The following is a 41,895-nucleotide window of genomic DNA, read 5'->3' as shown; positions in this document are numbered from 1 at the left end:
GATTTCAGGTTAAAAACACATCAAAACACGTATTTTATCGTCAGAAGTGCCACGGATGCTCGCTATCATTGCGTTTCCGATAACGCCATTTATGATCAGAAAATTTATAAAACGCTTTTTCAAATTCCTAACCATGAACACAGATCCACCACTTTATAGTAATAATCCACCTGCCCCTGGTCGATTACCTCAAACGTCAGGAAATGTGGGTCAACTGACGCCCATAAATCAAAATACTTCTCGTGAGTCTATACAGAAAATTAACCCAAGACCTTTTAAATTTATCACCAAAGAAATGCTTTCCAACCGGGAAGTGGATGTTATTGGTAATAAATTCAAGATCGCAGAAACTCCGTATAATAGCGCATTCATTTTTGCGAAGGAGAAACTGAAAAAATTAGGTTATCCCAATGCTGACCCGGACAAGAGTTTTATGGTTAGCACAGATACCACCACCGGTGAGAAGAGACAAATCTTTCTGACAGAGATGGTGCTGCTGAATCCGCAAAAAAATAAATCGTGGTTTGATCTGAAGACCCCGATGACTGATAAAATTATCATGAGAGATAAAAATTCTAATGTTGTCAATATTGGTCTCCCTATGGCTCCAGTAACTTGGCTAAATTCAATTTGGGATGGAGATTTTAAAACATATTACTTAAAACATGTTGACCAAGTCACAGGCAGATCCGGTTACCATAACGATATGGCTTTCCTCATCAAATCTGCATTTATCAAAACCTATAAAATAGAATATCAGGCTGGAAAGCTGAGTGACAATGCGATGAAGCTTTCTGCAAAGGCTATGGGATTAGTAGACGAAAAATTGGGAGATGCCAGCAGCTGGCCTTCACTGAGCGAAGAGAAAATAAAATCATCCCAAGCTGATAACAATATAAAAATTGGTTTACTTAGAATAAATGGTAAACTTTCAACGGATTTAATGACTATCCACGATATTAATACAAACAGAGCGCTACTCTGGATACCTGGCCACAATCCACCACTGGTGGAATTTAACTCTGTAAGAGCATTAAAAGAATACATTGCGCTACATGCCCACTCTCCCACAAAGATGAATGAATTGCTAATACATTTTCCAATTAGTGAACGCCGGACCACTCACCCCTTCAGAAACGAAGTAAAGAAATTCGGCGTGGAAAAAGCACTTAAGGAAATCCGAAGCAGCTCTCTCTCACTGAATGCGACAATAAAATTAAAAACTCTGAGTGAACCTTTTACAGATATGGCCCGGCGACAAACAGAACGTCTTAAGCTGGACGCAAACGAGCTAATTGTTTCAAATAGTGATGTTACAGAAAATGCGATTAAACAACGATTGTCGGATATAAACAAACTGGTGTTTCTATTTGCGCCTCTGGCTCCAGTGTCTCCCATTGCTAAGGGATTGCTGCATGCAGCGTTAATCGGATCTGGTGTGACAGAAGTTGGTATTGGTATAAACGATATTGGTAAAGGAAAAGTGAATGAGGGGTTAGTAGAAGTGGGGGAAGGTACAGCCGATATCGCTTTAGCTGGCATAGGCATTAAAAAACAGGGTGGGGTACCAAATACAGTGACGCCTGAATCATTAGATACGGTGGAACCAACCATTGCCGAAAAAAATAACGCCCCTTCAATTAGAGGGGCTCTAGCGTCGGATAAACCAACTTCTGCGGAACTGACTACAAAGCATATGAGGGAGATGGAAATTGTTGATAAGGATGGAAGTAAAAAAATAATATACGTCCACTTAACAAATGATGACATTAAATCTGTATACCATTTTGATTCCGAATCACGTAGTTTCAGACCTACGGGACAATCAGTTACTGAGAATGGCCAACTGGTAAGTTTGCCGGGAGGGGCTCCTACCACTCCCCAAAAAACGCCTCCGATTGTATCCTGGAACAAGGATATAGAAACATCACCACCATCAGTGCGTAAAGCTGAAGGCCCTCCCCCCTCTGATTTACCTGTATTTGGAGAATATGACCGAACCCTAGATGAAGCACGTAACTTTAAATATAAAATTAATGCAGAAGGGGAAAAAACGCCTAAAACAATAGAAGAAATTAAATCCGGAACAGTTAAGTTAATCAGGACAGAAAAATTTGAATATTTCTATGATCATCCAGAGGGTAACCAAAAACCTCGTCTTAATATAGTGGGGCATGGTGACTTAGGGGGAGATACATTTAAAGGGGATTTTGAAGGTGCATCCAAAATTGATTCTGACACGATGGCCAAAGAACTTAAGTCTATGTTGACTGGCCTTAATAAGGTTGAACCAATACGGCTGGTATCCTGTAAAACAGGTGCATCAGGGTTTGCACAAAGCCTGGCAAATAAACTTGGTCGACCAGTCATAGCCTCAACTGAAAGTGTAACCCTTTTTGAGACGGGTATTAAAGGATATTTTTCTGTATTGAAAAAAACAGTGCCTAAGTGGTTTACCTACCTCCCACAACCTTAATACGTCACTGTTGCAAATAGCCGGTGGTGATAAACTTATCATCCCCTTTTGCTGATGGAGCAGGAAATGAACCTATTCGTGATGGACTGCCGCAAACTTCATACTGATTATATGCCTGTGCCTGTCTGTACTGGCACCGGACAGAAAGAAGACGAAAACCGGGCGCATCTGGACATATGTACGTTATAACAGAAGTGCAGGTTCATCAGAGCCGCCAGCAACATAGTTCGCCTTCTCACCATACCGGCAGGGAAACATCTTCGGCAATATCATGGTGTGCTGCAGGCTACGATCGGTTTGTGGTTGCGGCCTCTCCGGTGTACCTGCGCGCCGTTGAATCAGACCTGCTCGCGGGAAGGGGGCGCTCAGTTGTAAGCATCCCTGCAAAACGAACCATTCACTTTTAGAGATCTTCCGACATACTGTTTATGTACTCTGAGGAGATCGTCATGCGCAAAGCCCGATTCACCGAGCACCAGATCATCACCGTTCTGAAGTCTGTTGAAGCCGGACGCACCGTCAAAGATGTCTGCCGCGAAGCGGGAATATCGGAGGCCTCGTATTACAACTGGAAAGCAAAGTACGGCGGTATGGAAGCCTCTGATATCAAAAAGATGAAAGATCTTGAGGACGAAAACCGCCGACTCAAACAGATGTTTGCCGATCTCAGTCTGGAGTGCCGGGCGCTGAAAGACGTCATTGAAAAAAAGCTTTAAAACCAGCGATAAAGCGGGAGCTCGTCGGTTATCTGACCTCACAATTTACGATGAGCACTCGCTAGGCATGCAGGATGTTATCGCTGAGCAGGACGGTGTACTTTTACCAGCCCGACACCCGGCGTGATGAACCGGTGATCCGCGCATTGATGAATTGCCGCATCAGCCCTTTGATACCCGAAAATTTGAATACCACTTTCCTGGCGTTATTGCGGCAAAACTGGCTATTGCCGACGATCTGGCCACTCCACTGGCCAGAATGTCGGATGAAGACCGGCAGCGCGGAGAGTTTGTGTCTGCAATTTGTATAATTTCAAAATGAATAGGCTTGAGCTTAAAATACAAACCAATGCATAAAGGGTAACATAGTCATGAATATAATGATGAAATCAGTAATTTTGCCAATGATAAATGCAATGAATATGTCAATAAGTGAGTTAGGGTAAGTAAATGATATGTGTTTTTTCAATATCATCAGGGTAAGGAATGTTTAATGACAGTTTTTCCGTTTTTAAAATCAGTCGGCCCTTTTCACTCGGAGGAAGTTTACCAGCATAAAGAATCAAGAATCCTCGTTTTCCTCTATAGCATGGGGAATTATTGATCGCCGCCGCGACGACCTCTTTCACACTGTAGCTTCCCTCTGTCCAGTTAGCTGAAGAACTTAACCCGACCATAAGGTCATGAGGAATTTTTTTAGTACGGAAGAAACCGCCACTCAGCGAGTAGCTGCCCGACAACTCTGAACTTACGAAAATTTTTATTACATAGGGGTAATTATAGGCTTTACTGAAATTACCTATTGCAGTACCTAACTTAATATTTATTTCATTGACATTCTGATTCACCTTGCTCTCAATTTTATTATCAGCCTGTGGTGTAATTGGTAGAACATTTCCTAACAAAATATCAAGTGGTGGCATTCCCTGTACGACATCTGATTGCCATTTCATCTTTTTCATATCCAGAATAAACCCTGAAAGAGCGCCAATGGGATAACTCTCTGAATCAGAATGTGTGTAAATAAAATTGATTTCATCTTTCATTTTATTTATCAACGCATGTTGAAACTCTGCGGTGTTGAAGCGTTTACCTTGCGCAATAATTTCCGCAGCAATTTCAACATACCGTGCACTGCCTTCATCAATATCGGTTTGCCTGATGCGGCTTGCATCATCTGGGTATAGTTTCTTCCACTGGTCAAACCAAAACCGCGCATGACCCAGTCCATTTTTATCCCCCTGCAGAGAAGCATATAAAGATCGAATAATATTGTTACGATAGAATCTGGGGGTAGCCTGAACAGGGTAAGGTGTTGCTCGTGAATCATTATCTGGTGATATTTTTTTCCATACATTCGCCTGTACAAAAAAATGAAAAGCTTCATGAGTAGCCACGTTAAACAGAGCTGGAACTGGTTTCGTCTCAGACTGAAAACGTGCTTTTTCCTCCGGAGGAAGAGTAGCCCCTAAGCTAACATAAATTGTTGGCCGGCTGTCAGGCCATTGAATTTCCTGATAATGCATATAGTCAACGGGTAAATGACGCTGTTGTATCTCGCTGTAGGGGAGCTTCGTTAGACTCTTACTGTCAATTGCCCAGGCATTATGGTCATCAGCAACAATGAGTCTGAGTTGTCGATACACGTGCGTGTCCCATACATTCTCGAGCACTGGCCATGCCTGACGGGTAGCTGAATAAATAGAATTTACATATGACTCAGTCGTAATATTTTTACTGGTTGCCTGACCAGCTCCAGATAAACTGACAAGGCAAAAAATACAGCTTCTTAATAAATTCAATTCCATAACAACTCCATTAATATGTATTATCTCTCTAATATGAATGTAACGGAAAATACTAACTTAATATTCTTATATAAGATTACAAAACGAGCTAAAATAGTAAGTTCATAAAAATGAATAACTGGGTCGGCATCTCAAATGTCAATATTTAAAAACGAATCAATCAGGATCGTATTTTATAATATCCCCAGGCTGGCAATTCAACACGCTGCATATCGCTTCCAGCGTTGAAAATCGTATGGCCTTTGCTTTTCCACTATTAAGTATTGAAAGATTGGCTTCAGTAATACCTATAGCCTGAGCCAGTTCTTTAGCTGTCATTTTTTTTGATTTCAATATTATGTCAAGTTTTATAATGATTGACATATTAGATCACCAATTCCTGCTCTTCTTTTATTTCTGTTGCTAACTGCAGTACATAGCTAAGTATCACCAGCCCAACACCTATTGGGATATATATCAAATTATCAATTTGAAAGTAGTATTGCGGATTTTCTTGGTTTTGTAATAATGATAAAAACATATCGCTAATGATTGAATATATAGATAGCACAATAAAACACCATCCAGAAATGGAAATGCGTTTTATCTGTTGATGACTGAAAACCACTCCCGCTCGAATATCTCTAAACACTTTATAAAAAAGCCAAAGCATTAAACTGAAAATACAATCTCTCAAAAGGTTACAAATAGCTGATGCTGCGGTATTAGGGTGACTTCCCGGAAATATCTCGCATTCTTTATGTATTACACCACCCATAACCGAAACATCATTTCCGGCCTGAAGCCAGGCAAATACCTGACCAAGTATCGGTGTGGAAATCAGGCCGATCAATAATGCGATCTCCATAAATCTACACCAAAATATCATTTTTGATTTACTAACCATTTTCTTCTTACCCATATCATTTTCAGGTATGTTGTGGACAAACTGTGCCTGTAGAAGCTCAATTTATCGGTTGTCATACTTTCTGTAGGTCAATTTACAATATGTAGTATTATCGAAAAACAATAATACTACAACAATAAATTATTGAAAAACGATAATTTAAATTTAATTTCTTAATAATCAATTAATTAAGTCTGAATATAGGGTCAGTGTCTAATTTCAATCAATGTACAAATGTGATGAGACTGCAATCTACTCGGGCCTTATTTCACAGTCATTTATCGTGAGCCCATGCTGATGGATTGCAAGCCGGAAAAGATGATTGCGAGCTCATTGTCACTTAATGTGAGCCCGGGAGGATTTTCATTGTCAGCTAATGTGAGCTCAAAATTGCGCTGATTGCGAGCCCTTACAGATAACCCAGCGATGAAGTGTGGAGTGGTCAACGATAATACCCCGCTCCGCCATCATCTCTTCCAGGTTTCGCAAACTCAGTGAGTAAGCCAGATACCAACGAACACATTGCGCGATAATATCGATGGGATAATGCAGGCGTTTAAACGCTTTTCGGAGCAGCGGCATCGTCAGAGATCATCATAAAAAAAAACAGCATGTTACCTGACGACACCTTAATGCGACAGAACCTCCAGCGCCGCCCTCCGCGTGAGCGTGCTGCTCACCCATTGCCTGTAGCGGTCGCTGAACACCGGCATCTGCCCGGCCATATGCTCCAGGATATCCGCCGTTGCCGTCACGCCATGCGAGGTCAGATACAGCATCTGTTCGTCAATGGCTTACACCCTCTTTCTGCATTCATTCATGTCCATAACCTGTACCTCCCTGTCATTTTGCATGCCGTGTATCACTCTCCGGTTGCAAACTTTGAGACGAGAACTAGAAGGTAATGCGGATTAGTTCTCCAAGTATAAATCCCGTAATATTTCTCGCTGTCTGCACCCCAGATCGTACTCTATTTCCAGCCAGCGGTCGGGCGAGCCGTACTGCTCACGAATACAGGTTAATGCTGACATCAGCCATTCTTCACGGGCACTCATTGCGTAAGTAAATTGCTCCAGTGCGGAGGTATTCAGGCGCAGGGATAACTGTTCGAGCATATGTTCCCGATAATTTGTCAGCGTGATTTCCGTCAGCAGATAATCTTCGATTACCGTTGCTTCATCAGCGCCCAGTGCCAGCAGGATAAGCGCCGAACCAACTCCAGTGCGATCTTTCCCTATTGCGCAGTGCTGCACCAGGGAGCCGCCTGCGGGCTGCATCAGTAACTGTATCATCCGGTGATATGCATCGTTTCTGAACGGCAGGCGGCGATAAAGTTCCGCCATAAAATGTCGCATATCAAATCCGTCCAGCATTTTGCTGGTCAGATTTTCCAGGTTAGCGCTTATCCCGTTACTGAGTGGAGTGGCGGGGACATGATGGTAATTTACTCCGGGCCACAATACATCCGGTCTGGCCTGAACTTCGTCAGTATCACGGTAATCCAGCACTGAACATACAGGGATATTTGCCAGTATCAGACAGTCATTTTTAGTCAACTGATCCAGTGAGCCGGAGCGAAAAAGCAGCCCGCGTTTAATGCGGTGCCCACCTGCGACGGTATTTCCCCCTAAATCGCGAAAGTTAATTCCACCATCGAGTGGCACAAGCGAAGGATGGCTCTGGTTTTTAGTTGTCATTAATATCCCTGAATGAAAAAATTCGGTAAGTTAAGCACAAAGTAATCTACTGATTAGCCAGATACCAGCGAACGCACTGAGCAATAATATCGACGTGATAATGTAGACGTCTGAAGGCTTTTCGGATCAGGGGCGTGGTCAGCAGTACATTACCCGGCCACGCCTTAATGCAACAGAGCCCTCAAAAGTGACCATAAGCTCTCCCTGTTCAGGAGAGCAGATTAACCCTTCGATCTGATTTCAGACATCGGATTTGGATCATTTTCGCGCCGTTGGTGACACTTAATGCGACAGAGCCCTGGCGTCGGGGCGAATTAATCCGGCTTAATGTAGTCAGCAATGCGGAAAGTCACTTTACCTGTCCAGCCATTATCACGGTAGGAACCGATGGCAAGGCTATCCACGTTGTTACCAGCCTGGCAACTGCTCTGACAGGTTGTATAGCCATTGAAGTTACCGGCAGCAATAGCGGCACCAAATTTTTCATACTGATTTTTACCCCAATAGACTTTTGCAACGCCAGCATTAACAAGATCATTAATGTTGATCATGGCTTCATCATCAGAATAATCATCCAGGCTTTTACCTCCATTGATCACATATACGGCCCCCACCTGAGTACCGCTGGAGTTAATCGCATTTGGATCGCCGATCACCAAATCCATATTGCCGTCACCATTCAGATCCACATTTCCCAGGATACTGTGACCAAATCCAGCCAGCTTGCTGCCCGGTCTATCTGCGTAAATGGCATAGCCGTCCTTAACACTAAAACTCTTGTTGTAGTTAGTCCTGGTGTGAGCGGCGTCCAGGAATAGAGATGACGGCAGCTTACTACCATCAGACTTTCCTTTAATGATCCACACCAGGCCAGAACGCTTTTTATCAATAGCTATATCAGCAGGTGCGCTGATAGCAAAGGAGTTATAGCGTTTGTTCAGGAAGTTACCTAATGGTGTAATGGTGCCGTTATTATCCTTGTCCTGCTGGTACGCGCTGTGATCGTTAGCACCTCTCATATTACCAGCCCCCCCGGTCTGACCACCAAGGAACGCCGCGCCCATACCGTGAATACGGGTAGCCTGTCCGGCGTTTAAAGAGGAAATATCGAGATTACCCTGGTTGAAACTACTGCCATAAACAAGGTAAGCGCTTCCACGCCCATCGGTGCCGCTGTTAACGGATTTACGGCCTTCGTTAACGGATTCCGGATCCACAATCAGGTAGTCACTATAGCCATCACCATTAATATCCCCCATGTCGCTGACCTGCTGGCCCAGGTTAACATTGATTGGTTTGTCCGGCCCGCTGGTAGCTGTTACTTGCGGGCGGATATACGCACCGGTTGCTGAAGGAACATCCCAATTACCAAGATTATCACGTTTAATATCAATGTTCTGCCACTGGTCACCAGCCTTTTTGGCTCCGTAGATAACCACTACACCACCGCGTCCGCTGGTACCTTCAATATCCCCGATAGCGAGATCCACTATGCTGTTGTTGGTTGATGCGTTTTTATATTTAATCGGACCAATGCTTGAACCAAACCAACCACCAGTATTCGCGGAGCCAGAGTTGGTAACGGTGCGAATACGGATCCCATGCCGACTATCTCCATTATCGATATCATTAAGATCGATTTGGTTGGACAAACGAGTACCGTTACGATGATGTGGCCCACCCCAGATAACATAGACCTGGTCATTCCAGTGGGAGGCGATCACCAGATCGTCGTACCCATCACCGTTAATATCGCCAATTTTGCGCACCGCGCTGCCCATCCATTTTGTGGTCACAGAACCCGGTTTATTTAACTTATTGCTGTGGAAAATCTTTAACGCATTCTGTGGATCAAATTCACCGACATTTTTCACTTCCTGCATAGCCTTTCCATCAGCGGTGCCGAAAATAACGTAAGCGATACCTTTACTACCGTCCCCCCAGGGGGCGGTAATCAGAATATCTTCACCAGCAATATGCTTCCCATTGTCTTTATCGGAAAACTTACCAATGTTAGTCATTGTCATACCGAAGTAGTCACTACTCTTTTCCCCTTTAATTGAGAACGGAGCTGAGTAAGGTTCAAAGTCGCTCGCAATTACCTGGGATGCCGCCATGCCGGTACCTAATAAAGCAGCAATGCAAAATGCTATGCGCGTTTTATTTTTTACTTTCATACTATATGTCCTTATATAAATACAGGTTGCTGATGAAATTATTCATTACATTCTTTTTATACCTGTAACAAAATGTTATGAAATTAGTAATTTCTATTTTCTGGTGAGATTATTCTCTATTTGAATTCGAAGTCCAGTGTTGATGTGGCTTCAAATTCACCTGGTGTCGGAGGCCTCTCCCCTTGTCTAACAGGTGTTGCGGTAATAGTTATATTTCCCTCCTGTGGTAGTATTGCCGCACTGTTACCATCAATTTTCTTCGCATTATGTTCAAGTTTAATGCCTAAATCCCCGCGCTCACCAGTTTTATCATGAGTACGAATATAGCCTGAGTCATTGAAATCAGATGTGCGAAACTTCACACTGACTTTGCTGATATCCTCAGGGTTTTTGCAGGTAATGCTCAGAGGGATACTCTTTTGCTTACTGGTAGCCTCGGGCGTAAATTCATTCACCACAATATTGCCAAACGGCACCGTGATTTTCTGACCGCCGTTGATGAAACACTGGGGGGGAATATTAACCGTAAGGTTGAAGCTGAGTTTCACAAAAGGTCTGGAAAAATCGAAATTGCCATTCTTTTTTCTTGCATAAATGGTTAGTAATTCAGGCTCGACAATGTTAACTGAACCGGAAAGAGGCTGCGTGAATTCCAGCGATACAATCCCCTCTGAGCCGGTTGCAAACGGGTGACTGGGTTGATTTTCATCACAGTCACGTTTGTTCGGATACTCATTATCAACGCCCGTGGTATTTTGTAGATCGACAGGAATCAAACCGCTTTCACCGGCATTACCGCCAATTTTAACTTTAAAGCCAATACCGATACCCGGATGTTTATCCAGGGGATAATAAGTATAGCCTGCCTGGCGCTTACCGCTTCCGGAATTTAGAATCGTGCTGGTAAACCGAAAAAAAACACTTTCGTCTTTGTAGGGATCTCCACAGAAGCAGGTGCCCTCAAAATTCCCTGAGTTACTCCACGTTTGTTCCGCTACTCCCGGAATATCGCTGGCGGTAAGTGTTTTGCTAATAGTAAAAGGATGAGCAGAGCCTGCAGGTGTCTCTGTTGGCCAGCAGCTGCCAGAGATATCAGCAATAGCCGGGAAAGCTATTCCTCCACAGATGGCCAGGTAAACAGACAATATTTTTTTTTTCATTGTTAGTTCCTTAAATTGATTAACGGGTTATTTGCAGAACCGCGTTAACTGTACTATTCCACCAACATTCGGTTCCTGGCCTGAAAGCTGATAGTCAGCCTGACAGCGCTGGCTGGGCTTATTACCCCAGCTCACTTCCAGAGTGCCCTTACTCTCCATCCCTGTAAGGAAAACGTTGCCGTCATCGCCGACGATACTGCTGGTCGTGTTCTGAGAAACAACAGCGCCGAAGGGAATTGGTTTGCCCTGTGCATTCGTCAGCTTCATCAAAAGACGTTTACCTAAAGAGGTCTTGAAGTGAGCCCGAACGATAGCTCCACGGGTTGGGACAACTTTCTGGCTATTGATTTCCAGTTCAACATCATCTGGCAGCGTATCAGGGCGAAGCTGAATAGTGCTCTCCCGGTAAGGGGTAAGATAAGGCACGACGGTATAGCCCCGAAAGTCAGTAGCAACACCGGATTGATTACTCAGGCTGACACCTGCTGCACCCGGTGCTTCGACCAGTGCAACTGTTTCACCAAGTGATTGCGCCAGCGTGACACCATGCTGGTGAACCAGCACTCCTCCTTGCAGGTTATAATTCAAACGCTGTGAATCCCGGCTATACCCATAACCGGCACCGACTTGTGCATAACGACCGCTGTAACTGAACGACGTATCACTGCTGTTTGCCTGGCTGCCTGGGCTAATATTCTGCTGTACATTCCAGTTGAGATTATTATCATCAAGGGCGCTACCACTAAGTGACACACTGTGGCCAAGTGCGCGTTTTTCACCCGCAGAAAGAGAGTAACTGGCACGCGTGTTACTGAGCCATTTATCCAACGGTACGCTCAGACTCAGGCTAAACAGGTTGTCCTGATTGTAGCGACGGCGGCTCTCCTTTTTTGTTACGTTCAGATGATGACTGTAATTCAGGCTATAGCTAATACCTTTCCAGCTATTGCCATAGCCCAACATGGCAGAAGTCGTTCTTTGTTTGCTGTTACTGTACTCTTCACTGACAAACGTAGAGGAGAGATAGCCGAGACTCGTGCCCAGATTTTGATTAAGCGTCAGTTCGGTGCGACTACGGCGGCGATCAGGGGAATAACGTGTATCGTGGTAGCCACTCAGTGTTTCCCCCAGGGTATAGTAATCTGCAGTGGAGTAACGATATCCGGCAATGGCGATATTTGTTCCGGTGGATAACAGGTTTTTGTTATAGCGAAGGCGTAGTGACTGTCCTCTGTGTTTTTCTGCGTGTGCGGTCGTTGACCAGGCCTGCATCATATCAAATGAGAAAGCACCAAAACTGCCCATGTTTTTCCCTATGCCAAAGAGCAGGGACTGGTATTTACTGGCTGCCTGTATCCCTCCATATATCGAGGATTCCCACGGCAGGCCATAAATCAGGCTCCCCTGTGAAAATGAGGCATTCTCGGCATAGCTGTTGCCAGAACGGTAGCTTCCGCTAACCACTTCGTATCTGAATTGCCCTTCCCGCTGCATCACTGCTAAAGAGGCATAAGGAACTAAAGATACCTGCTCCCTACCGTCCGCTTCTTTAATGACGACTTTCAGCTCACCGCTGCTACCAAGGTAAAGGTCATTGATAATAAATTCACCGGGCGGCACATAGCTTTGATAAAGGGTATAACCATTCTGGAGAATAGTTATCTGGGCATTGGTACGGGCTATGCCGCGAATAACTGGCGCATAGCCTCGCAGGCTGCCCGGAGTCATCTGCTCATCAGAGTAGAGTTGCACTCCCCGAAATGGAACACTATCAAATACCTCAGACGAAGAACTGTTGTCTCCTAATATCAGTTGACTGTTCAGGGAGGCAATGTCGCGTTGCAGATAAGTGTAAATTGACGCCCAGTGACCGGCGTTTCCATGACTATTATTCCAGGTCGAAAAATTTCGTAATCTCCATGGGCCGATGTTAATACCCGGACGCAGGTTGATATAGTGGCTGTCAGTACTCACGCCGTTGCCCGATTTCCAGGTGGCACCGCTATAACTGTAGCTAAGCATAAGACCGGGGATCCCTTGCTCCCGGCGGGAAGGATCGATATACCCATGGACCAGATTATCCAGCGCAGCCTGGGGAATACTAAGTCTTAGCGCCTGTTCGCTGAAGTCAAATTCACTGCTCGCGTGCGGAATTACTGTGAGATTAGCGCAGCCCTGATTATCGTTCTGTAATGAAGGGAATGCTGCCGCTTTTACTCCCATCGCCAGCAAGGTTTCCAGACTCAGGCAAGGAACAAGAGTATTTTTATGTTGATTGTCTTGTTCCAACTGAAAATAGATATCGCGTGAGTCAATCATTCGGTTGTTGAGAAAAAGGTCCACGTGGTAGACACCTGGCGTTTGATTACCTTTATTTTCAAATAAAGAGAGATCAACCGTGGTGCGCGGTGCATTCCCTGTTTCCAGAAACGCCGGGTCAAAATAATCGCTGGCGTGCAATGTACCGGATACAACCCAGGAAAGAAAAATTACCTTGCGTATAAAAAAATGCATGGTCATAAAAAATACCTCTCCATAAATTATTTTTATTCTATTCTTTGTTCTATTAGCTGACTGGTTCCACCATAGTCATTAATATATGTCCAGTGTACTGGTTTATTTTTTGTTGGCGGTGTATTAAATGTGAATTCTTTATTGCTTTTCGGTGCCAGCATGTCTATATCTGTTATGCTTTTTCCATTAATCTTCACATCAAAAAAGGAAATATAATAAGAGGAGTCATTACGTACAATGAGTTTGTTACCGACTGTTGACCAATGAACATGATGTCTAATCTCATCAATATCATCAGATAATGTCGTAGGGCGGTAAAATAATTTTATTCTCGTGTTTATGGCGATTTGCAGCTTGTTGACATCTTCTTTTGAAGATGAAGGAATAGACTTAACATTGAGCCAGAAAAGTGATTCACGATCCTGTGGTAGAGCAGCGCCGTTGTAAATAATACGCAATGTATTCGTTTTGCCTGCATCAAGGCGAAAAAGCGGTGGTGTTACAATAAAAGGGGGTTTTGTGCCCAGTGAATCATTACTTTGCACCCAGCTTTGCACGAGGAAAGGATTGTCGCTGTTATTTTTAACACTAATATTGCTCTCTTTTCTGTCCGTATTATATATCACACGCGTACCTGACAAGGTTACGCTTGCTTGCGATAAACCAGAAATAAAGAGCAATGCCAGCAACGTCAGGTAGCGTTTCCTTAACATAGAATATCCTTTTGAACCGGACTATGAACGTTATAGTCCGGAATTGGGTTGAATAACTTATTTATAGATAATCGTGTAATCCGCAACAGCGTTTGCAACACCGGTCTTAACTGTATCAGCCGTCGATTGATAACGGGCTGAGTAAAGCAGGGTTGCTTTACCTGTCGTACCGTCACCAGTGATATCAACAAATTTATTTGGATTGTCGCCCAAAGGCAGCGTTGAGCCATCTTCATTCAGAAATTCAATACCCAGACCGGTCGCACCACCGGCTGTAAGGGCTAGCAACTTGTTATTGGAGGTGTCATAAGCACCTCCAAACCTTGATGCAGCTGATTTAAGTACAGCGGTATCACAGTTAGTCAGTTCCATTTGGATCCGGTGAATACCTGCAACGTCGCCTGCCTTCTGAAATGCAGAAGAAGAGATCTTACCCATTTGAATAGTGGGATTCCCTCCCTGACCGTTAATATTGACATCACAGGTGCTCGCGACGATTTCACCCTCAAATTGGATTTGGCCTGCACCTTTACCATCTTCAGCATGGCTGGAAGGGCTAATTGCGGCTGCCAGTAAAACGCCCACGGCAACTATTTTCTTATTCATTACTGAAATTTCCTTATTTATAAATGTTAATGCACTGTTGGTATATGGCCTTACTTAAAATAATCCCCCAGAGGGTTGTTGAGATACCGAGATATTGCCTGGCTCAGGTGGCTATACGCCAGAGTTTAAACCCCCTTCATCTATGGTCGAATTTTTAGGCTTATTCCTATTATATTCAGGCTGGCTAACGCATTAAGATGACTGCGATTTTCATGAACAATTATTTCATTAAGAGAAAGCCTGACAAGGTGTTCATAAGGAGCTGCCCGCGAACATTCTTTATCTTTGAAAAACAAGACATTGCGTGTTGGTATTATGTTAACAACAGCTGAAATGAAAAGAAAAATGAAATCACTCTGATTTGTTTTTTTTGTTTAAATTCAATTAACTAAAGACCCACCTCACAACTTTATCAGTGTTTCCTTTGAATATATTTAGTCTGAGTTTGTTTTTTTTGTAGTTCGTGAATTTCTGATGAGATAATTCTCTATCAACAATAGAATTTTCTAATGATTGCCACCTTGAATTATTAGCTGCAATAAATATTGAATGATTAACCAATTAACAATCAGAAGATTTCTAGCAATCAGCTGCCATAACATGGCGACGCCAAGCTTCGCTCTTCTCCACAAACTCAGCCTTCAGCTTCATTAAACCGAAATCATAAATTTCGCAATCAATGTTGTAATTGATTTTTATCGAATCAAAGAGCCTGAATAGAATATTATGATGTAAACTTAGAATGGGTTCGTTATGTCGCTGGTGAAGAAAGCCTTTAAATGCGGTCCTGTTGCAAAGTTCGCGGTGAGTAAGCCTGATGTGTTGTTGAAAGCTGACCCTGACCCCGAATATGCTCCATTCAGAAACAGAATTCCGGCATGATCTACACTCCCTGAACGGAGGTGGTGCCGATGAAAAAATCACGATTCACCGAAGAGCAGATTGTTTTTGCCCTGAAGCAGGCTGAACTGGGGACGTCCGTGCCGGACGTCTGTCGCAAACTGGGCATTTCCGATGCCACGTTCTATACGTGGCGCAAGAAATACGGCGGGATTTCTCCTTCGGAGCTGAAGCACATGCGGCAGCTTGAGGAAGAGAATCTCAGGCTGAAGAAGCTGGTTGCCGATCTGAGCCTCGACAAGGCCATGCTGCAGGATGTACTGGCAAAAAAGACCTGACGCTGGCGCGTCTGCGCGAATGGGTCCGGGACTTGCAGGCACGCTACGGGGCCAGCGAGCGGCAGGTCTGTTTTGCGCTACGGATCAGCCGCAGCTCTTTCCGCTATCGTTCTGTGGCAGCAGACGACAGTGCGCTACGCCTGCGTATCAGGGAGATCACCGAAACACGGGTCCACTATGGCTACCGCCGGGTTCACGTCATGCTCAGGCGGGAGGGCTGGCGGGATAATCATAAACGCATTTACCGGCTCTACAGTGAGCAGGGGCTGTCCCTGCGTCTCAAACGCCCGCGCCGGAATAAATCGGCACAGCGTCGGCAGCCCCAGCCTCAGGGGTTGTATCCGAATCATATCTGGGGCATGGACTTTGTCTCTGACGCCTTATTTGACGGGCGTCGGTTACGTCTGCTGACGGTCATTGATCTCTACACCCGCGAATGTCTGGGGATCTGCGTGGGCCAGAATCTGCGCTCAACGGAGGTCGCAGAGATGCTGAACACCATTGCCCTCAGACGGTCCTTACCACAATTACTGAAAACCGATAATGGCTCTGAATTTGCAGGGAAAATGCTGGACAAATGGGTATATGAACGAGGGATCCGTATAGACTTCTCACGCCCGGGAACACCGACGGACAATGCCACTGTGGAGTCGTTTAATGGCAGGCTGCGGCAGGAATGTCTGAACGAGAACTGGTTCATGTCCCTGGAGGATGCACGGTGCAAAATCGAGGCCTGGCGCATACACTATAACCAGAGACGTCCCCATTCTGCGCTGGGCTGGATGACGCCATCTGAATTTGCCGAGAAGTCTGTCGGTTGCAAGAATATGCAGCCAACATGAGGCCGGTTATTCCTGATTATGACTGGAGCATATTCGGGGTCAGGGTCAACCAACCGACATTACTAACTGAAGGTTGTATCTAATCCTGGGGGCAGGTCATATTGGCAGCGTGAAGACCAGCAGAGGTTGGTACAGTGACCGGAAGAGTAAGTTGTCGCTAAAGGGAGATACTCAGATGGGACTCAAGAGGTAAAGCAGCGACATTAGTGGCCAGTACGTCCAGATATCTACCAGAACCCCGGAAAGCAAAAACCCGCCTTTAGGCGGGTTCTTTAAATTTTGGTGCCCGGACTCGGAATCGAACCAAGGACACGGGGATTTTCAATCCCCTGCTCTACCGACTGAGCTATCCGGGCAACGGGCCGCATTAAACCGTAAAGGCCGTCAGGCGTCAACGGCTTTGTCATAAAAAATCCCTAAAACCATGCTAACTGGCTGCTTTTCAGTCAAAGACAGTAAAAAGGCGAGCTTCAGGTCAATGCTCCACCGGTACGGCACAATGCAAAGCGCAGAATGTCTTCTGCCAGCCTGCGGGCCGTGTCGATATCGGCCTGGCTACGCTTCACCAGGAGCTTGCTCAGGCAGCCTTCCAGTACCAGCTCCATTTGGTGCGCGACCATCGTCGGGTCGTCCACTTCCATCTGCGTCAGCAGCTCGTGAGTGTACGCCCAGGCCGCTTTTTTCTGCTGGTCTGCCAGCTGATGAATCGGGTGCGCGGCGTCGGGGTAGAACGTGCAGGCGGCAATAAACAGGCAGCCGGGATAGCGCTGGTTGCCGACGCATTCGGTCAGGGCATGGTAGCGCTTAAGCAGCTTTTGCTCCGGCGTCATCTCTTCATCCAGCATCAACTGGCGCCGCCAGACGTCCACCTGAGAGCTCAAGTAGCGCAGGGCGTCGTACAGCAGGGCCTCACTGTCGGGCCAGAACTGGCGAACCTCAGCGATCGGGTAATCGGCTTCTTTCGCCACCATCTCCAGCGTCGTGCTGGCAATGCCTTCACGTTCAAGGACATGCAGGGCGTGCTCTAGAACTTCTTCGCGTTGCACGGTTTTCTCCTTACGTTTCCCATCGGATTAAGTGTTGTTTACGGCCTGCGATTGCGCAAATGCTCGCTAAACGCGGTGGCATCCATAAAGCCCGTTACCCGGGCGGCAGGCTGCTCCAGGCCGTGAGTATCAAAGAATAGAATGGTCGGCAGGCCAAGGACCTGCAGATGCTTAAGTAGGGCCTTGTCGTCCGCGTTATTTGCCGTGACGTCGGCCTGGAGTAAAATGCTGCCAGACAGCGCTTTTTGCACCTGCGGATCGCTAAAGGTGTATTTCTCAAACTCTTTACACGCCACGCACCAGTCGGCGTACAAGTCGAGCATTACCGGTTTGCCTTTTGCGTTGGCAAGTGCGGCGTCTAGCTGTTCGACGTTGGCGATTTTGCTAAAGCTGAGGTGAGGGACGGCCTGAGCGGACGCCGGAGAGCCGAAAGCCCAGTCCTGTAGCGGGCGGGCGGCAACCAGCGCGGCACCCAGCAGGATGATTTGCAGCACGCGCAGCCAGGATTTCTTCGCCCCGAGGCTGGTGATAAACGCCCAGCCAAAGAAGGCAACGCCCAGCAGGCTCCACAGCCTTAGCCCCCAGGTGTCGCCGAGTACGCGTTCCAGCAGAAATACCGGCAGCGCCAGAATCACAAAGCCAAAGGCGGTTTTAACGCTTTCCATCCACGGCCCGCTTTTCGGCAGCAGGCGGTTGCCGAAGACGGTGATCAGGATAAGCGGCAGGCCCATGCCCAGCGCGTAAAGATAAAGCGTACCGCCGCCGAGCCACATATTTCCGCTTTGCGCGATATAGAGCAGGATGGCGCTAAGCGGCGCAGTGGTGCACGGCGAGCAGATAAGCCCGGCCAGCGCGCCCATGGCAAAAACGCCGCCTGCCGAGCCGCCCTGCTGGCGGTTGCTCATCAGCGTCAGGCGCGTTTGTAGCGACGACGGCAGCTGCAGTGTGAACAGGCCAAACATTGAGGCGGCGAGCAGGATAAAGAGCACCGACAGGCCAATCAGCACGTACGGATGCTGTAGCGCGGCCTGAAACTGGAGCCCGGCGGCGGCAACCACCAGGCCAAGTGCGGTATAGGTCAGGGCCATGCCCTGGACGTAAACAAAGGCCAGCAGCAGCGCTCTGGCGGTGGAAAGGCGTTGTTTACCGCCCAGCACGATGCCGGAGATCAGCGGGTACATCGGTAGCACGCAGGGGGTGAAGGCGATGCCAATGCCGATCAGGAAGGCCCACAGCGCGGAGAAGGGGAGCGATGCGGGGGCGGAGTCGTCTGCGCCCCTTACCCCGGTTTTCTCTCCAGGAGGGGAGAGGGGGGCAGAAATATTGGCCTCGTCTCCGGAGGGGGAAGAAACTACAGCGTCAGATCGAGCCTGGGAAGCTACCGCACTCAACGGCACGACGCGCGTTTCCGGCGGGTAGCAGAACCCCGCTTCGGCGCAGCCCTGGTAGGTCACGCTGATGGATGAGCCTTTGTTGGCGGAGGTAACCGTAATCGGTAGACTTAGCTGCCGGGTGAAGATCTCGGTTTTGCCGTAAAACTCATCTTCGTGCCAGGTGCCTTTGGGAATAGCCAGGGGCGCAATGTCCGCGCTGGCGGGCACCACTTTTATCTGCTGGCGGTATAGGTAATAACCGGGTTTTATCTGCCAGTTGAGCGTTAGCTGGTGCTCAGACTGCTGAAAGTCAAAGGCAAAGGCCTGGTCGACCGGGACAAACTGGGTTTTATTCTGGGCGTCAAACAGCCCGGCGAAGGCCTGCGAACTGCAAAGCAGCAGGACTAGCGTAATGATGCGTAGAGCCATGAGAGATATTCACTGTTTCCATGTGCAACTGGCAGAACCAGCAGTTCAGGCGTTTGGTAAGGGTGATGGGTTTTCAGGCAGGCAAGCAGCGCCTCCTGGTGCTCCACGTCGCTTTTTAGCAGCATTTGTACTTCGTACTCCTGCTCCAGCTTTCCTTCCCAGTAATAAAGCGAAGTCGCGCCCGGCAGCAGCGTCACACAGGCGGCAAGTTTTTCCGCCAGGACTTTCGCGGCCAGATCCTGAGCGCTGGCTTCATCCGGTGCGGTACAGAGTACAACGACAGCCTGAGTCATCGACATCACAAACCTCATTATGGGAGGAAACGGCATCGACTATAGCATGAGGAGGGCAAGACGGGCCGAATAACGACCCGTCTTTGAAGAGATTTACAGCAGCACGCTGCCGATCAGGAAGCCGAAGCAGACCGCCAGCACCACGCCCATTGTGCCAGGGATAAAGAACGGATGGTTAAAGACAAATTTACCGATGCGCGTTGTGCCGGTATCGTCCATTTGTACCGCGGCGACCAGGGTCGGGTAGGTCGGCAGAATAAACAGGCCGGAGACGGCGGCAAAAGAGGCGACGGCGGTTAACGGCGAGACGCTGAGCGCCAGCGCCATCGGCATCAGCGCCTTGGCCGTAGCGGCCTGAGAGTAAAGCAGCGCCGAGGCAAAGAAGAAAATGACCGCCAGCAGCCACGGATGGCCCTGAATCACGCTGCCTGCGGTCTCTTTGATCCAGTCTATATTGGCGGCGACAAAGGTATCGCCCAGCCAGGCCACGCCCAGAATACAAATACAGGCGCTCATACCGGCCTTGAAGGTGCTGGAGCTGAGGATGCTTTCAGTCTCCACGCCGCAGATAACCGTCGTCAACGTTGCGACCGACAGCATAATAATCAGGATCGCGTTAGTGGTATTCATCAGCGGCGTAGCGACGAGGCCGAGGCTTGGGCTGTTGACGATGGCATAGATAACGACGCAAACCACGCCGAGCAGGAAGAGAAAGACGGAGGTTTTGGCGCGAGGCTTAATCTCGATTTGCTTGTCGCCGCGCAGCTCAATCAGGCCTTCTTCCAGGCGCTTGAGGTAAACCGGGTCATTGGACAGCTTTGAGTCGAACAGGATAGACACCAGGAAAGACATCACCAGCACCGCCAGCAGCGTAGAGGGGATAACCACCGACAGCAGCTGAATGTAGCTGATACCGTGGCCTTCCATCACCGATGACATGTAAACCACCGCGGCAGAAATCGGCGAGGCGGTAATGGCTATCTGAGCAGAAACCACCGCCGTAGAGAGCGGACGGCAGGGTTTAATGCCCTGTTCCTTGGCGACTTCGGCAATCACCGGCAGCGTCGCCAGCGAGATATTGCCGGTCCCGGCGAAGATAGTCAGAAACCAGGTGACGATCGGCGCAAGAATCGTGATGTATTTAGGGTTCTTACGTAGCAGTTTCTCGGTTTGGTTGACGAGGTAATCCAGGCCCCCGGCGATTTGCATCGCTGAGATAGCCGCGATCACCGCCATAATGATGGAAATAACGTCGAAGGGGATGCTGCCGGGTTTTACGCCTATCGCCGCGAGAACCAAAACCCCCAGTCCTCCCGCGTAGCCAATCCCTATACCGCCAAGCCTTGCCCCCAGAAAAATCGCTGCTAACACGATGATGAGCTCGATGACTATCATGGTCGCTTCCTTGATGTTTTAATGAGATGAAAATGAAATGTTGTGTTTTCGTATGCCGTTAAAATGAAAAAGGCACGTCCGACTGGACGTGCCTTTTGGCGTTTATGTGAATGAATTATTGTTCGCTTTCATCGGTATAGCGCTTAGCTTTGTAGACCGGGTGCATCAGGTTGTGGACGGAGAAAATATCGTCCAGCTCGGCTTCGGTCAGCAGGCCGCGCTCCAGCACGACCTCGCGCACGCTCTTGCCGGTTTCCGCACAAATCTTGCCGACGATGTCGCCGTTGTGGTGGCCAATGAACGGGTTCAGGTAGGTCACGATGCCGATGGAGTTGTACACGTAGCTCTCACACACTTCTTTATTCGCGGTGATGCCGTTGATGCATTTCTCCAGCAGGTTGTAACAGGCGTTGGTCAGGATGTGGATGGACTCGAACATCGCCTGGCCAATCACCGGCTCCATCACGTTCAGCTGCAGCTGACCGGCTTCGGAAGCCATGGTCACCGTGGTGTCGTTGCCGATCACTTTGAAGCAGACCTGGTTCACCACTTCCGGTACAACCGGGTTCACTTTGGCCGGCATAATAGATGAACCTGCCTGCAGTTCTGGCAGGTTGATTTCGTTCAGGCCAGCACGCGGGCCGGAAGAGAGCAGGCGCAGGTCGTTACAGATTTTGGACATTTTCACGGCCAGGCGCTTCAGGGAGCTGTGTACCATGACGTACGCGCCGCAGTCGGAGGTCGCTTCAATCAGGTCTTCTGCCGGGACACACGCCAGGCCGCTGACTTCGGCCAGTTTCTGTACTGCCAGCTGCTGGTAACCATCCGGGGTGTTGAGGCGGGTACCGATAGCGGTCGCGCCGAGGTTCACTTCCAGCAACAGTTCCGCAGTGCGCAGCAGGTTTTTGGTTTCTTCGGTGAGCAGCACGTTGAACGCATGGAACTCCTGACCCAAGCTCATCGGCACTGCATCCTGCAGCTGGGTACGGCCCATTTTCAGGATCTCGGCGAACTCAACCGCTTTACGCTGGAAGCCTTCACCCAGTTGATTGATCGCGTCGATCAGTTTGATTATCGAGGTGTAAACCGCGATACGGAAGCCGGTTGGGTAGGCGTCGTTGGTGGACTGGCATTTGTTGACGTGGTCGTTCGGGTTCAGGAACTGGTATTCACCTTTTTGGTGGCCCATCAGTTCCAGACCGATGTTGGCGAGCACTTCGTTGGTGTTCATGTTCACCGAAGTACCGGCGCCGCCCTGATAGACGTCTACCGGGAACTGATCCATGCATTTGCCGTTGTTCAGAACTTCATCACAGGCCTGAATGATGGTGTTCGCGATGTTTTTAGGAATGGTTTGCAGTTCCTTGTTCGCCATTGCCGCCGCTTTTTTCACCATCACCATACCGCGTACAAATTCCGGTATGTCGCTAATTTTACTGTTGCTAATGTAGAAGTTTTCAATCGCACGCAGAGTATGAACACCATAGTAGGCATCCGCCGGCACTTCCCTGGTACCCAACAAATCTTCTTCGATACGAATGTTATTTAACATGTGAACCTTCTTAGTAAAGCTGCAGATAAATGCACTGTTTTATTCACACACACGAAATGTGGTTGTGAGCTTAATAGGCCGACGATTATGTCCATATTCGGCCGCGTTTTCGTGATGATATGCTGATGATAGCGAAAAGCAGTAACCTGGATCACTTATTAAAAGCCGTATTGCATAACAATTATTAATATGTGATATAAGTCAATAGTTGAAAATTTCCAGAAAAAATTCCCTGAATAAGCATTGATCTTTGTCTATGTCGTCGCCATTTCACCTCTACGCATAATTGCCAACCCATTTTTCGCGAGGCCACTTCCGGGCTCGCCCGATTACAGGAGCGTATGGTGCGCTGGATCCCGTTTATCGCCATTTTCCTCTATGTTTACATCGAGATTTCGCTGTTCATACAGGTGGCACACGTTATGGGGGTCTTTATGACCCTGATTCTGGTTATTTTCACTTCGGTGATTGGCCTGTCGCTGGTGCGTAACCAGGGCTTTAAAAACCTGATGCTGATGCAGCAGAAAATGGCCACGGGTGAGAGCCCGGCTGCAGAGATGATTAAAAGCGTCTCGCTGATTATTGCCGGTATCCTCTTGCTGTTACCGGGCTTCTTTACGGACTTCCTCGGCCTGCTGCTGCTGCTGCCGCCGGTACAAAAACATTTAACGCTGAAGCTGATGCCGCATCTGCGTTTTTCCCGTATGCCGGGCGGCGGTTTCAGCGCCGGCAGTCAGAGCGGGAATACCTTTGACGGCGAGTATCAGCGCCAGGATGAAACGCCAAAGCGTCTCGATGATAAGGAGCGCGACGAGCGTTAAATTTTAGTTTTTTTTTGCTTTCCCCCCTTGAAGGGGGGATGGCCCATCCCCATTAATCAGGTCACCAGCCGATAACCCGTATGGGACGGCGTTACCTAACTATCTGATACTGACTTTCTCAAAGGAGAGCTATCAATGAGCATTCGTCCATTACATGATCGTGTCATCGTCAAGCGTAAAGAAGTTGAGTCCAAATCTGCGGGCGGCATCGTTCTGACGGGCTCCGCAGCGGGCAAATCAACGCGTGGCGAGATCATCGCTGTCGGTAAAGGCCGCATCCTGGAAAACGGTAGCGTTCAGCCGCTGGACGTGAAAGTGGGTGACATCGTTATTTTCAACGATGGCTACGGCGTGAAGTCCGAGAAAATCGACAACGAAGAAGTGCTGATCATGTCCGAAAGCGACATCCTGGCAATTGTTGAAGCGTAATTTGACGCACGAACCTGAACGAATTTGAGGAATAGAAGAAATGGCAGCTAAAGACGTAAAATTCGGTAACGACGCTCGTGTAAAAATGCTGCGCGGCGTTAACGTACTGGCAGATGCAGTGAAAGTTACCCTCGGTCCTAAAGGCCGTAATGTGGTTCTGGATAAATCTTTCGGTGCACCGACCATCACCAAAGATGGCGTTTCCGTAGCGCGTGAAATCGAGCTGGAAGACAAGTTCGAAAACATGGGCGCGCAGATGGTGAAAGAAGTTGCCTCTAAAGCGAACGACGCTGCAGGCGACGGCACCACCACCGCAACCGTACTGGCTCAGGCTATCATCACCGAAGGCCTGAAAGCTGTTGCTGCCGGTATGAACCCAATGGATCTGAAACGCGGCATCGATAAAGCCGTTGTTGCGGCTGTTGAAGAGCTGAAAGCGCTGTCCGTACCGTGCTCCGACTCTAAAGCGATTGCTCAGGTGGGGACTATCTCCGCGAACTCCGACGAAACCGTAGGTAAACTGATCGCAGAAGCGATGGACAAAGTCGGTAAAGAAGGCGTGATCACCGTTGAAGACGGTACCGGCCTGGAAGACGAACTGGACGTGGTTGAAGGTATGCAGTTCGACCGTGGCTACCTGTCCCCATACTTCATCAACAAGCCGGAAACCGGTGCCGTTGAGCTGGAAAGCCCGTTCATCCTGCTGGCTGACAAAAAAATCTCTAACATCCGTGAAATGCTGCCGGTGCTGGAAGCCGTTGCGAAAGCAGGCAAACCGCTGGTTATCATCGCAGAAGACGTTGAAGGCGAAGCGCTCGCTACCCTGGTGGTTAACACCATGCGCGGCATCGTGAAAGTGGCTGCGGTTAAAGCACCTGGCTTCGGCGACCGTCGTAAAGCTATGCTGCAGGACATCGCGACCCTGACCGGCGGTACCGTTATCTCTGAAGAGATCGGTATGGAGCTGGAAAAAGCGACCCTGGAAGACCTCGGCCAGGCTAAACGCGTTGTGATCAACAAAGACACCACCACCATCATCGATGGCGTGGGTGAAGAAGCGGCTATTCAGGGGCGCGTTGGTCAGATCCGTAAGCAGATCGAAGAAGCGACTTCTGACTACGATCGTGAAAAACTGCAGGAGCGCGTAGCGAAACTGGCAGGCGGCGTAGCGGTAATCAAAGTCGGTGCTGCTACCGAAGTTGAAATGAAAGAGAAAAAAGCACGCGTCGACGATGCCCTGCACGCGACCCGTGCTGCGGTTGAAGAAGGTGTGGTTGCCGGTGGCGGCGTAGCGCTGGTTCGCGTTGCAGCAAAACTGGCAAACCTGACCGCTCAGAACGAAGACCAGAACGTGGGTATCAAAGTTGCGCTGCGCGCGATGGAAGCGCCTCTGCGTCAGATCGTTTCTAACGCCGGTGAAGAGCCATCCGTTGTGACCAATGCGGTGAAAGCGGGCGAAGGTAACTACGGTTACAACGCGGCTACCGAAGAATACGGCAACATGATCGACTTCGGTATCCTGGACCCAACCAAAGTCACTCGCTCTGCTCTGCAGTACGCGGCTTCCGTTGCGGGCCTGATGATCACGACCGAGTGCATGGTAACCGACCTGCCTAAAGGCGATGCTCCTGACTTAGGCGCTGCTGGTGGTATGGGCGGCATGGGTGGCATGGGCGGCATGATGTAATTCGTCTAAGCACCTTGTGTTAAAGAAACCCTCAGTCAGAAATGTCTGAGGGTTTTTTCTTTTGTTCACAGTCTGGTATAAGGTCTTACCGGGCGATAACGGCTCAATACCTTGATTACGGGGAATAACATGCGCATGAAAGTCTCATCAGGAGTGGTTGTGGCAGCGCTGCTGCTGGCAGGATGTAGCACGGGCAATCAGCTGAGTTCCAGCGGCCAGAGCGTTCGTTTTGTGGAAGACAAACCGGGTAGCGAATGCCGCCTGTTAGGCACCGCCACCGGTGAGCAGAGCAACTGGCTGTCCGGCCAGCACGGTGATGAAGGTGGTTCAATGCGCGGCGCGGCAAATGCATTGCGTAACAATGCGGCCGAGATGGGCGGTAACGTCCTGTACGGCGTGAGCAGCCCAAGCCAGACCCTGCTTTCAAGCTTTGCGCCGACCGCCAGCGTTATGACCGGCCAGGTTTATAAGTGCCCGAACTGATAAATGAGTATTACCCTCACCCTGCAGAAGAAGGCAACATTAAACGGTTCCCTCTCCTGGGGGAGGGGGTTAGGGTGAGGGCGGCTACGCTCTCACTTCTGCCGCAGCTGCAAATCCAGCGGCGTCTTACTGGGTTCACCGCCTATCTCTCTTGCCAGTTTAGGCACCATATAGCCTGAAACCAGCGTCAGCAGCTCACGCATAATGGCCCGGGCTTCTTCGTCTTCCACCATAAAGTGCGCCGCGCCCTGCACTCTGTCGAGCACGTGCAAATAGTACGGCATGACGCCTGCATCAAATAATGCATTACTCAGGTCAGCCAGCGTCTGTGCGCTATCGTTCACACCACGCAGCAGCACGCTTTGGTTCAGCAGCGTGACGCCCGCCTGGCGCAGCTTCGCCATCGCTGAACGGAAATCGTCACCAATCTCCTGGGCGTGGTTAATGTGGTTTACCAGCAGCACCTGAAGCGATGAGCGGGCGATTCTTGCCGCCAGCACGTCGGTAATGCGGGCAGGAATGACGATCGGCAGGCGGCTATGGATACGCAGCCGCTTGATGTGAGGAATGCCTTCCAGCTCGCTGATAAGCCAGTCCAGCTCGTTGTCTTTCGCCATGAGCGGGTCGCCGCCGGAGAAGATGATTTCGTCCAGCTCCGGGTGCTCGCTGATGTAGTTGAGCGCGGTCTGCCAGTTGCGTTTGTTCCCCTGGTTGTCTGCATACGGAAAGTGGCGGCGGAAGCAGTAGCGACAGTTCACGGCACAGCCGCCTTTCACCAGTAGCAGAGCACGGTTACGGTACTTGTGTAACAGACCCGGTACCACGCTATGCTGCTCTTCCAGAGGGTCGGTAGTGAAGCCTGGAGCGGCAACAAACTCCTGCTTCGCGGTCAAAATCTGGCGCAGCAGCGGGTCGTTAGGGTTGCCTTTTTCCATACGCGCAACAAAAGCGCGGGGGACCCGCAGCGCAAAAAGTCGCCTTGCTTCACGTCCTGCAAGCAATTCTTCATCAGCGGCTACATTTAAAATGTGCAGCAGTTCATCAGGATCGGTTATAACATCGGCAAGTTGCGTTAACCAATCTTCTCTGTGAGGGGGATTTAGGGTTACAATGTGTGCCATTTTTTTGGCTAAGCTACCAGTTAACAAATTCAGAGGGCCTTATGGCGACTTATTCTAGCAACGATTTCCGTGCCGGTCTTAAAATCATGATGGATGGCGAACCGTACGCGGTTGAAGCCAGCGAGTTCGTAAAACCGGGCAAAGGCCAGGCATTCGCGCGCGTTAAGCTGCGTCGTCTGCTGACCGGTACCCGCGTAGAGAAAACCTTCAAGTCTACCGACTCTGCAGAAGGCGCTGACGTTGTCGATATGAACCTGACTTACCTGTACAACGACGGTGAGTTCTACCACTTCATGAACAACCAGACCTTCGAGCAGCTGGCTGCGGACGAAAAAGCCGTTGGCGAAAACGCTAAATGGCTGCTGGACCAGGCTGAGTGCATCGTGACCCTGTGGAACGGCCAGCCCATTTCCGTGACGCCACCAAACTTCGTTGAGCTGGAAATCATTGAAACCGATCCTGGCCTGAAAGGCGATACCGCCGGTACCGGCGGCAAACCTGCCACCCTGAGCACCGGCGCTGTGGTTAAAGTTCCGTTGTTCGTACAGATCGGCGAAGTCATCAAAGTTGACACCCGTTCTGGTGAATACGTTTCTCGCGTGAAGTAATTCGCGAAGGTTCGCGGCGCGGCGCCAGACGCCTGCGCCGCCGCTTTAATAAGGCAGGGAAGATGAACCGTTTACTGAAACAAATTCTCTTTATCTCGCTGCTGGCCGCTGCGCTGTCTGGCTGCCATACGACGCGTGGCTTTGGTGAAGACCTGCAGCATCTCGGCGGCGCTATCGAGCGCGCGGCCAATAAATAATTTCCTCTGTTCCGAAAACGCTCCACTTTTCCTTCATCGCGCCGTTTTTTGTCTATGCTTAACGAGCTATACACAAACAACATTGCTAAAAGGAAAAGCTCATGATTAAGAAAACCCTTGCTGCGTTTTTCTCTCTCGTCGTTCTTTCATCCTTGTTGACCGCCTGCAACACCACGCGCGGTGTAGGTGAGGATATCCAGAGCGGCGGCCATGCTATTTCTGGTGCGGCAACAAAAGCTCAGCAATAACGATTTGCGGTACGGTAATATAACCGTGCCGCTATTCTAAAACAGCCTCAGGGATATTCAAAAATAGCGCCAGTCTATTATCCGCGCCCAGCTTTAAACGAATGTTTCGCTTATACGTATAAACCGTTTTTACGCTTATATCCATTACCCGAGCGATATATTCATTATTCGCCTCTTCCTTCCACAGTTTTAATATTCGCTCTTCGCGTAAAGTCAGTAGCGGAGTAATATGGCGCTTCACTTCGCGAAATGGCGGTCGGGCTGCAATAGTCTGCTGAATTATCGTGGTTAATGCAGGTAGTGATAGCGACTTATCGCAAATGTCGTTGCTGCCCTGAGTGGCACAATATTCGGCAATCATCGGGTGCTGCCCGCTTTGTAGCAGCAGTAAACGCGTCGTGTCGCCACAGGCTGAATAGATAGTCGAAAGTTGTTGGATATTATGCAATGCGGTTGAGAAACTATTGAAGTCGGCAATCACCATATTAGGTTGCCATTTTATAATTTTTTCCCGGGCGAGAAGTAAATTGTCTGTCTCTGAAATACTCACTGCCGTAGCCAGATTATTTTTCTGATTGAGCAAGTGCGTCAGTCCCTGACGGCTGAAGTAACACCTATCAACCAATAATATTTTATACATTTTCACGTTTCACGTTAATCATTACTGCGGCGTTTGCAGGCTGGCAAACCACGTTTTATCATATGAATAAATGTGGCAAAATGAATCACGGAAATGCGCTCGAATTCGCTGTCAATTCCAGGCTTAGCAAGGCCTGTGGGATGAAACGATTATTTCACTCAGCGGCATTTGCGAACAGATTTCCATGGTGTCTGCCGGGTGCTAAAATGCTTTTCTCACCTAAGCCTTACGGGACGACCCGCAAGCGCATCTCTCAACGGGGACGGCCCCATTTTTCACTGGAGCTGTTATGGCCTGGATTGTTCTGTTTATTGCCGGATTACTGGAAGTGGTTTGGGCGGTAGGACTTAAGTATACCCACGGTTTTAGTCGCCTGTGGCCAAGCGTTATCACGATTATTGCCATGGTTGTCAGTATGGCATTGCTCTCCTGGGCAATGAAAACCCTGCCGACCGGTACGGCCTACGCTGTGTGGACGGGAATTGGCGCCGTTGGCGCCGCAATTATCGGTATTTTACTGCTAGGAGAGTCGGCTAACCCGATGCGTCTGGCTAGCCTGGCTCTGATTGTGGTTGGGATTATCGGCCTGAAACTTTCCACGCACTAACTGCCTGGTTGTTTCACCCAAATCAATTTATCCACGGCAAAGCCCTGGCGTGTGGCGGTTGCCAGCAGCTGTTGCCTGAGGTCGTTGCTGATGGTTGGTGTGCGGGAAAGGATCCACAGGTAGTTGAGATCCGGCCCGCACACCAGCGCATGGCGATAGTCTGTATCCAGCGCAATGACGTTATAGCCGCCGTAGAATGGGCCAAAGAACGAAACTTTCAGCGCGGCTACGCTCGGATCTCCGGTAAAGTAAGCCTTCCCTTCAACCTGCTGCCACATCTGTCTGTCCGGGTTAAAACCTCGATTTATCACGCGTAGCCCGCCGTCATCCATAAAGCTGTAGGTGGCCGTCACCTGATTCAGACCGCTTTCAAAACTATGATCCAGTCGGGCGATTTCATACCAGGTGCCGATAAAGCGTTTAGCATCGAAGTTTTTGACCACCGTGACGCTGGGAGGCGGGGTTGGGGCGCTACAGGAGACAACGAATAATGCAACCGCAAGCGCGGTGACAGCGGGCCAAATGCGCATAGCAGATTCCTTGCAGGGGTTTTAGCTAAGTGTAGATGGCGGCTGGCAAAAAAGTGTGAGCGGAGCCGGAAATAATAGGGCCTGTGATTAAACAGGCCACAGCGGGTTATTGCAGCGCTTCGAGAATGGTATAAGCGGCTTTTACTCGTTCGGGGTTCGGGTAGCTTTTATTCGCCAGCATGACGATGCCCAATTGTTTTTCCGGAATAAAGGCTACATAGCTGCCGAAGCCGCCGGTTGAACCGGTTTTATGTACCCATGAGGCTGTCACCGCGGGAACCGGTGGCTCAATCGCTGTTGCCGGGTGCGGCGCAAGAGCGACCTTGTTGTCGCTGCCGTCAATCACGGTTTTGCCTTTCACCGGCCAGTTTAGCATCTCCCAGCCAAGCCCCTGATACATACTGCCCACACGCCAGTAGCGGGATTGCGCGAGCTGAATGCCCTGCTGCAGGATTTTATCCTCGAGGCGGTCGGGTGCCATATTGGCCTGTACCCAGTGCGCCATATCCTCGATGCTGGATTTCACCCCGTAGGCTTCCGCATCCAGCATACCCGGTGAGACGCGTACGGCCTTGCCGTCGCGATAGCCCCAGGCATAGTGGCTATCTTCAGTAGCTGGAACGTTAATCCAGGTGTGCGTAAGGTTTAGCGGCTCAAAGACGCGTTTTGACATTGCCTGCTCGAAGCTCATGCCGGAGGGTTTCACCATCAGCGCGCCAAACAGCCCGATACTGGCGTTGGCGTACAGACGCTGCGTGCCCGGTGCCCATTGTGGCTGCCAGGTTTGGTAGAACTTAAGCAGAGCGTCGTTATTGGTCACTTCATCCGGCACCTGCAGCGGCAGGCCACCGGCGGTATAGGTGGCAAGCTGCAGCAGGGTGATCCCTTTCCACTGGTTCCCGTTCAATTCAGGCCAGTATTTTTGCGCCGGATCGCTAAGGCTAATTTCACCGCGAGCCAGAGCATCGCCGCCCAGCACGCCGGTAAACGTTTTGCTAACCGAACCGAGTTCAAACAGCGTTTTCTTATCTACCGGCACGTTACGCTGAACGTCGGCTTCGCCCCAGGTGAAATACAGCGGGTAGCCTTTATAGATAACCGCCACCGCCATACCGGGGATCGCTTGCTCTTTTATCAGCGGCGCAACGGTGCGGTTCACAATCTTTTCAATCTGCTGCGCGGTAAGATCTTTCTGCGCAGCAAAACTGGTGCATGAGGCGGCGAGCAGCAACGTCAGGCATAGGGATTTTTTCATAGGGGATAACCTTCCTTAGAGAGAGATGATAGCAGTCCGGGCCCGTCAGACGAGGCAAGTTTGTTGGATTTGACTGTGGATGACAAACGATTAAATTTGGCATTAGATTTAAGATTTTCTAACAGGTGATGCCATGACCCGCAGCTATATCCCGCTCAACTCCCTGCGTGCTTTTGAGGCCGCCGCCAGGCACCTTAGCTTTACGCATGCCGCTATTGAACTGAATGTCACGCATTCCGCCATCAGCCAGCAGGTAAAAGCGCTGGAAGAACATCTGCACTGTCAGCTATTTGTTCGCGTTTCCCGCGGCCTGATGCTCACCACGGAAGGTGAAAACCTGTTACCTGTACTAAATGATTCGTTTGACCGTATTGCGGGCATGCTTGACCGTTTTTCGGGGATGCAGGCGAGAGAAAAACTTAAGCTTGGCGTTGTAGGAACGTTTGCCACCGGTTTTCTGCTGCCAAGACTGGCGCATTTTCAGCGGTGTTATCCGCACATCGACCTGCAGCTTTCAACCCACAATAATCGGGTTGATCCGGCGGCAGAAGGGCTGGATTACACCGTGCGATTTGGCAGCGGGGCCTGGCACGGTACCGAGGCTACCTTTTTGTGTGATGCGCCGCTTACTCCACTTTGTTCACCTGCGCTGGCGGCTGAACTGCAAAATCCTGCTGACATATTGAAGTTTACTTTGCTGCGCTCTTACCGGCGTGACGAGTGGTCTGCATGGTTACAGGCCGCGGAGGGGCCAACGCCTTCGCCGACGCATCTGGTGATGGTGTTTGATTCCTCCATAACGATGCTGGAAGCTGCGCAGGCAGGCGTGGGGGTTGCAATTGCTCCGGTGAATATGTTTACCCACTTGTTGAACAGCGAGCGGATTGTGCGCCCCTTTGACGCTGAAATCACCCTGGGGAGCTATTGGTTAACGCGGCTGCAATCTCGTCCGGAAACACCTGCGATGCTGGATTTCTCCGCATGGATCACCGGGCAATGTAGAAACTAAAAAGGCCTGCACAGAGGCAGGCCTTATTGCACGCTAAGAAGCGGTTAAAGCGTCAGTAAACCAATAATTGTCACCACGGTCAGAATGGCGGCAAGCCCGTAAAATACCCATTTCCCGGCCGGGACATGGATTTTCAGGTCATGCATCGCATGGTGAATACGGTGCAGGCCACACCATAATGGCAGCACAATCATCAGCAGCAGGAACAGGCGGCCAACCCAGCTGTGGGCGAAGGCATAGACACGGTCAAAGCTCAGGGCGTCGCCCGGGAACAGGCCAAGCGGCAGCATGATGCCGACCAGCAGCACGATGACCGGTGCGAAAATCGCACCCCACATGCCGCCTGCGCCAAACAGGCCCCAGAATACCGGCTCGTCGGAGCGTTTTGGATTTTGATTGATCACGGCAGCCTCCTTACCAGAACAGTGCTATAAGCAGCACGACGACAGTCACCAAAGCAGTGACGACCCACAGTCCTTTGATGACCGGCTCAGGTCCCATTTTTTCGCCCTTCACGATGATGTTAGCGGCCTTCGGCGCCAGCTCAAACCACGTTTTGGTATGCAGCACGGCGGCCGCCAGGGTGATGAGGTTGAGGATAATCACAATCGGGTTTTGCAGAAAACCGACGAAGCCTGCCCAGCCTTCCACGCCGTGTTTCAGCGAAAAAAGTCCGTAAATCAGCACAATGCTGAACCAGACGGTGGGTACCGAAGTGCCTTCACGCAGCATATAAAAACGGTAGAAGCCCAATTGCCGCCACCAGGTTGGCGCCATGGGGCGGACATAAGGCTTACGTTTCGTAGTCATGGTGCACTCCTTAGCGTGGTTTCAGGGTAGCAATCAAAAAGTCTTTCGAACTTTCGACTTTGCCCTGCTGGATGGCTGCAGCCGGATCGACGTGTTTCGGACAGACTTCGGAGCAGAAGCCGACAAAGGTGCAGCTCCACACGCCATTCTGCCCGTTAAGCTGCGGCATACGCTGTTTCTTGCCGTGGTCGCGGCTGTCCAGGTTGTAACGATGGGCGAGGGTGATAGCTGCCGGACCGATAAACTCAGGGTTAAGGCCAAACTGCGGGCAGGCGGCGTAGCACAGCCCGCAGTTGATGCAGCCGGAGAACTGATGGTATTTCGCCATCTGTGCGGGCGTCTGCGTGTTCGGCCCCTGGTCCGGCGTGCGCGAGTTGCCGATAATATAAGGCTTAATCGACTCCAGGCTTTCGATAAAGTGAGTCATGTCGACCACTAAATCGCGCTCAATCGGGAAGTTAGCCAGCGCTTCAACCTTGATGCCGTTGGTGTATTCGCGCAGGAAGGTTTTACAGGCCAGTTTCGGCACTTTGTTGACCATCATGCCGCAGGAGCCACAAATCGCCATACGGCACGACCAGCGGTAGCTGAGGTCTGGCGCAAGGTTATCTTTGATGTAACCCAGCCCGTCCAACAGCGACGTTTGTTCGTCAAAAGGCACCTCGTAGATTGCGCTATGCGGCTTGCTGTCCGTCTCCGGGTTGTAGCGCACAATCTCAATCTTCAGGGTTTGCATCTCAGCCATTTGCCTTCTCCTTTTTCTCAGCGTCTTCCGCTTCTGCGCCGTACACGCGTTTTGCCGGAGGCAGCGTGGTGATCTTCACATCGCTGTACTCAAGACGGGTTGTACCGTCGGCATCGCGGAAGGCCAGCGTATGCTTAAGGAAGTTGACGTCATCACGCTCGGTACAGCCTTCATCCAGACGCTGGTGAGCGCCGCGTGACTCTTTACGCGCGATGGCTGAGTGCGCCATACATTCGGCAACGTTCAGGCCGTGGCCCAGTTCGATGGTGTACAGCAGGTCGGTATTGAAAACGCTGGAGGTGTCGGTAATGCGCACGCGCTTGAAGCGTTCCTGCAGCTCTGCCAGCTTGTCGACGGTCTTTTGCATCAACTCCGGCGTGCGGTAAATCCCGCAGCCTTCTTCCATAGAAAGCCCCATCTCGTCGCGGATTTTCGACCAGTTTTCGTTGCCCTCCTGGTTGACCAGCTGCTTCAGTCGACCTTCAACATCGGCAGCCTGAGCGCTCAGCGCAGCGTCGTTTGCCGGCTGTGCCTGAGCGGCGCGCGCCATCGCCTGCTCGCCCGCGAGACGGCCGAACACCACAAGTTCCGCCAGCGAGTTAGAGCCAAGACGGTTGGCCCCGTGCAGGCCCACGGAAGAACATTCACCTACTGCGTAAAGCCCTTTGATGCGGGTTTCGCATTTAGTGTCGGTTTCAATCCCGCCCATGGTGTAGTGCGCGGTCGGGCGGACTGGAATAGGCTCTTTGATTGGGTCGACGCCGACATAGGCTTTTGCCAGTTCGCAGATAAACGGCAGGCGCTCAAGCAGCTTTTTCTCGCCCAGGTGGCGCAGGTCGAGGTAAACCACGTCACCGCGCGGGGTTGATATGGTGTTGCCTTTGCGCCACTCATGCCAGAAGGCCTGAGACACTTTATCGCGCGGGCCGAGCTCCATGTATTTGTTCTTCGGCTCGCCGAGCGGGGTTTCCGGCCCCATGCCGTAATCCTGCAGGTAGCGATAACCGTTTTTGTTTACCAGAATGCCGCCTTCGCCGCGGCAGCCTTCGGTCATCAGGATGCCGGAGCCCGGCAGCCCGGTTGGGTGATATTGCACAAACTCCATATCGCGAAGCGGTACGCCGTGGCTCAGCGCCATGCCCATGCCGTCCCCGGTGACGATGCCGCCGTTGGTGTTGTAGCGATAAACACGTCCGGCACCGCCGGTGGCCATCACTACCGCGTTGGCGCGGATCTGCACCAGCTCGCCTTCCATCATGTTCATCGCGACCACGCCGCGCGCCTGGCCGTCATCGACCAGAATGTCGAGGACGAAGTGTTCGTCGAAGCGTTGAATTTGCGGGAACTGAAGGGAGGTCTGGAACAGCGTGTGGAGCATATGGAAGCCGGTTTTATCGGCGGCGAACCAGGTACGTTCGATCTTCATGCCGCCGAAGCGCCTGACGTTGACGCTGCCGTCCGGGCGGCGGCTCCACGGGCAGCCCCACTGCTCAAGCTGGGTCATTTCGGTTGGGCAATGGTGGACAAAGTAGTCGACCACATCCTGCTCACACAGCCAGTCGCCCCCGGCAACGGTGTCGTGAAAATGGTAGTCGAAGCTGTCGTGATCCTGCGCGACGGCAGCGGAACCCCCTTCGGCGGCAACCGTGTGGCTGCGCATTGGGTAGACTTTGGAAATCAGAGCGATTTTTGCCTGTGGATTAGCCTGGGCTGCCGCAATGGCTGCTCGTAGGCCTGCTCCGCCGGCGCCTATAATGGCGAGATCGGCTTGAAAGGTTTGCACGACATTCCTCCAGATTGTAGTAATTCGCAAAGCTATACGACCAAAGGGTATTCACCGTCAGAAAGGCGGTGGCTGCGAAAGGTGTATCCCTGCTCCTTTTTAGGTAGATGAAGTATAACCGGAGGGATTTTAGGGAAATTTGATTTGCTCGATTTTTTTGCCGATCTGTGTGCTGATTAATTACTTCTGTTAATGAATTGCGTCACAAAATTAATTTTTGAAATGGTGTAATGCGAAGAAAAAAACGGCGGCTGGGGCACGAGAAAAAGTTTGCTTAGGCCCTGCCAGTAAGCGCCGAAACTAAAATTCTCTGCGCAAAATTTGTCTCCTTTCTGTGATGCGGGTAGACTTCTCGGCCTTGCATAAATACGGAGACTTTCTCATGAGCGAAACGGCCACCTGGCAGCCGAGCGCATCCATCCCCAACCTGCTAAAACGCGCCGCCATTATGGCGGAGATTCGGCGCTTCTTCGCCGACCGCGGCGTTCTGGAGGTGGAAACACCCTGCATGAGCCAGGCGACGGTAACCGACATCCATCTGGTGCCGTTTGAAACCCGTTTCGTCGGTCCAGGCCACTCTCAGGGCATGAATCTGTACCTGATGACCAGCCCGGAATATCACATGAAGCGCCTGCTGGCGGCGGGCTGTGGCCCGGTGTTCCAGCTGTGTCGCAGTTTCCGTAATGAAGAGATGGGGCGTCATCACAACCCGGAATTCACCATGCTCGAGTGGTACCGTCCGCACTACGACATGTACCGCCTGATGAATGAGGTGGATGACCTGCTGCAGCAGGTACTGGAGTGCGGTGCCGCAGAAAGCCTCTCTTATCAGCAGGCATTCCAGCGTCACCTGGACATTGACCCGCTGTCTGCCGACAAAACCCAGCTGCGTGAAGCGGCGGCGAAGCTTGACCTGAGCAACATCGCCGACAAAGAAGAAGACCGGGATACGCTGCTGCAGCTTCTGTTCGCCATGGGCGTAGAGCCGCAGATTGGTAAAGACAAGCCGACTTTCGTTTATCACTTCCCGGCAAGCCAGGCGTCTCTGGCGCAGATCAGCACCGAAGATCACCGCGTGGCGGAGCGCTTTGAGGTGTACTTTAAAGGGATTGAGCTGGCGAACGGCTTCCACGAACTGACCGACGCGCGCGAACAGCAGCAGCGTTTTGAGCAGGATAACCGCAAGCGTGCAGCACGAGGCCTGCCGCAGCAGCCGGTAGATGTGAACCTGTTGGCGGCGCTGGAAGCGGGTATGCCGGACAGCTCCGGCGTGGCGCTGGGCGTTGACCGCCTGATCATGTTGGCGCTGGGGGCGGAAAGCCTCTCCGAGGTTTTAGCCTTTCCCGTCGATCGCGCTTAACGCTCGAAGGAGAGTGGCCCCACATTTGGGGCCATTTTTTTAGCCCATGCTTACATAGCCCACCGCAGGTTATTTCTGCGTGTTCATTTGATAAACTGCGCGCCATGCTAACGATAAAACGAATTACCGACCGCCGCTCCCCGTATTTTGAATGCGTGGACGAGCTGTATGAAAGCGCCTTTCCCCGGCATGAAAAACGCCAGCCCGACGCAAAAGTCAGCGCACTTGCCAACCCAAACTACAGCCTGCAGGCGTGGTTTGACGGCGAGCAGTTTGTCGGCATGATTGGCGCATGGGGCTTCGGCGATTACGCCTATATCGAACATCTTGCCGTCAATGGCCAACTGCGCGCACAGGGCTATGGCAAACGCATGCTGAGCCAGTTTTTACAGCTTTACCCGCAAACCATTCTCGAAATCGATCCGCTGACCACCGAGATCGCCCATAAGCGGCTGCGCTTTTACCAAAGCCTCGGGTTTAGCGAAAACGCGTACTTGCATTTCCACCCGACCTACCATGCGGACATTCCCGACCATCAGCTGATCGTGCTGAGCTATCCGCAGCCCATCGACGCGGCGCGGTATCAGCGATTTTTTGACGATCTCAGCCGCGTCGTGATGGAGCGCAGCGTTTAAACCACCCTTCGTTTAACGTGCTCGCCGGCCAATCACCGCCGGGCACTGACGTATTTTTTGACCAGGACTTGATTGATGGATATCACCACGCTTTTTCTTTATGTCATCGCCGTTAGCGCGGTCATGGTGACGCCCGGCCCGTCGATGCTTTTGGCGCTCAATAACGGGGCGACTTACGGGATGCGCATTGCGGGCTACGGCTTTCTCGGTGCGGTACTTGCCGACCTGTTGCTGATTGGTGCCGTAGGCTGTGGACTGGGCGCGTTGTTGCAGGCTTCCGAGCAGCTGTTTGCGGTGGTGAAGTGGGGCGGTGCGCTTTATCTGGTGTATCTGGCTTACGTGCTGTGGCGCGCCCCTGCTAAGGCTCTAAGCGTGAGCGCGTCGGCGGCGGTAGCAACGGGCAAGACGGCGTTTTTACGTTCGCTGATGGTCGGTTTATCCAACCCGAAAGGGCTGCTGTTTTTCTCGGCCTTTTTACCACAGTTCATCCGCCCGCAGGAGCCGGTGGCGATGCAGTACATGATTCTGGCGCTGGTCAGCGCAATTATCGACTGCATTATGATGACGATTTATGCCTGGGGTGGCCGCCATGCGATGCGTAAGTTTTCCGCTAACGTGATGCGCTGGGTGAACCGCAGCTGTGCGGGAATGCTCGCCGTGCTGGCGGTGGGCGTGGCGCTTTATCGACGCAGTAATTTGACCTGAAAAAGGTCAGAAGATATTGAGCGCTGGCCGCGGAGAATATCGGGCCAGCGCTAGCGTCTTAGCTTTCCTGCGCTTCGGCGAGTTCGCGAAGGTAGGAGAAGATCTGACGGTAGGACTTAGGCGGCTTGTTGGCCGCTTTTTCTTTTTGCGCGTTACGGATAAGCACGCGCAGCTGCTGGCGGTCGGCCTGCGGATAAAGTCTCAGGACTTCGCTCATCGCCTCGTCGCCTTCTTCGACCAGGCGGTCGCGCAGCGCTTCCAGCTTGTGGAACAGCGACACCTGCTGGTTGTGGCGGTTTTTCAGCTTGTCGAGCGCCTGACGGATCGGATCCATATCGCGAGAACGCATCATCTTGCCGATCAGCTGTATCTGGCGGCGACGTCCTTCTTTCTTAATACGCTGCGCCAGTTCAATCGCGGCACGCAAATCGTCGTCGAGCGGGATTTTTTCCAGGGCATTTTTGCCCAGTTCCATCAGCTCAACGCCCAGATGTTTTAGCTCTTCGGCGTCGCGCTTAATCTCACTTTTACTGACCCAGATAATTTCATCATCTTCGTCTTCATTTTCATTATCGGGCACGTCGTCGAGCCAGTCTTCGGGCTGCTTGGTCATATTAGGCTCCTTAAAAAAGTTGACGCGGATATTACCAGCAATGGGGCTGCACTGCGAAATTGTTCTGATCCTGTTAGACTTGAAAGACTCACCTTACATTATGGCAGTAGCAATGAAAGTAAACACGCAAGTAGCACAACAACGTCAGGTTCTGGAGCAGGCGGTTTCACAGGCGCTGGAGCTAGCGAAAGGCAAGTCAGACGGCGCGGAAGTTGCGGTCAGTAAAACCACCGGTATCAGCGTCAGCACCCGCTACGGTGAGGTGGAGAACGTCGAATTCAATAGCGATGGTGCGCTTGGCATCACCGTTTATCATCAAAATCGCAAGGGCAGCGCTTCGTCTACCGACCTTAGCCCGGACGCGATAGCGCGTACCGTACAGGCGGCGTTGGATATCGCGCGCTATACCTCACCGGATCCTTACGCAGGTGTGGCGGACAAAGAGCTGCTGGCCTTCGATGCGCCGGATCTGGATCTCTTCCACCCAACGGAAATTGACCCGGAGCGCGCCATTGAGCTTGCCGCGCGTGCGGAAAACGCGTCGCTGAACGTGGACAAGCGTATTACCAACACCGAAGGCGGCAGCTTTAACAGCCATTACGGCATTAAAGTCTTCGGCAACAGCCACGGCATGCTGCAAAGCTACTGCTCTACTCGTCACTCTCTTTCGAGCTGCGTGATTGCCGAAGAGAACGGCGACATGGAACGCGATTACGCCTATACCATTGGCCGCGCGATGGAAGACCTTAAGTCTCCTGAATGGGTCGGGGCCGACTGCGCGCGCCGCACGTTGTCCCGCCTGTCGCCACGCAAGCTGTCCACCATGAAAGCGCCGGTGATTTTCGCCAATGAAGTGGCGACCGGGCTGTTCGGTCACCTGGTCGGCGCGATTGCGGGCGGTGCGGTGTACCGTAAATCAACTTTCCTGCTGGACTCCCTCGGCAAGCAAATTCTGCCGGAGTGGCTGACCATTGAAGAGCATCCGCACCTGCTGAAAGGCCTGGCTTCAACGCCGTTCGACAGCGAAGGCGTGCGCACCGAACGCCGTGACATCATTAAAGATGGCGTGCTGCAGCAGTGGCTGCTGACCAACTATTCCGCGCGTAAGCTTGGGCTGAAAAGTACCGGCCATGCGGGCGGCATCCACAACTGGCGTATTGCCGGCCAGGGCCTCGGCTTTGAGGAAATGCTGAAACAGATGGGCACCGGTCTGGTGGTGACCGAGCTGATGGGGCAGGGCGTAAGCGGCATTACCGGCGACTATTCTCGCGGTGCGGCAGGCTTCTGGGTTGAGAACGGTGAGATCCAGTATCCGGTGAGTGAAATCACCATCGCCGGTAACCTGAAGGACATGTGGCGCGAGATAGTTACTATTGGCAACGATATAGAAACACGTAGCAACATTCAGTGTGGTTCAGTCTTACTTCCGGAGATGAAGATAGCCGGTCAGTAAAGCAATGTGGCGCGCCCTGCCGCGCCCGTTTCTCATATAAAAAAGATAAAGGTGAGTGAATGCGTAAGCAACTGATTGCAATGTTAGCAGTATCATCCGTTTTGTTGTCCGGCGTCGCTTTTGCGAAAGACGTTGGCGACGACATGGACATTATCGCCAAAAACTACAAAACCGTGCTGAGCACCAAAGATGCCGCCGAGCTGAAAACTTCACTGGGCAACATGCGTGAAGCGGCTCTGGATGCGCAGAAAGGGACGCCGCCAAAGCTGGAAAATGAAGCAGCCGATAGCGCCAACATGAAAGAGTACCGCCACGGGTTTGATATCCTCGTGGGCCAGATTGACGGTGCGCTGAAGCTGGCCAACGAAGGCAAAGTGACAGAAGCCCAGGCAGCTGCCGCTGACTTCAAAACCACGCGCGATACCTACCACAAGAAGTTCCGCTAAGATTTAAAAACGGGCGGGTTATTCCCGCCCGCTCTTGTTACCGCAATGCTCTCACCGCGCGTTCCAGCGCATCAATATCGTTATTGCTCAGCAGGGGCTGAATAGCCTGAAAATGCGCGTCGCTTAGCTGATAAATTTGCAGCTTCAGCAGCCGCTCAATCACTCCGGGTTCGAAACGCAGGGCGATCGGTTTGGCCGGGTTGCCGCCGACGACGCTGTAAGGTGCGACGTCTTTCGTCACCACGCTGCCAGCGGCGATAATCGCGCCTTCGCCAATGGTCACGCCAGGCATAATCATTGCCCTCATGCCTATCCAGCATCCATCGCCAAGCGTCGTGTCGCCTTTGGCGCGGTAGGCGTCTTTGATGGTCTCGATAAAGGGGTAAAGAGAGAACCAGTCGCCTCGGTGCGTGTGGTTGCCGCCCATCAGGATCACCGCCTCGGCGGCGATACAGACGTAATCGCCAATCCACAGCTGGTCAAGTTCGCCAATGGGCTCCCAGGCTCGACTCACCGCATCACCCTGCAGGTAGCGCACCGCGCTTTGCTCAAAACCGCTATCCCAGCAGTCGCTGTAATAACTGTGCTGGCCTTTGATATGAATATTGGGGTTGGTCACCGTTTCGTGCAGGTATTCGACCTGAGACCAGTGTTTTTCAGTCTGTGACATGTTTTTTCTCACAACAATAGTATGCCGACGGAACAACGTTCCGTTTCAATTTGCAGACGGGAATGTGTGAGCGCGCTAAGCGATGCGCGGCTGTTTCAGCAGAGGATTGTTGAGGATTGTGGTGAGTAGCATGACGTTAAAACCTGTATTGAAGACCCGCTAACCTTAACACCGGCGGC

At 50.8% G+C, this 41,895-nt stretch carries 41 protein-coding genes, 1 tRNA gene and 5 pseudogenes; 19 read left to right on the top strand and 28 right to left on the bottom strand.

What is annotated here, in order from left to right; all coding sequences use genetic code 11:
- Positions 1-55 precede the first annotated feature (55 nt).
- From VGM55_RS09145 to VGM55_RS09130, 4 genes and pseudogenes are all read left to right on the top strand, one after another.
- Positions 56-2,476 (top strand): dermonecrotic toxin domain-containing protein, encoded by a 2,421-nt coding sequence (locus VGM55_RS09145; RefSeq protein ID WP_331635288.1) that lies wholly within the window; start codon positions 56-58, stop codon positions 2,474-2,476.
- A gap of 75 nt (positions 2,477-2,551) precedes the next feature.
- Positions 2,552-2,764, top strand: a pseudogene (locus VGM55_RS09140) (IS66 family transposase); the annotation flags it as partial.
- Between the two features lie 161 nt (positions 2,765-2,925).
- Positions 2,926-3,341: pseudogene (locus VGM55_RS09135) on the top strand (transposase); the annotation flags it as partial.
- Positions 3,335-3,469 (top strand): annotated as a pseudogene (locus VGM55_RS09130) (hypothetical protein); the annotation flags it as partial. The pseudogenes VGM55_RS09135 and VGM55_RS09130, both read left to right, overlap by 7 nt.
- 160 nt (positions 3,470-3,629) lie before the next feature.
- On the opposite strand, the gene VGM55_RS09125 reads toward VGM55_RS09130, so the two are convergent.
- The 12 genes and pseudogenes from VGM55_RS09125 to VGM55_RS09070 form a co-directional block, all read right to left on the bottom strand.
- Positions 3,630-5,000, bottom strand: coding sequence for a hypothetical protein (locus tag VGM55_RS09125; RefSeq protein ID WP_331635287.1), 1,371 nt, complete (start codon positions 4,998-5,000; stop codon positions 3,630-3,632).
- 156 nt (positions 5,001-5,156) lie between these two features.
- Positions 5,157-5,363, bottom strand: coding sequence for a helix-turn-helix transcriptional regulator (locus VGM55_RS09120; RefSeq protein ID WP_331635286.1), 207 nt, complete (start codon positions 5,361-5,363; stop codon positions 5,157-5,159).
- 1 nt (position 5,364) lies between these two features.
- Positions 5,365-5,901, bottom strand: a complete 537-nt coding sequence (locus tag VGM55_RS09115) for a DUF2975 domain-containing protein (RefSeq protein WP_331635285.1) — start codon at positions 5,899-5,901, stop codon at positions 5,365-5,367.
- A gap of 399 nt (positions 5,902-6,300) precedes the next feature.
- Positions 6,301-6,468 (bottom strand): annotated as a pseudogene (locus VGM55_RS09110) (IS6 family transposase); the annotation flags it as partial.
- A gap of 47 nt (positions 6,469-6,515) precedes the next feature.
- Positions 6,516-6,665: a hypothetical protein gene (locus tag VGM55_RS09105; protein WP_331635284.1), complete on the bottom strand. Its 150-nt coding sequence runs from the start codon at positions 6,663-6,665 to the stop codon at positions 6,516-6,518.
- Positions 6,666-6,797: 132 nt separating this feature from the next.
- The gene (locus VGM55_RS09100; protein WP_331635283.1) at positions 6,798-7,583 is read right to left on the bottom strand and encodes a tyrosine-protein phosphatase; all 786 of its coding nucleotides are present in this window, start codon (positions 7,581-7,583) and stop codon (positions 6,798-6,800) included.
- 55 nt (positions 7,584-7,638) lie between these two features.
- Positions 7,639-7,713 (bottom strand): annotated as a pseudogene (locus VGM55_RS09095) (IS6 family transposase); the annotation flags it as partial.
- A 184-nt stretch (positions 7,714-7,897) separates the two neighbouring features.
- Positions 7,898-9,760 (bottom strand): integrin alpha, encoded by a 1,863-nt coding sequence (locus VGM55_RS09090; RefSeq protein ID WP_331635282.1) that lies wholly within the window; start codon positions 9,758-9,760, stop codon positions 7,898-7,900.
- A gap of 116 nt (positions 9,761-9,876) precedes the next feature.
- Positions 9,877-10,920: a fimbrial protein gene (locus tag VGM55_RS09085; protein ID WP_331635281.1), complete on the bottom strand. Its 1,044-nt coding sequence runs from the start codon at positions 10,918-10,920 to the stop codon at positions 9,877-9,879.
- A 27-nt stretch (positions 10,921-10,947) separates the two neighbouring features.
- Positions 10,948-13,440 (bottom strand): fimbria/pilus outer membrane usher protein, encoded by a 2,493-nt coding sequence (locus tag VGM55_RS09080; protein ID WP_331635280.1) that lies wholly within the window; start codon positions 13,438-13,440, stop codon positions 10,948-10,950.
- Positions 13,441-13,466: 26 nt separating this feature from the next.
- Positions 13,467-14,147, bottom strand: coding sequence for a molecular chaperone (locus tag VGM55_RS09075; RefSeq protein ID WP_331635279.1), 681 nt, complete (start codon positions 14,145-14,147; stop codon positions 13,467-13,469).
- Positions 14,148-14,204: 57 nt separating this feature from the next.
- Positions 14,205-14,753, bottom strand: a complete 549-nt coding sequence (locus VGM55_RS09070; protein WP_331635278.1) for a fimbrial protein — start codon at positions 14,751-14,753, stop codon at positions 14,205-14,207.
- Between the two features lie 911 nt (positions 14,754-15,664).
- Between VGM55_RS09070 and VGM55_RS09065 the strand changes: the two genes are divergently transcribed.
- Positions 15,665-16,773, top strand: a protein-coding gene (locus VGM55_RS09065) for an IS3 family transposase (protein WP_374733224.1) whose coding sequence is annotated in 2 segments (ribosomal slippage) — positions 15,665-15,926 and positions 15,926-16,773 — 1,110 coding nt in all. Because the reading frame shifts where the segments join, the coding sequence is not laid out codon by codon here.
- Between the two features lie 280 nt (positions 16,774-17,053).
- On the opposite strand, the gene VGM55_RS09060 is transcribed toward VGM55_RS09065, so the two are convergent.
- From VGM55_RS09060 to aspA, 6 genes are all read right to left on the bottom strand, one after another.
- Positions 17,054-17,129, bottom strand: a tRNA-Phe gene (locus VGM55_RS09060).
- A gap of 114 nt (positions 17,130-17,243) precedes the next feature.
- On the bottom strand, positions 17,244-17,819 hold the full coding sequence (locus VGM55_RS09055; protein ID WP_331635277.1) for a transcriptional regulator: 576 nt from the start codon (positions 17,817-17,819) through the stop codon (positions 17,244-17,246).
- A 38-nt stretch (positions 17,820-17,857) separates the two neighbouring features.
- Positions 17,858-19,621 carry a protein-disulfide reductase DsbD gene (locus VGM55_RS09050; RefSeq protein ID WP_331635276.1) on the bottom strand — a complete coding sequence of 588 codons (1,764 nt, stop codon included), beginning with the start codon at positions 19,619-19,621 and terminating at the stop codon, positions 17,858-17,860.
- Complete coding sequence (cutA, locus tag VGM55_RS09045) at positions 19,597-19,920, bottom strand: divalent cation tolerance protein CutA (protein WP_039289498.1); 324 nt, start codon at positions 19,918-19,920, stop codon at positions 19,597-19,599. Before cutA ends, VGM55_RS09050 begins: the two co-directional genes overlap by 25 nt.
- An 87-nt stretch (positions 19,921-20,007) precedes the next feature.
- Positions 20,008-21,309, bottom strand: a complete 1,302-nt coding sequence (locus VGM55_RS09040) for an anaerobic C4-dicarboxylate transporter (RefSeq protein ID WP_154189039.1) — start codon at positions 21,307-21,309, stop codon at positions 20,008-20,010.
- A 115-nt stretch (positions 21,310-21,424) separates the two neighbouring features.
- A complete protein-coding gene (gene aspA, locus VGM55_RS09035) occupies positions 21,425-22,861 on the bottom strand; it encodes an aspartate ammonia-lyase (RefSeq protein ID WP_154189038.1) in 1,437 nt (478 codons plus the stop codon).
- Positions 22,862-23,205: 344 nt separating this feature from the next.
- On the opposite strand from aspA, the gene VGM55_RS09030 reads away from it, so the two are divergent.
- The 4 genes from VGM55_RS09030 to VGM55_RS09015 all read left to right on the top strand — a co-directional run bounded on the left by VGM55_RS09030 (position 23,206) and on the right by VGM55_RS09015 (position 26,281).
- Positions 23,206-23,682 carry an FxsA family protein gene (locus tag VGM55_RS09030; protein ID WP_331635291.1) on the top strand — a complete coding sequence of 159 codons (477 nt, stop codon included), beginning with the start codon at positions 23,206-23,208 and terminating at the stop codon, positions 23,680-23,682.
- Between the two features lie 135 nt (positions 23,683-23,817).
- Complete coding sequence (locus tag VGM55_RS09025; RefSeq protein WP_008453772.1) at positions 23,818-24,111, top strand: co-chaperone GroES; 294 nt, start codon at positions 23,818-23,820, stop codon at positions 24,109-24,111.
- A 40-nt stretch (positions 24,112-24,151) separates the two neighbouring features.
- Complete coding sequence (gene groL, locus VGM55_RS09020; protein ID WP_061274618.1) at positions 24,152-25,798, top strand: chaperonin GroEL; 1,647 nt, start codon at positions 24,152-24,154, stop codon at positions 25,796-25,798.
- A 111-nt stretch (positions 25,799-25,909) separates the two neighbouring features.
- Positions 25,910-26,281 carry a DUF4156 domain-containing protein gene (locus tag VGM55_RS09015; protein WP_331635275.1) on the top strand — a complete coding sequence of 124 codons (372 nt, stop codon included), beginning with the start codon at positions 25,910-25,912 and terminating at the stop codon, positions 26,279-26,281.
- A gap of 92 nt (positions 26,282-26,373) precedes the next feature.
- Here VGM55_RS09015 and epmB read toward each other — a convergent pair whose 3' ends face one another.
- The gene (gene epmB / locus VGM55_RS09010; protein ID WP_331635274.1) at positions 26,374-27,402 is read right to left on the bottom strand and encodes an EF-P beta-lysylation protein EpmB; all 1,029 of its coding nucleotides are present in this window, start codon (positions 27,400-27,402) and stop codon (positions 26,374-26,376) included.
- A gap of 41 nt (positions 27,403-27,443) precedes the next feature.
- Here epmB and efp point away from each other — a divergent pair, with 41 nt between their 5' ends.
- The 3 genes from efp to ecnB all read left to right on the top strand — a co-directional run bounded on the left by efp (position 27,444) and on the right by ecnB (position 28,455).
- Positions 27,444-28,010, top strand: coding sequence for an elongation factor P (gene efp / locus VGM55_RS09005; RefSeq protein ID WP_016517543.1), 567 nt, complete (start codon positions 27,444-27,446; stop codon positions 28,008-28,010).
- Positions 28,011-28,072: 62 nt separating this feature from the next.
- Positions 28,073-28,207 carry an entericidin A/B family lipoprotein gene (locus VGM55_RS09000; protein WP_154189034.1) on the top strand — a complete coding sequence of 45 codons (135 nt, stop codon included), beginning with the start codon at positions 28,073-28,075 and terminating at the stop codon, positions 28,205-28,207.
- A 101-nt stretch (positions 28,208-28,308) separates the two neighbouring features.
- Positions 28,309-28,455 carry a lipoprotein toxin entericidin B gene (ecnB, locus tag VGM55_RS08995; protein WP_038476410.1) on the top strand — a complete coding sequence of 49 codons (147 nt, stop codon included), beginning with the start codon at positions 28,309-28,311 and terminating at the stop codon, positions 28,453-28,455.
- 31 nt (positions 28,456-28,486) lie between these two features.
- Here ecnB and VGM55_RS08990 read toward each other — a convergent pair whose 3' ends face one another.
- Positions 28,487-29,095, bottom strand: coding sequence for a response regulator transcription factor (locus VGM55_RS08990; protein ID WP_331635290.1), 609 nt, complete (start codon positions 29,093-29,095; stop codon positions 28,487-28,489).
- Positions 29,096-29,384: 289 nt separating this feature from the next.
- On the opposite strand from VGM55_RS08990, the gene sugE reads away from it, so the two are divergent.
- A complete protein-coding gene (sugE, locus tag VGM55_RS08985; RefSeq protein WP_154189032.1) occupies positions 29,385-29,702 on the top strand; it encodes a quaternary ammonium compound efflux SMR transporter SugE in 318 nt (105 codons plus the stop codon).
- Here sugE and VGM55_RS08980 read toward each other — a convergent pair.
- Complete coding sequence (locus VGM55_RS08980; protein WP_154189031.1) at positions 29,699-30,232, bottom strand: lipocalin family protein; 534 nt, start codon at positions 30,230-30,232, stop codon at positions 29,699-29,701. The genes sugE and VGM55_RS08980 overlap by 4 nt on opposite strands.
- 106 nt (positions 30,233-30,338) lie before the next feature.
- Entirely contained in the window at positions 30,339-31,487 is a 1,149-nt protein-coding gene (gene ampC / locus VGM55_RS08975) for a CMY2/MIR/ACT/EC family class C beta-lactamase (RefSeq protein WP_154189030.1), read from the bottom strand.
- Positions 31,488-31,620: 133 nt separating this feature from the next.
- On the opposite strand from ampC, the gene ampR reads away from it, so the two are divergent.
- Positions 31,621-32,496, top strand: coding sequence for a LysR family transcriptional regulator AmpR (ampR, locus tag VGM55_RS08970; RefSeq protein ID WP_154189029.1), 876 nt, complete (start codon positions 31,621-31,623; stop codon positions 32,494-32,496).
- A gap of 44 nt (positions 32,497-32,540) precedes the next feature.
- Here ampR and frdD read toward each other — a convergent pair whose 3' ends face one another.
- From frdD to frdA, 4 genes are read right to left on the bottom strand one after another with little or no spacing between them, the layout of a single operon-like run.
- Positions 32,541-32,900, bottom strand: coding sequence for a fumarate reductase subunit FrdD (frdD, locus tag VGM55_RS08965; protein WP_331635273.1), 360 nt, complete (start codon positions 32,898-32,900; stop codon positions 32,541-32,543).
- 10 nt (positions 32,901-32,910) lie between these two features.
- Complete coding sequence (gene frdC, locus VGM55_RS08960) at positions 32,911-33,306, bottom strand: fumarate reductase subunit FrdC (protein ID WP_331635272.1); 396 nt, start codon at positions 33,304-33,306, stop codon at positions 32,911-32,913.
- Positions 33,307-33,316: 10 nt separating this feature from the next.
- Positions 33,317-34,051 (bottom strand): succinate dehydrogenase/fumarate reductase iron-sulfur subunit, encoded by a 735-nt coding sequence (locus tag VGM55_RS08955; RefSeq protein WP_154189027.1) that lies wholly within the window; start codon positions 34,049-34,051, stop codon positions 33,317-33,319.
- Positions 34,044-35,834: a fumarate reductase (quinol) flavoprotein subunit gene (gene frdA / locus VGM55_RS08950; protein WP_331635271.1), complete on the bottom strand. Its 1,791-nt coding sequence runs from the start codon at positions 35,832-35,834 to the stop codon at positions 34,044-34,046. Before frdA ends, VGM55_RS08955 begins: the two co-directional genes overlap by 8 nt.
- Before the next feature lie 382 nt (positions 35,835-36,216).
- On the opposite strand from frdA, the gene epmA reads away from it, so the two are divergent.
- The 3 genes from epmA to VGM55_RS08935 all read left to right on the top strand — a co-directional run bounded on the left by epmA (position 36,217) and on the right by VGM55_RS08935 (position 38,534).
- Positions 36,217-37,194 (top strand): elongation factor P--(R)-beta-lysine ligase, encoded by a 978-nt coding sequence (gene epmA / locus VGM55_RS08945; protein ID WP_154189025.1) that lies wholly within the window; start codon positions 36,217-36,219, stop codon positions 37,192-37,194.
- A 104-nt stretch (positions 37,195-37,298) separates the two neighbouring features.
- Positions 37,299-37,829, top strand: a complete 531-nt coding sequence (locus VGM55_RS08940) for a GNAT family N-acetyltransferase (RefSeq protein ID WP_331635270.1) — start codon at positions 37,299-37,301, stop codon at positions 37,827-37,829.
- A 75-nt stretch (positions 37,830-37,904) separates the two neighbouring features.
- On the top strand, positions 37,905-38,534 hold the full coding sequence (locus tag VGM55_RS08935) for a LysE family translocator (RefSeq protein ID WP_008453726.1): 630 nt from the start codon (positions 37,905-37,907) through the stop codon (positions 38,532-38,534).
- Between the two features lie 58 nt (positions 38,535-38,592).
- Here the strand turns inward: VGM55_RS08935 and yjgA are convergent, their stop codons facing one another.
- Positions 38,593-39,147, bottom strand: coding sequence for a ribosome biogenesis factor YjgA (yjgA, locus tag VGM55_RS08930; protein WP_154189023.1), 555 nt, complete (start codon positions 39,145-39,147; stop codon positions 38,593-38,595).
- Between the two features lie 100 nt (positions 39,148-39,247).
- Here yjgA and pmbA point away from each other — a divergent pair, with 100 nt between their 5' ends.
- Complete coding sequence (gene pmbA, locus VGM55_RS08925) at positions 39,248-40,600, top strand: metalloprotease PmbA (RefSeq protein ID WP_061274665.1); 1,353 nt, start codon at positions 39,248-39,250, stop codon at positions 40,598-40,600.
- Positions 40,601-40,659: 59 nt separating this feature from the next.
- Positions 40,660-41,046, top strand: coding sequence for a cytochrome b562 (gene cybC / locus VGM55_RS08920; RefSeq protein WP_061274581.1), 387 nt, complete (start codon positions 40,660-40,662; stop codon positions 41,044-41,046).
- Between the two features lie 37 nt (positions 41,047-41,083).
- Here cybC and VGM55_RS08915 read toward each other — a convergent pair whose 3' ends face one another.
- Positions 41,084-41,716 carry a CatB-related O-acetyltransferase gene (locus VGM55_RS08915; protein ID WP_331635269.1) on the bottom strand — a complete coding sequence of 211 codons (633 nt, stop codon included), beginning with the start codon at positions 41,714-41,716 and terminating at the stop codon, positions 41,084-41,086.
- Positions 41,717-41,895 lie beyond the last annotated feature (179 nt).

It is taken from the genome of Cedecea sp. (assembly GCF_036500665.1).
In the GTDB taxonomy this organism is placed as follows: domain Bacteria; phylum Pseudomonadota; class Gammaproteobacteria; order Enterobacterales; family Enterobacteriaceae; genus Cedecea.
The sequence above is the reverse complement of the archived record's forward strand: the minus strand, read 5'-3'. Positions and strand labels throughout refer to the sequence as shown.

Coding starts and splice junctions, on each gene's coding strand:
- VGM55_RS09145 (WP_331635288.1), top strand. CDS start 56: ATGCTCGCTATCATTGCGTTTCCGATAACGCCATTTATGATCAGAAAA.
- VGM55_RS09125 (WP_331635287.1), bottom strand. CDS start 5,000: ATGGAATTGAATTTATTAAGAAGCTGTATTTTTTGCCTTGTCAGTTTA.
- VGM55_RS09120 (WP_331635286.1), bottom strand. CDS start 5,363: ATGTCAATCATTATAAAACTTGACATAATATTGAAATCAAAAAAAATG.
- VGM55_RS09115 (WP_331635285.1), bottom strand. CDS start 5,901: ATGGGTAAGAAGAAAATGGTTAGTAAATCAAAAATGATATTTTGGTGT.
- VGM55_RS09105 (WP_331635284.1), bottom strand. CDS start 6,665: ATGCTGTATCTGACCTCGCATGGCGTGACGGCAACGGCGGATATCCTG.
- VGM55_RS09100 (WP_331635283.1), bottom strand. CDS start 7,583: ATGACAACTAAAAACCAGAGCCATCCTTCGCTTGTGCCACTCGATGGT.
- VGM55_RS09090 (WP_331635282.1), bottom strand. CDS start 9,760: ATGAAAGTAAAAAATAAAACGCGCATAGCATTTTGCATTGCTGCTTTA.
- VGM55_RS09085 (WP_331635281.1), bottom strand. CDS start 10,920: ATGAAAAAAAAAATATTGTCTGTTTACCTGGCCATCTGTGGAGGAATA.
- VGM55_RS09080 (WP_331635280.1), bottom strand. CDS start 13,440: ATGACCATGCATTTTTTTATACGCAAGGTAATTTTTCTTTCCTGGGTT.
- VGM55_RS09075 (WP_331635279.1), bottom strand. CDS start 14,147: ATGTTAAGGAAACGCTACCTGACGTTGCTGGCATTGCTCTTTATTTCT.
- VGM55_RS09070 (WP_331635278.1), bottom strand. CDS start 14,753: ATGAATAAGAAAATAGTTGCCGTGGGCGTTTTACTGGCAGCCGCAATT.
- VGM55_RS09050 (WP_331635276.1), bottom strand. CDS start 19,621: ATGGCTCTACGCATCATTACGCTAGTCCTGCTGCTTTGCAGTTCGCAG.
- cutA (WP_039289498.1), bottom strand. CDS start 19,920: ATGTCGATGACTCAGGCTGTCGTTGTACTCTGTACCGCACCGGATGAA.
- VGM55_RS09040 (WP_154189039.1), bottom strand. CDS start 21,309: ATGATAGTCATCGAGCTCATCATCGTGTTAGCAGCGATTTTTCTGGGG.
- aspA (WP_154189038.1), bottom strand. CDS start 22,861: ATGTTAAATAACATTCGTATCGAAGAAGATTTGTTGGGTACCAGGGAA.
- VGM55_RS09025 (WP_008453772.1), top strand. CDS start 23,818: ATGAGCATTCGTCCATTACATGATCGTGTCATCGTCAAGCGTAAAGAA.
- groL (WP_061274618.1), top strand. CDS start 24,152: ATGGCAGCTAAAGACGTAAAATTCGGTAACGACGCTCGTGTAAAAATG.
- epmB (WP_331635274.1), bottom strand. CDS start 27,402: ATGGCACACATTGTAACCCTAAATCCCCCTCACAGAGAAGATTGGTTA.
- efp (WP_016517543.1), top strand. CDS start 27,444: ATGGCGACTTATTCTAGCAACGATTTCCGTGCCGGTCTTAAAATCATG.
- VGM55_RS09000 (WP_154189034.1), top strand. CDS start 28,073: ATGAACCGTTTACTGAAACAAATTCTCTTTATCTCGCTGCTGGCCGCT.
- ecnB (WP_038476410.1), top strand. CDS start 28,309: ATGATTAAGAAAACCCTTGCTGCGTTTTTCTCTCTCGTCGTTCTTTCA.
- VGM55_RS08990 (WP_331635290.1), bottom strand. CDS start 29,095: ATGTATAAAATATTATTGGTTGATAGGTGTTACTTCAGCCGTCAGGGA.
- sugE (WP_154189032.1), top strand. CDS start 29,385: ATGGCCTGGATTGTTCTGTTTATTGCCGGATTACTGGAAGTGGTTTGG.
- VGM55_RS08980 (WP_154189031.1), bottom strand. CDS start 30,232: ATGCGCATTTGGCCCGCTGTCACCGCGCTTGCGGTTGCATTATTCGTT.
- ampC (WP_154189030.1), bottom strand. CDS start 31,487: ATGAAAAAATCCCTATGCCTGACGTTGCTGCTCGCCGCCTCATGCACC.
- ampR (WP_154189029.1), top strand. CDS start 31,621: ATGACCCGCAGCTATATCCCGCTCAACTCCCTGCGTGCTTTTGAGGCC.
- frdC (WP_331635272.1), bottom strand. CDS start 33,306: ATGACTACGAAACGTAAGCCTTATGTCCGCCCCATGGCGCCAACCTGG.
- VGM55_RS08955 (WP_154189027.1), bottom strand. CDS start 34,051: ATGGCTGAGATGCAAACCCTGAAGATTGAGATTGTGCGCTACAACCCG.
- epmA (WP_154189025.1), top strand. CDS start 36,217: ATGAGCGAAACGGCCACCTGGCAGCCGAGCGCATCCATCCCCAACCTG.
- VGM55_RS08940 (WP_331635270.1), top strand. CDS start 37,299: ATGCTAACGATAAAACGAATTACCGACCGCCGCTCCCCGTATTTTGAA.
- VGM55_RS08935 (WP_008453726.1), top strand. CDS start 37,905: ATGGATATCACCACGCTTTTTCTTTATGTCATCGCCGTTAGCGCGGTC.
- yjgA (WP_154189023.1), bottom strand. CDS start 39,147: ATGACCAAGCAGCCCGAAGACTGGCTCGACGACGTGCCCGATAATGAA.
- pmbA (WP_061274665.1), top strand. CDS start 39,248: ATGGCAGTAGCAATGAAAGTAAACACGCAAGTAGCACAACAACGTCAG.
- cybC (WP_061274581.1), top strand. CDS start 40,660: ATGCGTAAGCAACTGATTGCAATGTTAGCAGTATCATCCGTTTTGTTG.
- VGM55_RS08915 (WP_331635269.1), bottom strand. CDS start 41,716: ATGTCACAGACTGAAAAACACTGGTCTCAGGTCGAATACCTGCACGAA.